Annotated in this window: 56 protein-coding genes, 1 tRNA gene and 1 pseudogene (2 of these 58 cut by a window edge); 14 read left to right on the forward strand and 44 right to left on the reverse strand. The window is 68.1% G+C overall.

Translation table 11 applies throughout. The features are described from left to right. Positions 1-1047: the 3' portion of a YhgE/Pip domain-containing protein gene (locus ACYVLQ_RS22180; RefSeq protein WP_460699599.1), read on the forward strand. It extends 198 nt beyond the left edge of the window; the window shows 1047 of its 1245 coding nt (coding positions 199-1245); the start codon falls outside the window, past its left edge; it ends in the stop codon at positions 1045-1047. A 121-nt stretch (positions 1048-1168) separates the two neighbouring features. Here ACYVLQ_RS22180 and ACYVLQ_RS22185 read toward each other — a convergent pair whose 3' ends face one another. The 4 genes from ACYVLQ_RS22185 to ACYVLQ_RS22200 form a co-directional block, all read right to left on the reverse strand. Next, positions 1169-1555, reverse strand: a complete 387-nt coding sequence (locus ACYVLQ_RS22185; RefSeq protein WP_460699421.1) for a sterol carrier family protein — start codon at positions 1553-1555, stop codon at positions 1169-1171. 86 nt (positions 1556-1641) lie between these two features. Then, positions 1642-2490, reverse strand: coding sequence for a hypothetical protein (locus ACYVLQ_RS22190; protein WP_460699422.1), 849 nt, complete (start codon positions 2488-2490; stop codon positions 1642-1644). 102 nt (positions 2491-2592) lie between these two features. Then, positions 2593-3210: a CPBP family intramembrane glutamic endopeptidase gene (locus ACYVLQ_RS22195; protein WP_460699423.1), complete on the reverse strand. Its 618-nt coding sequence runs from the start codon at positions 3208-3210 to the stop codon at positions 2593-2595. Between the two features lie 134 nt (positions 3211-3344). Beyond that, positions 3345-5102: an alpha/beta hydrolase gene (locus ACYVLQ_RS22200; protein ID WP_460699424.1), complete on the reverse strand. Its 1758-nt coding sequence runs from the start codon at positions 5100-5102 to the stop codon at positions 3345-3347. 138 nt (positions 5103-5240) lie between these two features. On the opposite strand from ACYVLQ_RS22200, the gene ACYVLQ_RS22205 reads away from it, so the two are divergent. Then, a complete protein-coding gene (locus ACYVLQ_RS22205; RefSeq protein WP_460699425.1) occupies positions 5241-5531 on the forward strand; it encodes a YiaA/YiaB family inner membrane protein in 291 nt (96 codons plus the stop codon). A 30-nt stretch (positions 5532-5561) separates the two neighbouring features. Here ACYVLQ_RS22205 and purL read toward each other — a convergent pair whose 3' ends face one another. Then, complete coding sequence (gene purL / locus ACYVLQ_RS22210; RefSeq protein WP_460699426.1) at positions 5562-7853, reverse strand: phosphoribosylformylglycinamidine synthase subunit PurL; 2292 nt, start codon at positions 7851-7853, stop codon at positions 5562-5564. A 259-nt stretch (positions 7854-8112) separates the two neighbouring features. Here purL and ACYVLQ_RS22215 point away from each other — a divergent pair, with 259 nt between their 5' ends. Further along, the gene (locus ACYVLQ_RS22215; protein ID WP_460699427.1) at positions 8113-9339 is read left to right on the forward strand and encodes a glycosyltransferase 87 family protein; all 1227 of its coding nucleotides are present in this window, start codon (positions 8113-8115) and stop codon (positions 9337-9339) included. Positions 9340-9527: 188 nt separating this feature from the next. Here the strand turns inward: ACYVLQ_RS22215 and ACYVLQ_RS22220 are convergent, their stop codons facing one another. The 3 genes and pseudogenes from ACYVLQ_RS22220 to ACYVLQ_RS22230 form a co-directional block, all read right to left on the reverse strand. After that, a complete protein-coding gene (locus tag ACYVLQ_RS22220) occupies positions 9528-10817 on the reverse strand; it encodes a M18 family aminopeptidase (protein ID WP_460699428.1) in 1290 nt (429 codons plus the stop codon). A gap of 72 nt (positions 10818-10889) precedes the next feature. Next, positions 10890-11006, reverse strand: a pseudogene (gene amiE, locus ACYVLQ_RS22225) (aliphatic amidase); the annotation flags it as partial. Between the two features lie 125 nt (positions 11007-11131). Next, a complete protein-coding gene (locus tag ACYVLQ_RS22230) occupies positions 11132-11569 on the reverse strand; it encodes a MarR family winged helix-turn-helix transcriptional regulator (RefSeq protein ID WP_460699429.1) in 438 nt (145 codons plus the stop codon). 47 nt (positions 11570-11616) lie between these two features. Here ACYVLQ_RS22230 and ACYVLQ_RS22235 point away from each other — a divergent pair, with 47 nt between their 5' ends. Then, the gene (locus tag ACYVLQ_RS22235; protein ID WP_460699430.1) at positions 11617-12675 is read left to right on the forward strand and encodes a substrate-binding domain-containing protein; all 1059 of its coding nucleotides are present in this window, start codon (positions 11617-11619) and stop codon (positions 12673-12675) included. A 133-nt stretch (positions 12676-12808) separates the two neighbouring features. After that, entirely contained in the window at positions 12809-13879 is a 1071-nt protein-coding gene (locus tag ACYVLQ_RS22240; protein ID WP_460699431.1) for an ABC transporter substrate-binding protein, read from the forward strand. Here ACYVLQ_RS22240 and purQ read toward each other — a convergent pair. Together purQ and purS are read right to left on the reverse strand one after the other, a co-directional pair. After that, positions 13876-14553 (reverse strand): phosphoribosylformylglycinamidine synthase subunit PurQ, encoded by a 678-nt coding sequence (purQ, locus tag ACYVLQ_RS22245; RefSeq protein ID WP_460699432.1) that lies wholly within the window; start codon positions 14551-14553, stop codon positions 13876-13878. The two genes, ACYVLQ_RS22240 and purQ, sit on opposite strands and share 4 nt — an antisense overlap. Then, positions 14550-14783, reverse strand: coding sequence for a phosphoribosylformylglycinamidine synthase subunit PurS (gene purS, locus ACYVLQ_RS22250; protein WP_460699433.1), 234 nt, complete (start codon positions 14781-14783; stop codon positions 14550-14552). The genes purQ and purS overlap by 4 nt, the downstream gene beginning before the upstream one ends. Before the next feature lie 65 nt (positions 14784-14848). Between purS and ACYVLQ_RS22255 the strand changes: the two genes are divergently transcribed. Continuing rightward, entirely contained in the window at positions 14849-15493 is a 645-nt protein-coding gene (locus ACYVLQ_RS22255; RefSeq protein ID WP_460699434.1) for an MBL fold metallo-hydrolase, read from the forward strand. Here the strand turns inward: ACYVLQ_RS22255 and ACYVLQ_RS22260 are convergent. The 7 genes from ACYVLQ_RS22260 to ACYVLQ_RS22290 form a co-directional block, all read right to left on the reverse strand. Further along, positions 15478-16860 carry a M20/M25/M40 family metallo-hydrolase gene (locus ACYVLQ_RS22260; protein WP_460699435.1) on the reverse strand — a complete coding sequence of 461 codons (1383 nt, stop codon included), beginning with the start codon at positions 16858-16860 and terminating at the stop codon, positions 15478-15480. The two genes, ACYVLQ_RS22255 and ACYVLQ_RS22260, sit on opposite strands and share 16 nt — an antisense overlap. Positions 16861-16866: 6 nt before the next feature. Beyond that, entirely contained in the window at positions 16867-17313 is a 447-nt protein-coding gene (locus ACYVLQ_RS22265) for a hypothetical protein (protein ID WP_460699436.1), read from the reverse strand. Further along, on the reverse strand, positions 17310-18749 hold the full coding sequence (locus ACYVLQ_RS22270) for an APC family permease (protein ID WP_460699437.1): 1440 nt from the start codon (positions 18747-18749) through the stop codon (positions 17310-17312). The genes ACYVLQ_RS22265 and ACYVLQ_RS22270 overlap by 4 nt, the downstream gene beginning before the upstream one ends. Positions 18750-19045: 296 nt before the next feature. Continuing rightward, positions 19046-19480, reverse strand: coding sequence for a LysR substrate-binding domain-containing protein (locus ACYVLQ_RS22275; protein ID WP_460699438.1), 435 nt, complete (start codon positions 19478-19480; stop codon positions 19046-19048). A gap of 76 nt (positions 19481-19556) precedes the next feature. Continuing rightward, positions 19557-20258 carry a DUF2334 domain-containing protein gene (locus tag ACYVLQ_RS22280; protein ID WP_460699439.1) on the reverse strand — a complete coding sequence of 234 codons (702 nt, stop codon included), beginning with the start codon at positions 20256-20258 and terminating at the stop codon, positions 19557-19559. A 99-nt stretch (positions 20259-20357) separates the two neighbouring features. Further along, a complete protein-coding gene (locus tag ACYVLQ_RS22285) occupies positions 20358-22574 on the reverse strand; it encodes a S9 family peptidase (RefSeq protein WP_460699440.1) in 2217 nt (738 codons plus the stop codon). Positions 22575-22629: 55 nt separating this feature from the next. Next, positions 22630-22842: a hypothetical protein gene (locus ACYVLQ_RS22290; protein WP_460699441.1), complete on the reverse strand. Its 213-nt coding sequence runs from the start codon at positions 22840-22842 to the stop codon at positions 22630-22632. A gap of 441 nt (positions 22843-23283) precedes the next feature. On the opposite strand from ACYVLQ_RS22290, the gene ACYVLQ_RS22295 reads away from it, so the two are divergent. Beyond that, on the forward strand, positions 23284-23496 hold the full coding sequence (locus ACYVLQ_RS22295) for a DUF397 domain-containing protein (protein WP_460699442.1): 213 nt from the start codon (positions 23284-23286) through the stop codon (positions 23494-23496). Between the two features lie 37 nt (positions 23497-23533). Here the strand turns inward: ACYVLQ_RS22295 and ACYVLQ_RS22300 are convergent, their stop codons facing one another. From ACYVLQ_RS22300 to ACYVLQ_RS22320, 5 genes are all read right to left on the reverse strand, one after another. Further along, positions 23534-24493, reverse strand: a complete 960-nt coding sequence (locus ACYVLQ_RS22300; protein WP_460699443.1) for an alpha/beta hydrolase — start codon at positions 24491-24493, stop codon at positions 23534-23536. Positions 24494-24619: 126 nt separating this feature from the next. Beyond that, positions 24620-25057 carry an HIT family protein gene (locus ACYVLQ_RS22305; protein WP_460699444.1) on the reverse strand — a complete coding sequence of 146 codons (438 nt, stop codon included), beginning with the start codon at positions 25055-25057 and terminating at the stop codon, positions 24620-24622. A gap of 76 nt (positions 25058-25133) precedes the next feature. Continuing rightward, entirely contained in the window at positions 25134-26555 is a 1422-nt protein-coding gene (gene purB, locus ACYVLQ_RS22310) for an adenylosuccinate lyase (RefSeq protein ID WP_460699445.1), read from the reverse strand. A 46-nt stretch (positions 26556-26601) separates the two neighbouring features. Then, positions 26602-27303 carry a TetR/AcrR family transcriptional regulator gene (locus ACYVLQ_RS22315; RefSeq protein ID WP_460699446.1) on the reverse strand — a complete coding sequence of 234 codons (702 nt, stop codon included), beginning with the start codon at positions 27301-27303 and terminating at the stop codon, positions 26602-26604. Between the two features lie 194 nt (positions 27304-27497). Next, positions 27498-28658: a pyridoxal phosphate-dependent aminotransferase gene (locus ACYVLQ_RS22320; RefSeq protein ID WP_460699447.1), complete on the reverse strand. Its 1161-nt coding sequence runs from the start codon at positions 28656-28658 to the stop codon at positions 27498-27500. Positions 28659-28971: 313 nt separating this feature from the next. On the opposite strand from ACYVLQ_RS22320, the gene ACYVLQ_RS22325 reads away from it, so the two are divergent. Continuing rightward, the gene (locus ACYVLQ_RS22325; RefSeq protein ID WP_460699448.1) at positions 28972-29850 is read left to right on the forward strand and encodes a M23 family metallopeptidase; all 879 of its coding nucleotides are present in this window, start codon (positions 28972-28974) and stop codon (positions 29848-29850) included. 208 nt (positions 29851-30058) lie between these two features. On the opposite strand, the gene purD is transcribed toward ACYVLQ_RS22325, so the two are convergent. Beyond that, complete coding sequence (purD, locus tag ACYVLQ_RS22330; RefSeq protein WP_460699449.1) at positions 30059-31360, reverse strand: phosphoribosylamine--glycine ligase; 1302 nt, start codon at positions 31358-31360, stop codon at positions 30059-30061. An 86-nt stretch (positions 31361-31446) separates the two neighbouring features. Between purD and ACYVLQ_RS22335 the strand changes: the two genes are divergently transcribed. Continuing rightward, entirely contained in the window at positions 31447-31872 is a 426-nt protein-coding gene (locus ACYVLQ_RS22335) for an HIT family protein (RefSeq protein ID WP_460699450.1), read from the forward strand. Here ACYVLQ_RS22335 and ACYVLQ_RS22340 read toward each other — a convergent pair. The 5 genes from ACYVLQ_RS22340 to ACYVLQ_RS22360 form a co-directional block, all read right to left on the reverse strand. After that, positions 31848-33269: a sensor histidine kinase gene (locus ACYVLQ_RS22340; RefSeq protein ID WP_460699600.1), complete on the reverse strand. Its 1422-nt coding sequence runs from the start codon at positions 33267-33269 to the stop codon at positions 31848-31850. The two genes, ACYVLQ_RS22335 and ACYVLQ_RS22340, sit on opposite strands and share 25 nt — an antisense overlap. Positions 33270-33355: 86 nt before the next feature. Beyond that, positions 33356-34093 carry a response regulator transcription factor gene (locus ACYVLQ_RS22345; protein WP_460699451.1) on the reverse strand — a complete coding sequence of 246 codons (738 nt, stop codon included), beginning with the start codon at positions 34091-34093 and terminating at the stop codon, positions 33356-33358. A gap of 70 nt (positions 34094-34163) precedes the next feature. Then, positions 34164-34235: transfer RNA gene (locus ACYVLQ_RS22350), tRNA-Thr, on the reverse strand. A 149-nt stretch (positions 34236-34384) separates the two neighbouring features. Further along, positions 34385-34627 (reverse strand): MbtH family protein, encoded by a 243-nt coding sequence (locus ACYVLQ_RS22355; protein WP_019931522.1) that lies wholly within the window; start codon positions 34625-34627, stop codon positions 34385-34387. A 101-nt stretch (positions 34628-34728) separates the two neighbouring features. After that, the gene (locus ACYVLQ_RS22360; RefSeq protein WP_460699452.1) at positions 34729-35571 is read right to left on the reverse strand and encodes an alpha/beta fold hydrolase; all 843 of its coding nucleotides are present in this window, start codon (positions 35569-35571) and stop codon (positions 34729-34731) included. A gap of 221 nt (positions 35572-35792) precedes the next feature. On the opposite strand from ACYVLQ_RS22360, the gene ACYVLQ_RS22365 reads away from it, so the two are divergent. Further along, positions 35793-35960 carry a hypothetical protein gene (locus ACYVLQ_RS22365; protein ID WP_460699453.1) on the forward strand — a complete coding sequence of 56 codons (168 nt, stop codon included), beginning with the start codon at positions 35793-35795 and terminating at the stop codon, positions 35958-35960. A gap of 99 nt (positions 35961-36059) precedes the next feature. Further along, positions 36060-37568, forward strand: coding sequence for an alpha,alpha-trehalose-phosphate synthase (UDP-forming) (locus ACYVLQ_RS22370; RefSeq protein WP_460699601.1), 1509 nt, complete (start codon positions 36060-36062; stop codon positions 37566-37568). On the opposite strand, the gene ACYVLQ_RS22375 is transcribed toward ACYVLQ_RS22370, so the two are convergent. The 12 genes from ACYVLQ_RS22375 to ACYVLQ_RS22430 all read right to left on the reverse strand — a co-directional run bounded on the left by ACYVLQ_RS22375 (position 37569) and on the right by ACYVLQ_RS22430 (position 49272). Next, the gene (locus tag ACYVLQ_RS22375; RefSeq protein ID WP_460699454.1) at positions 37569-38057 is read right to left on the reverse strand and encodes a h domain protein; all 489 of its coding nucleotides are present in this window, start codon (positions 38055-38057) and stop codon (positions 37569-37571) included. Further along, positions 38054-39043 carry a hypothetical protein gene (locus tag ACYVLQ_RS22380; protein ID WP_460699455.1) on the reverse strand — a complete coding sequence of 330 codons (990 nt, stop codon included), beginning with the start codon at positions 39041-39043 and terminating at the stop codon, positions 38054-38056. The genes ACYVLQ_RS22375 and ACYVLQ_RS22380 overlap by 4 nt, the downstream gene beginning before the upstream one ends. Continuing rightward, positions 39040-40452: an MCE family protein gene (locus ACYVLQ_RS22385; RefSeq protein ID WP_460699456.1), complete on the reverse strand. Its 1413-nt coding sequence runs from the start codon at positions 40450-40452 to the stop codon at positions 39040-39042. Before ACYVLQ_RS22385 ends, ACYVLQ_RS22380 begins: the two co-directional genes overlap by 4 nt. Continuing rightward, positions 40449-41684, reverse strand: a complete 1236-nt coding sequence (locus ACYVLQ_RS22390) for an MCE family protein (RefSeq protein ID WP_460699457.1) — start codon at positions 41682-41684, stop codon at positions 40449-40451. The genes ACYVLQ_RS22385 and ACYVLQ_RS22390 overlap by 4 nt, the downstream gene beginning before the upstream one ends. Further along, positions 41681-42934 carry an MCE family protein gene (locus ACYVLQ_RS22395; RefSeq protein WP_460699458.1) on the reverse strand — a complete coding sequence of 418 codons (1254 nt, stop codon included), beginning with the start codon at positions 42932-42934 and terminating at the stop codon, positions 41681-41683. Before ACYVLQ_RS22395 ends, ACYVLQ_RS22390 begins: the two co-directional genes overlap by 4 nt. Continuing rightward, on the reverse strand, positions 42931-43986 hold the full coding sequence (locus ACYVLQ_RS22400; RefSeq protein ID WP_460699459.1) for an MCE family protein: 1056 nt from the start codon (positions 43984-43986) through the stop codon (positions 42931-42933). Before ACYVLQ_RS22400 ends, ACYVLQ_RS22395 begins: the two co-directional genes overlap by 4 nt. Next, a complete protein-coding gene (locus ACYVLQ_RS22405; protein WP_460699602.1) occupies positions 43983-44960 on the reverse strand; it encodes an MCE family protein in 978 nt (325 codons plus the stop codon). The genes ACYVLQ_RS22400 and ACYVLQ_RS22405 overlap by 4 nt, the downstream gene beginning before the upstream one ends. Before the next feature lie 50 nt (positions 44961-45010). Beyond that, positions 45011-46228, reverse strand: coding sequence for an MCE family protein (locus tag ACYVLQ_RS22410; RefSeq protein WP_460699460.1), 1218 nt, complete (start codon positions 46226-46228; stop codon positions 45011-45013). Positions 46229-46233: 5 nt separating this feature from the next. After that, positions 46234-47085, reverse strand: coding sequence for an MlaE family ABC transporter permease (locus ACYVLQ_RS22415; protein ID WP_460699461.1), 852 nt, complete (start codon positions 47083-47085; stop codon positions 46234-46236). A gap of 4 nt (positions 47086-47089) precedes the next feature. Continuing rightward, positions 47090-47854: an MlaE family ABC transporter permease gene (locus ACYVLQ_RS22420; protein ID WP_068026568.1), complete on the reverse strand. Its 765-nt coding sequence runs from the start codon at positions 47852-47854 to the stop codon at positions 47090-47092. A 280-nt stretch (positions 47855-48134) separates the two neighbouring features. After that, on the reverse strand, positions 48135-49040 hold the full coding sequence (locus tag ACYVLQ_RS22425; protein ID WP_460699462.1) for a 3-oxoacyl-ACP reductase: 906 nt from the start codon (positions 49038-49040) through the stop codon (positions 48135-48137). Between the two features lie 43 nt (positions 49041-49083). Then, the gene (locus ACYVLQ_RS22430; RefSeq protein ID WP_068026575.1) at positions 49084-49272 is read right to left on the reverse strand and encodes a ferredoxin; all 189 of its coding nucleotides are present in this window, start codon (positions 49270-49272) and stop codon (positions 49084-49086) included. A 176-nt stretch (positions 49273-49448) separates the two neighbouring features. Between ACYVLQ_RS22430 and ACYVLQ_RS22435 the strand changes: the two genes are divergently transcribed. Both ACYVLQ_RS22435 and ACYVLQ_RS22440 read left to right on the forward strand, forming a co-directional pair. After that, positions 49449-50642 carry an acyl-CoA dehydrogenase family protein gene (locus tag ACYVLQ_RS22435; protein ID WP_460699463.1) on the forward strand — a complete coding sequence of 398 codons (1194 nt, stop codon included), beginning with the start codon at positions 49449-49451 and terminating at the stop codon, positions 50640-50642. 79 nt (positions 50643-50721) lie between these two features. After that, the gene (locus tag ACYVLQ_RS22440) at positions 50722-51828 is read left to right on the forward strand and encodes an acyl-CoA dehydrogenase family protein (RefSeq protein ID WP_460699464.1); all 1107 of its coding nucleotides are present in this window, start codon (positions 50722-50724) and stop codon (positions 51826-51828) included. A 300-nt stretch (positions 51829-52128) separates the two neighbouring features. On the opposite strand, the gene ACYVLQ_RS22445 is transcribed toward ACYVLQ_RS22440, so the two are convergent. Together ACYVLQ_RS22445 and ACYVLQ_RS22450 are read right to left on the reverse strand one after the other, a co-directional pair. Next, the gene (locus ACYVLQ_RS22445; protein WP_460699465.1) at positions 52129-52806 is read right to left on the reverse strand and encodes an AAA family ATPase; all 678 of its coding nucleotides are present in this window, start codon (positions 52804-52806) and stop codon (positions 52129-52131) included. Positions 52807-52906: 100 nt separating this feature from the next. Further along, entirely contained in the window at positions 52907-53416 is a 510-nt protein-coding gene (locus tag ACYVLQ_RS22450) for a MepB family protein (protein ID WP_460699466.1), read from the reverse strand. 279 nt (positions 53417-53695) lie between these two features. Between ACYVLQ_RS22450 and ACYVLQ_RS22455 the strand changes: the two genes are divergently transcribed. Next, complete coding sequence (locus ACYVLQ_RS22455; protein ID WP_460699467.1) at positions 53696-54112, forward strand: VOC family protein; 417 nt, start codon at positions 53696-53698, stop codon at positions 54110-54112. A 32-nt stretch (positions 54113-54144) separates the two neighbouring features. Here the strand turns inward: ACYVLQ_RS22455 and ACYVLQ_RS22460 are convergent, their stop codons facing one another. Further along, positions 54145-55146 carry a sigma-70 family RNA polymerase sigma factor gene (locus ACYVLQ_RS22460; RefSeq protein ID WP_460699468.1) on the reverse strand — a complete coding sequence of 334 codons (1002 nt, stop codon included), beginning with the start codon at positions 55144-55146 and terminating at the stop codon, positions 54145-54147. Between the two features lie 124 nt (positions 55147-55270). Next, positions 55271-56596 carry the 3' portion of an acyl-CoA synthetase gene (locus tag ACYVLQ_RS22465; protein WP_460699469.1) on the reverse strand. It continues 327 nt past the right edge of the window, so only the last 1326 of its 1653 coding nucleotides appear in the window; the start codon falls outside the window, past its right edge; its stop codon occupies positions 55271-55273.

A 56596-nucleotide genomic window follows, 5' to 3' on the forward strand; every position in this document is an offset into this window, starting at 1 on the left:
ATCGATCTGCGGGTGCTGGGGCCGAGCGAGGCCCAGCTCGCGATGCAGTCGGCGCAGGTGTACGGCGCCATCTATATCCCCAGCGACTTTTCCAAGCGGCTCGGCATCCTGGGCGTCGGCAGCATCGTCCCCGGCGATATCGAGCAGCCGGTCATCACGCTGCAGACCAATCCCCGGACCGGCGCCTTCGCGACGGCCATTCTGGAGCGGTTCGGCGAAGAGGCGCTGACCCAGGTGCAGGCGCAGGTCGGCAAGCAACTGACCGAACAGGTCCAGGCCCAGCTGCAGCCGCCGCCCGGCGGGCCGCCCGCGCCGGAGCTGTCCGGCGCCACCCGGATCACGCTGGAACGTCCGCTGAATATCATGGTCGAACAGTTCCGTCCGCTGCCGGGCGGCTCGGGCGAGGGCCTCACCGCCTTCTTCTACAGCCTGCTGCTCCTGCTGGTCGGGATGGTCGGCGCGATGATCATCCACCAGCTGATCGACGCGTCGCTGGGATTCCTGCCGACCGAATGGGGCCCGTGGTACCTGCACTATCCGCGCGCCTCGATCTCCCGCACGAAGACGCTGCTGATCAAATGGTCGGCGGTGACGGCGATGGCGTTGGTCGTCTCCGCGGCGCTGCTGGGGATCGGCAAGGCGCTGGGGATGCCGATCGACAAACCGCTGGCGCTGTACCTCTACGGCGCCTTCGTCATGATCGCCGTGGGTTTCACCTGCACCTCGGTGCTCGCCGCCATCGGCACCTCGGGCCTGATCATCAACCTGATCATCTTCGTCATCCTCGGCCTGCCGTCCTCCGGCGGCACCGTGCCGATCGAGGCGACGCCGAAGTATTTCGCCTGGCTGGCCGAGTTCGAACCGATGCACCAGGTCTTCCTGGGCGTCCGCTCCCTGCTGTACTTCAACGGCAACGGCGCCGCCGGGATGACGCGCGGCGTCTGGATGGCCGTACTGGGCCTGGCCATCGGCGTCGCCCTCGGCCTGCTGATCACCCGCTTCTACGACCGCAAGGGCCTGGAACGCAAACCGGTGAACCAGACGTAGGCGTAACGGAGAACGCCACCACCATCCCCGGCATACCACCAACCACGGTTCCCGGCATGCCACCAATCACGATTCCCGGCATGCCACCAATCACGATTCCCGGCATGCTTTCGGCCGGGACCTAAATCGCCACCACCGGCAGCCACCGGGCCAACTCCCCCGCCCGCAGCCCGGACGCGCTCAACGCACCCGACTCCACGGCATCATCGAAGCTCAACAGCCCGGTGGCCACCAACAGCCAGGTCCGCGCATCGGTCTCGACCACATTCGGCGGCGTCCCCCGCGTATGCCGCGGCCCGTCGATACACTGCACCGCCACAAACGGCGGCACCCGCACCTCCACCGAATGCCCGGGGGCATTCGCGGCGAGCGAGCGCGCGGTCGCTTTCACCGCCGCCGCCACCTCGGCCCGCGCAGGCGCGGGCACGGCTTCCTCACGTAGCCAGTCACTTACCACCGTCACCGCTGCACGCAGCTCGGCAGGATCCACCGCAGGTCGTCGTGCCACTCTGCTGAGATTAGCGAGGTGGTGCGACAGAACACGATTCCCCACCGAGCCCCCGAGCCAGAAGCCACGAGGCGCCGCCGCCTCGGCTACTCGTCGAATACCTCATCGAGCCTGTCTGCCTCGAGAGCACGATCGGTCCAAGCTTCGAGCTGATCGGTGTCGGTGCAATTCATGACGCGGTCGGCGACAGTATCGGGAACCGTGAAACGGTGCCGGAGAATCTTGAGGAGGACCTTCGCTTCGCCCTGCTCCTCGCCCCGACTGTAGTAGCGGCGCGCGAACTCGCTCTTGTACTCATAGGTGCCGGTGGTCATCAGGGTCTCCAACACATCCCGGGCCGCCTTCGGGAGTACGGCCATTACCAGGTCAATGTACATTTCTCCGTTAGGAACGTCGACCATCGTGCTCGCGACGACGTTCAGAATCGCATCCCTGTCGCGGTGGTTCCGATGGGCGATCGCCGACAGCACCGCCATCTCGGGGTTGGTCGAGGCGAGAGCCGGGTCCAGCACGACCGGCACATCGGCAGGACCGATGACGACCGGTGTCAGCAAACATCCGGGGGCTAGCGGAATCGGTGTGCGGCACCAGGCTGCCGTGCGGTCGTTCGGACACAGAATCAGCAGGACGACCGGGGAGCGAAGACGTGCGCGCAATGTGGTCAGGTAGACCGGCCAACTCCAGGTTTTGTCGGCGTCGGGTCTGAGCTGTGCCTCCACGATGACACCCAGCATCGGAATCTGACCTCGCGTCAGCACTACGACAGCGTCGGCGCGATACTCGGTGGGGTCGATGTCGGGGAAATCGCCGCATTCCAGACGGGCGTCGGTGAAGTCGGGTACTACGATATCGGGTACGAGCTGCAATAGATCGGCCGCCAGGCGGGGCCGTTGCCGAAACAAGTCGGCTAGAACTTCGTGCAGGGCACTGGGCATAGCAGCAGGCTATAGGCCGCTACCGACATGTCCGGTGTCGCTCGATCCGACTGCGGGACAAGCGGTTACCGGTCGAACGTTCATTTCGAGCGGTCGGTTGGTTCATACGCCCGCGAGGTGGGGGGTCAGGGCGCCGCCGACGTTGAGGGCCAGGTGGAGTAGAGCCGGGGCGGTGGTGCTGGCGGTGTGGCGGCGAAGCCGGGAAAGGACCAGGGCACCGGCCGTGGTGAAAGCTACCGACGCCGCGACATTGTCGCCTGCGGCTCGGGCGGGGGCGATGTGCCAGAGTCCGAAAGTCGCTGCGCCGAGCCACTTTCCCGCAGACCCGGCCGCGGTGTCGAGCAGTGGGTCCAGGGTAGCACGAAAGATCAGTTCCTCGCTGTAAACGGTGCCGACGGGAATGTGGACAGCGGCCCATTCGGCGAGCGGGACCTCCGGACCCCGGACGGCGAACTCGGCGAGACGGCGACGTAGTGGCGGAACAGCCACAGCGGCAGCGTAACCCGCTGTAACCAGCGCCGCAGCACCTGCGCCCCAACGCCATCCGCGACCCGAGCACCAGTTCGGACGCGCGCCGAAGGTGGCCGCGTACGCCGTGGCGAAAGTCGCGTTCGCGACGGTGCGCATCCGCACATCCAGAGCCGAGCGCGGCAACACCACGTTGCTCCACAGCAGCGGAACCCCCACGGCGGCAACCGAGATCCCGAGACGCCTGCTCACGGCTTACCCCCCTGCCTTCCAGCTCCGGTTCCGACTCACGACGGTCCCTGCGCGACGGCATCGATCCCACGCTGCCCCGGCCCGGCGGGTAGCGCCACCGGCGCCCGGCCCACCGCGTCCCCGCACGCTCATCCTCACTTCACCGCGCGTTCGAATGACTCGGACAGGTCCAGCTGGATACGGATGCGGTCCAACTCCTCCGGGGTCCAGTCCGGTGGCGGGAGTACCGCGACCCAGCCGTCCAGCATCAGGTTGCCATAGTTGTGACCGTGCCCGTCGCTGACGCCCTGGGCGTTGGTCAGGTCCACCGCGACCTGCCAGAAGGTGACCAGCGGCCACCAGCGCATCTGCGAGGACACGTCCGCGCCGCGCGGCTCCGACAGCCAATCCGGTTGGGAGAAGATCAGGTCCGTCGACCACCACACGATCGGATCGGAGGGGTGCTGCAGGTAGGCGATGCGCGGCCGACGCCAGTCCGGCGACGGCCTGCTCAGATCGGTTGCCTCCGTGGCGAACCGCACCACCAGCCCGTCGGCGTATACCGGATCCACCGCCCGGGTTCCCGGGTCGCGGCGCTCGGTGAACTGGCTCCACAGGCGATTCGAGTTCGGTGGGCCGACCCACAGCGCCCCATCAACCTTCGCGCGCAGATCCGCCAGCCCGTCGAACGCCGCCTCCGACCCCTGCGAGCCCAGGCTCTCCCCGTACACCAGCAGCTTCGGCCGGGCCTCCGGCGGGCGCTTCGACCAGGCCGCGTAGACCGCGTCGAACATCTTCTTACCCGCCGCCGCCACCTTCTGCCGGTCGGCCAGGAACGACAGCACGCTCGGCAGATACGAGTACTGCGAGGCGGCGATCGCGGTGTCGCCGTGATACAGGTACTCGATCGCCTCGGCCGTCTCGGAGTTCACCCAGCCGGTGCCGGTCGTGGTGACGACCACCAGCACCTTTCGGTCGAACGCGCCGGTGCGCTCCAACTCGTCGACCGCCAGCTGCTCCTGCGTCACACCATCTTTCGCCGAATCCAGGCCGACGTAGACTCGAACCGGTTCGCGCGCGGGCGCTTTCGTCACCGCGCCGATGCGGAAGGCGTCCGGCCCGTGCGAGACGAACCAGCGGCCCTCCGAGCCCAGCGTCTCCCATTTCGCCAACGAGGCGGGGCTGCCTGAGCGCTCCGGCGACCGCGGCTGCACCGCGTAGTCCGACATCTTGTCGTTGCGCACGCTGAACGCGGAGTTGGCCACCGCGAAGAACGCCCGGGTGGCGACGCCGTTGAACAGCGTCACCGCCAGCACGGCCAGCACGATCACGCCGACGGTCGGGGCGAACCGCGGCGGCACCCGCACCCACCGGCTCAGCAGCCGCGCGAAGAAGCGGACGATCTCGCGCAGCGTGCGATACACCGCCACCGCGATGACGCCGACCGCCAGGCTCAGCGCGCCCGTGCGCAGGTATGCCGCGCGCGTGGTGCCCGCCATGTCCATCAGCGCCGAGATCTGCCGCTGCCAGTCCGCCGACAGCACCAGCATCCAGATCGCGATCAGCACGCACGCGGTCAGCACGGCGAACTTCACCGCGTACTGAACCCCCAGCGACGGACTCCGCACCGGCAGCTTGGGCCGAATCCACTTGCGGAACAACCACTCGAGCACGCAGCCGACGCCGTAGCCGATCGCGGCGTTGAGGCCGCTGATGAGTCCCTGGAACAGCCAGTCACGCGGCAGCAGCGAGGGTGTCACCGACCATCCGAAGAACACCGTCGCCACCACCAGGCCGACGTAGTTCAGGTCGATGACGTCGTCCTCGAGGCGGCGCAGCAGATGCTTACCCTGCCGGACAGCGACAACGCCGCGTGTACGCAGCGTTGTGAGAGTCTCGGCGGTATCGAGCACCCGTCAAGTATGGCGGCAGCGGCTCGGAAATCGGGGATCTGGTCGCGTGAGCATAATGACCTGCGGCGCGGGAATTACCCGTGTCGCTCGAGTAGTTCTACCGGCGATCGCGGGCGCCGCACGCCGCACTCTATACCCATGAGCAATGCCAACGCACCGCAGAAGAGCACTCCGGCTTTTCTCGCGCAGGCCGCGATCGCCTTCGGCATCAGCTTCGTCGCGGCCTGCGCGGGGATCCTCTACCTACCCCTGGACATCTGGCAGCGCGGCTTCCTTCTGATGGCCGTGCTGTTCCTGGTCAGCAGCAGCTTCAGCCTGGCCAAGGTGGTCCGGGACCAGTTCGAGTCGTCCAGGGTCACCCACCGCATCGATGAGGCGCGGATGGAAAAGCTGATGGCCGAACATGATCCGTTCAAGGTCATGGGCTGAGGACGCCCTGACCGCCCTACTTCCGGTGGTTCAGTTCACGTGGCCGAAGAGCGTGGGCAGCGTGCCCTCGAAGACTTCGCGCAGCTCCGCCATCGGCACCGTGAACTGGCCCTGCACCTCCACGGAGTCCGAGCCCTGGTCGACCACGCCGATGCGTACCCACGGCAACCGCCGCGCGCCGCACATCTTGGTGAAGCGGGTCTCCTCCGAGCGCGGCACCGCCACCAGCACGCGGCCCGCCGATTCGGAGAACAGCATGACGAACGGGTCGGCATCCTCCGGAAGCAGGATGCGGCAACCGGTCTCACCGGCCAGCGCCGCCTCCACCACCGCCTGGATCAGGCCGCCCTCGCTGAGATCGTGGGCGGCGCTGATCATTCCGTCGCGCGACCCGGCGGTGAGCACCTCGGCCAGCAGCTGTTCGCGGGCGAGATCGACCCGCGGCGGCACGCCGCCCAGGTGGTCGTGTTCGACCTGCGACCAGATGGAACCGCCGAACTCGTCGCGCGTATCGCCGAGCAGGATCAGCGTCTCGCCGGGCTCGGTGCCCAGACCGGTCGGGATGCGCCGGTGCACATCGTCGATGACGCCCAGCACGCCCACCACCGGGGTGGGCAGGATCGCGGTCTGCCCGGTCTGGTTGTAGAAGCTCACGTTGCCGCCGGTGACCGGAATGCCCAGGGCCGCACAGCCGTCCGCGAGCCCGCGCACGGCCTGCTGGAACTGCCACATCACGCCAGGATCCTCCGGAGAGCCGAAGTTGAGGCAGTTCGTCACGGCCTTCGGGGTGGCGCCGGTGGCGGCGACATTGCGGAAGGCCTCGGCCAGCGCCAACTGCGCACCGGTGTAGGGGTCGAGTTTGGTGTAGCGGCCGGAGGCGTCGGTGGCCAGCGCGATGCCGCGGCCGGACTCCTCGTCGATGCGGACCACCCCGGCGTCGGCGTGCTCGGCCAGCACGGTGTTGCCGCGCACGTAGCGGTCGTACTGTTCGACGATCCAGCGGCGGCTGCACAGCTGCGGGCTGGCGAGCAGCGTCAGCAGGGTCGCGCGCAGTTCGTCGCCGGTCTTGGGGCGCGCCAGCGCATCCGGGACGTCGGCGATCAGCGCGTCCTGCTCGGCGGGACGCCGCACCGGCCGCTCGTACACCGGGCCCTCGTGGGCGACGGTGCGCGGCGGCACGTCCACCACGGTCTCGCCGTGCCAGGTGACCTGCAGCCGGTCGCCGTCGGTGACCTCGCCGATCACCGTGGCCAGCACGTCCCACTTCTTGCAGACCGCCATGAACGCGTCGACATTGTCGGGAGTCACGACCGCGCACATGCGCTCCTGCGACTCGCTCGAAAGAATCTCCGCCGGAGTCATATTCGCCGCCCGCAGCGGCACCCGGTCCAATTTCACGTGCATGCCGCCGTCACCGGCCGCGGCCAGTTCGGAGGTGGCGCACGACAATCCGGCGCCGCCCAGGTCCTGGATGCCGACCACCAGCCCGGCGTGGTAGAGCTCGAGACAGCATTCGATGAGCACCTTCTCCGCGAACGGATCGCCCACCTGGACGCTCGGCAGCTTCTTGCGTCCGGTACCGGACTCGTCGCCGGAGAAGGTGTCCGAGGCGAGCACGGAGACGCCGCCGATGCCATCGAGCCCGGTGCGCGCACCGAACAGAATGATCTTGTTGCCCTGCCCCGAGGCGAAGGCCAGGTGCAGGTCCTCCACCCGCATCACGCCCGCGCACAGGGCATTCACCAGCGGATTGCCCTGATAGGACGGGTCGAATACGGTCTCGCCGCCCACATTCGGCAGGCCCAGCGAATTGCCGTAGCCGCCGACGCCGCGCACCACGCCGTCGACCACGCGCCGGGTGTCGGGATGATCGGCCGCGCCGAACCGCAGCTGGTCCATCACCGCGATCGGCCGCGCGCCCATCGCCATGATGTCGCGCACGATGCCGCCGACGCCCGTCGCGGCGCCCTGGTAGGGCTCCACGTAGGAGGGGTGGTTGTGGCTCTCCACCTTGAAGGTGACCGCCCAGCCGTCGCCGATGTCGACCACGCCCGCGTTCTCGCCGATACCGGCCAGCATGGACGCGCGCATCTCGTCGGTGGTGGTCTGGCCGAAGTAGCGCAGGTGCACCTTCGAGGACTTGTAGGAGCAGTGCTCGCTCCACATCACCGAGTACATCGCCAGTTCGGCGTCGGTGGGGCGGCGGCCGAGAATCTCCCTGATGCGGGCGTATTCGTCGTCCTTCAGGCCCAGTTCCTTATAGGGCTGCGGGGTATCCGGGGTGGCTGCGGCGGCGCTGACGGTGTCGACGTGGACAGTCACGGTGGGTACCAGGGTCCTTTCGGCCGGGCATACGACGGGCAACCGGCTTGCTCACCGGATGCGGCGCGACGCTCGAGCGGGTGGGGAGACGAACTCAGTCTAGTGTGTGGCAAACCCCACCCGACCAGGCGTCCAGCCCACTGCGGGATACCCTGATCAGGTGACAGATCGATCCAGGGTCGCGGATCCGGACGAAGCGCCCGTGGCCACCTCCGTGGCATCGTCCATAACCGGTCTGACAACTCGCCAGCTACGACTGTTGTCTCTCGCGATTGGCCTGTTCGTCGTCTCGGCGATCGCATCCTTCGTATTCAAGCTATGGCACGGCTACATCGATCTCGAGGTGTACCGCAACGGTGCCCGGGTCTGGCTCGACGGCGGCGACCTCTACGGTCCGATGCCGAAGTCGGGCGGCATCGGCCTGCCGTTCACCTATCCCCCGCTGGCCGCGTTGTTCTTCACGCCCCTGGCCCTGCTACCGCTCGGGGTCGCGCAGGGGCTGGTGCTGGCCATCTCCATTGCGAGCCTGGGGATCACGCTGTGGCTGGTGCTGGACCGGATGCGGCCGTCGCTGGAGCTGCCGACCCGGGCGGCGCTGATCGTCGGCGCGGTCGCCCTCCTCGGGGTGACCGAACCGGTGCGCCAGACCTACAACTTCGGGCAGATCAATCTGGTGCTGATGGCCGCGATCGCACTCGACATCCTGGTGCGCAAGCCGCGCTGGCCGCGCGGCATGCTCATCGGAATCGCGGTGTCGATCAAGCTGATTCCGGCGGCGTACCTGCTGTACTTCCTGCTGCGCAAGGATTGGCGCGCGTCGATCACGCTGGTGCTGTCCGCGATCGGGGCGATCGCGCTGGGATTCCTGCTGTTCCCGGGGGATTCGGCCGAATACTGGTTCGAGACGCTGTGGGACACCGACCGCATCGGTCCGGCCGCCTACGCGGGCAATCAGTCGCTGAAGGGCTTCGCGTTCCGGCTCGGATTCTCCGAGGAGGTGGCCACGCTGACCTGGATCGCGCTGTCGGCCGTCGCCCTCGCCTTGGCGGCGGTGTGGATGAAGCGACTGCTCGACACCGGCGCGGACGTGGCCGCGCTGCTGGTCAATGCCGCTGCGGTGCTGCTGATCTCGCCGATCTCGTGGTCGCACCACTGGGTGTGGGTGGCCCCGGCGATGCTGACGGTCGCCGCCGCGAACCCCTGGCGCGATCCGGGCGCCGCGCGACCGAACCGCCTCCGCCGCAGCCTGATTACCGGCGCCCTGGCCGTCATCACCGTGATGTTCTTCATCGGGCCGTTCTGGCTGCTGCCGCACCAGAACGACCAGGAGGCGGGCTGGTCGCTATGGCAGCAGGTGATCGGCAGCAGCTACGCGCTGGTGACGCTCGCGGTTTTGGCCTTGGGCGCGTGGGGGTCCCGGCCAAGAGCGTGCCGGGAAAGCGAGGGGGAAGCATGCCGGGAAAGCGAGGGGCGGGCCATTCCATAGCACGCGACGGCGGGCCATTCCATAGCACGCGACGGCGGGCCATTCCATAGCACGCGACGGCGGGCCATTCCATAGCACGCGACGGCGGGCCATTCCATAGCACGCGACGGCGGGCCATTCCATAGCACGCGAGGGCAGGTCATTCCATAGCACGCGAGGGCAGGCCCTTCCATAGCACGCGAGGCGGGTCATTCCGTCGGTGTCAGGAACGTCTCCAAGGCAGCGGAGTAGGACTGGACGTCGGCCGCGCCCATCAGCTCGCGCGCCGAATGCATCGCCAGTTGCGGCGCGCCGACGTCGACGGTCGGCATGCCCGTGCGGGCCGCGGTCATCGGGCCGATGGTGGACCCGCAGGGCAGATCGGCGCGGTGCACGTAGCGCTGCAGCGGCACCCCCGCCTGCGCGCACGCCAGCGCGAATGCCCCGGCGCCGACCGCGTCGGTGGCGTAGCGCAGATTCTGGTTCACCTTCAGCACCGGGCCGCCGTTGATCTCGATGCGATGCGCGGGCTCGTGCCGCTCCGGATAGTTGGGGTGCGTGGCATGCGCCATATCCCCCGAGGCGCAGACCGAACCGGCCAGCGCCGCAAGGTATTCCGAGCGTCCGCCGCCCCGGGCGAGCACGATCCGCTCCAGCACCGCAGGGAGCAGATCCGACTGCGCACCGCGCTCGGACTGGCTGCCGACCTCCTCGTGATCGAACATCGCCAGCACCGGCGCGGCCACGCCCGGCCGGTCCGCGGCGGCCAGGAACGCGTGCAGGCCCGCGTAGCAGGTGCCCTGGTTGTCCAGCCGGGGCGCGCTCACCAGATCGAGGTCCCGCCCGACCGCGCGGCTCGGCGACAGGTCGTGGGTCATCAGCTCCCAGCCGAGCACCGCGCCGGGATCGGCGCCGGCCCGCTCGGCCACATAGTCCAGGAACGACCGCGGCTCGCCGCCCACACCCCACACCGCGTTGACGTGGCGCTGCGGATCCAGCGTCACCCCGCGCCGGTCCTCGGACAGGTGGATGGCCAGCTGCGGCACCCGCAGCAGCGGTTCGTCGATCCGAACGAGGCGTTCCACCACGGCATTTCCGTCCCGCACCGTGAGCCGCCCGGAGATGCCCAGCTCGCGATCCAGCCAGGAGTTCAGCCAGGCGCCGCCGTAGGGTTCCAGCCCGACCAGCTGCCATCCGGCCGCCGCCAGATCCGGGTGCTGTTTGACCCGAAGATTCGGGCTGTCGGTGTGCGCGCCCACCACCCGGAAGGGGTGGGCGGGGGAATCGTCGGCGGCTCCGGCCCACGCCACCAGGGAACCGCCGCGCACCACGAAGTAGCGGCCCGCGCCCCCGACGGTCCACGGCCGCGACTCCGGCAACTCCGTGAAACCCTGGGCGGCCAGTTCGGTGGCGACGGTGTGGACGACGTGGAAGGGGGACGGCGAGGCGTCGACGAAGGCGCACAACCCGGACGCCGTCGCGGTGGTCGAGACGGGCATAGGGGCGATCTTAGACACCGCTGATCTCGTGGACCTTCTCCTGCGCCGTGACCGCATCGGTCACCCACATGCGCAGGCCGCGGCGAATACTTCGGTTTCCTCCCCGGGAATCACCATCGCGGTGGAGTACAGCTCCGTCTCGTCGTACATCACACCGGTTGTCGAAAATTCCGGCATGACAATCAGATCCAGTTCCGAGTGGCCGGTTTCAACCCGCCCGCTCCTCGCAATCGATTTCTTCCATTCGGAAACATAAACCGGATTCGGTGCGCCCGCGCGGCGAGCCGAGAGCAATGCCTGTCAATCGACAGAAATCAGTCGGCTACCGGTACCTCGGCGACGAGTTCCAGCAGCCGCAGCAGGTCGGCGTGGTTGCGGGCGCCGATCCGCTTGCATAGCTCCTCCTCGGCCCGCAGTTCCTCGGACCGCACGGACTCGACCAGTTCCGAGCCGCGCTTGGTCAGCCCGATCAGGATGCGGCGGCGGTCGTCCTCGGCGGCGATCCGGAAGATCAGGCCGCGCTCGGCGAGCGCGTCGGCATGCCGCGTGGCCGAGGAGGGCGGCAACTGCGAGCGGGCGGCCAACTCGCTCATCGTGACGCCCACCTGGTCGGACAATTTCGACAACATCGCCCATTGATCGGCCGACAGTTGCCTGGCGCACAATGCGGCGTCCAGGTGACGTAACCAACTGCGCTCGGCAGCACGCAGCGCGCCATGCAGCGTGGAAAATCCGCTTACAATGGTCGACATATTTTCCCGCCCATTCATTTTCGCTCGGACGAGAAGAAGGGTACCGAATGTTCGCGTTCCGCGAGTGCCCGGATGATGTGGTCGAGGTTCTCAACATCGTCCCGCTGCAGGGGTCCGGAGGAATTGTGGCCCCCTCGTGCGATGCGGCAATTTCGCTGGCGGTCGACGAGATCAACAGCGGCGCAGGAATTCTCGGGCGCGAGGTGCGGGTCACCACCATCGACGGCGGCCGGTCGCCGCACGAGGTGGCACAGGAGGTCTCGGCGCTGCTGGCCACCGGTATGGTGCACGCGATCACGGGTTGGCACATTTCCGCCGTCCGACGTGCCGTGGCGCGGGCCGCCGCCGGGCGCGTCCCCTATCTCTACGCGACGACGCACGAGGGTCTGCCCGACGAGATGCCGGGCGTGCTGATGATCGGCGAGGATCCCGAGGGCCACATCCTGGCCGCGATGGGATGGCTGCGTCGCGAACTCGGCGTGCGGCGGTGGGCGATCATCGGCAACGACTACATCTGGCCGCGGGTGACGGCCGCGGCCATCCGCTCCGCGCTCGGCGCTCCCGAGACGATCGTGCTGGAGCAGTTCGTCCCGCTGGGCACCGAGGATTTCGGCGGATTCCTCGCCGATCCGCGCCTGGACGGGGTCGACGGCGTGGTCATGCTGCTGGTCGGGACGGATGCCGCCCGTTTCAACAGACAGTTCGCCCGCACCGGCAGGGCGGGCAGACAGGTGCGGGTGAGCCCGGCCGTCGACGAGACGGTGCTGCTCACCGCGGGCGCCGCGGCCAACGAGAACCTCTACGTGTCCTCCTCGTTCTTCCCCGACCCGGACCGCCTGGACCGGTACCGCGCCATGCACGGCGAATTCGCGCCGCAGCTCACCTTCTTCGGCAATACCAGCTACGAGGCCATGCACACGCTGCGCGCGGTGGCCGAATCGGTCGGTGGCCTGGACGTGCCGCGCATGCACGCCGCGCTGAGCGGCGGTGCGGTGCTCACCACGCCGTCCGGTGACCGCAGCTTCCGTGGCAACCAGGCGGTTCAGTCGGCCCGGATCGCCCGCGCCCAGGGCGTGGACCTACAGATTCTCGGCCGGATCGCCTGATTCGTACCGGTCGGTACCTTCCGGCGACACCGTGGTCGCCGCTCGAGCCATCGGCGATTTGTGAGTAAGCTCTCGGTGAGCCAGGCATCGAGCAGTATCCGCCATCACCAGCGCAGCTGACGGAGAGTGCGATATGAGAACGCCGGGGGGTGAACACGACACCTTCGAAATCCTGAACGTGGTGCCCCTGCGCGGGCCGGGCGGGATGATCGGGCCGTCCTGTGAGGCCGCCGCCGGGTTGGCCGAACTCGAAATCAACAGCGGCAGCGGCATTCTCGGCCGCGAGGTGCGCATCACGACCGTCGACGGCGGCGCCCCGCCGCGCGAGATCGCCCGGGAGGTCTCGGCATTCCTCGCCACCGGCATGGTCGGCGCCGTCACCGGAATCCCGATGCCCGATGCTCGCGCCGCCGTCGTGCAGGCCGTGGACGGGCGGGTGCCCGCGCTGTTCGGCATCGGCGACGACGGCCAATTCGGTTCGCGGCGCGGCGTGTTCATGATCGGCGAGAATCCGGGCGCGCAGACCGTGGACGCGCTGAACTGGCTGCACCGGGAGTTCGGAGCGCACCGTTGGGCGCTCGTGGCCAGCGACTACATCTGGTCGCGCATGATGATTCCGGCCCTGCACCAGATGCTCGACCGGCCGCACTCGGTCGTGGCCGAGTACGTCCTGCCGCAGGGGTGTTCGGATTACGACGAGGTCCTGACCGATTCGCGGCTGGATCTCGCCGACGGCGTCGTGGTGCTGCTGGTCGGGGCCGACGCGGCGCGCTTCAATCGGGCCTTCGCCGCGGCCGGGCGGGCCGAGCGGCAGTTCCGCACCGGCCCGACCGCCGACGAGAACCTGTTGGCCGCGGGCGGTTTCCGGGCCAACGCCAATATCTACGTGCCTTCCAGCGTGATCCCCGATGCACGCCTGCGGCCCGACCGCGAGCGAATCGAACGCTATCACCGGCTGCACGGCAGTTTCGCGCCGTCGTTCAGCCGCTTCGCCACCTGTATATACCAGTCGCTGCACACCCTGCGATCGATGCTGGCCGCCGCGGGGTCCAACGATGTGGAACGCATTCACACGCGGGTCGGCTCGGGAACGGTCTTCGAGCACAACGCCGGGGAGTTCCGGCTGCGGGGCGACCAGTTGCAGCAACCGATCCGGATCTTCCGGGCCAACGGCGCCGAATTCGAGGTGCTGCTGCGGGTCTAGGCCGAGACCAGGCTGTCGAGCACCGACAGGAAGATGCCCAGCCCGTCGTCGCTCGGACCGGTGAGGGGCTCGGTGGCGTGTTCCGGATGCGGCATCAGGCCGACGACGCGGCCGTCGGCGGAGGCGATACCGGCGATATCGCGCTGCGAGCCGTTCGGGTTCGCACCGGCGTAGCGGAACACCACGCGGCCCTCCCCCTCCAACTCGTCGAGCACCGCCGGCGCGGCCTGATAGCGGCCCTCCGCGTTCTTGACCGGGACGAGGATCTGCGCGCCCGGCTCGTATCGGGAGGTCCAGGCCGTATCCGTCTGCTCCACCCGCAGCCACTCGTCGCGGCACACGAAGTGCAGGCCCTCGTTGCGGGTCAGCGCGCCGGGCAACAGCCCCGCCTCGCACAGCACCTGGAAGCCGTTGCAGATGCCCAGCACCGGCATGCCCTTACCGGCCGCCTCGACCACCTTGCCCATGACGGGAGCGAAGCGGGCGATGGCACCGGCACGCAGGTAGTCGCCGTAGGAGAAGCCGCCGGGGACGACGACCGCGTCGACACCCTTCAGGTCGGCGTCGGCATGCCACAGGCTCACCGCCTCGGCGCCGGACAGCCGCACCGCACGGGCGGCGTCGACGTCGTCGAGGGTGCCGGGAAAGGTGACGACCCCGATGCGCGCCGTCACAGCCGCACCACTTTCCAGTCCTCGATCACGGTGTTGGCCAGCAGCGCCTCGGCGATCTTCGCGAGCTCCGCGTCGTCCACGCTGTCGTCGACGTCGAGTTCGAATCGCTTGCCCTGCCGCACCTCCGAGACACCGGGGAAACCCAGGCGCCCGAGTGCGCCGACTATGGCCTGGCCCTGCGGATCCAGGATCTCGGCCTTCGGCATGACCTCGACCACGACTCGTGCCACGCGCTGCTCCTCACGCTGGTGGGGGATTACCTGAACAGCGTAATAGGCGGGGTTACGGTGAACACATGCGCATAGCCCACTTCGGTCATTCCTGCGTTCTCGTCGAGATGGACGGCACCAAGATCCTGTTCGATCCGGGTACGTTCTCGCACGGATTCGAGGGCATCACCGGACTCGACGCGATCGCGATCACCCACCAGCATCCCGATCACATCGACCCGAACCGGATCGAGGCGCTGCTCGAGGGGAATCCGGGCGCGCGGCTGCTCAGCGACCCGCAGACCGCGCGGCTGCGCGGCGAGCCCTGGGAGGAGGTGCCCGCGGGCCGGGTGCTGACCGTCGGCGGCGTGCAGATCACCGGCGGCGGCGGACGGCACGCGGTGATCCACCCGGAACTCCCGGTCATCGACAACACGGTCTTCCAACTCGGCACCCCCGACGATCCGGCGCGGTTCGTCCACCCGGGCGACTCGCTGTGGGTACCGCCGGCGCGGGTCGGCGTGCTCGCCATGCCCGCGGTGGCGCCGTGGATGAAGATCAGCGAGGCCGTCGACTACCTGCGTGCCGTCGGTCCCCGCACCGCCTTCCCCATCCACTACGGGATCATCGCGCCCGAGGCCCAGGGCATCTACTTCGGCAGGCTGTCGGAGATGCGGCCGCCGGACACGGACTTCACCGTGATCCAGGCGGAGGATCACGCCGATCTCTGACCGGAGTAGGTGGCGAGGAACAGCGCCTCGGTCAGCGCCATATGCTCGATCTCGGTGGGGTCCACGCTCTCGTTGGGGGCGTGGATGAGGCATCTGGGTTCCTCCACGCCGATCAGCATGATCTCCGCGTTCGGGTAGGTGTCGGCGAAGACGTTGCACAGCGGGATGGAGCCGCCCTGGCCCTCGGTGGTCGCCTCGCGGCCGTAGGCGGCCCGGAAGGCGGCCTCCATCGCTCGACGGGCCGGGCCGCTGGTGCCGGAGCGGAACGGGGAGCCGACGGATTCGCAGTCCACCCTGACCTTCGCATGCCACGGCGCGTTCGATTCCAGGTGTGCGGTAAGGGCTTTCAGCGCCTTGTCCGCCTCGACCCCCGGCGGTATCCGAAGATTCAGCCGGGCACGGGATGTGGGCTGGATGGCGGCCGCCGAGCCGACCACCGGCGGCACGTCGATGCCCAGCACTGTGATCGCCGGTCGCGCCCAGACCATATCGGATACGGTGCCGTCGCCGAGCAGGTCGACGCCGTCGAGCACACCCGCGTCGGCGCGGAACTGCTCGGCGGGGTACTGCGCGCCGTCCCAGACCTGATCGCCGGGCAGCCCGGCGATCGTGGTGTTGCCCTTGGCGTCCCGCAGCGTGGCGAGAATGTGGATCAGCGCCGCCAGCGCATCGGGCGCGGCGCCGCCGAACATCCCGGAATGCATGGGGCCCGACAGGGTTTCGACGGTCACGACGACATCGATGGCGCCGCGCAGGGTCTGGGTGAACGTCGGCACGCCGACCGCGAAGTTGCCGCAGTCGGCGATCACCAAGGCGTCGGCGCGCAACAGGTCGGCGTTCTTCGGGACGAACGCCTCCAGCCCACCGGTGCCCTGCTCCTCCGAACCCTCGGCGACCAGCGTGATCCCGACCGGGTAGTCGTTGCCGCCCAACGTTTCCCGCAATGCGCGCAGGGCCGTCAGATGCGTGACGATATTGCCCTTGCAGTCGGCGGCGCCGCGCCCGTACCAGCGGCCGTCCCGCTCCGTGAGCTGCCAGACCGGGGTGTGCCAGGCCGCGTCGTCGAGCGGCGGCTGCACGTCGTAGTGGCAGTACAGGAGCACCGTCGGGGCATCGGCCGGGGCGGGGTGCCGGGCGACGACGGCCTTGCTGCCATCGGGCGTCTCGTGCAGTCCGGCGTCCGACAGGCCCGCCGCGGCGAAGGCATCGGCCACCCACTGGGCGGTCCGGTGGCATTCCTCGGCCGGGAACTGCCGCGGATCGGCCACGGACCGGTACGAAACCAGTTCGGTCAGATCGGCTTTCGCCTGCGGCATCAGCGAACGCACCTGGGCGCGCAGTGCGGAGGTACGGGAATCACCGATCATGTCAGCTCATTTCGTCGTATCGCCGAGCTTCAGGTCACTCATCTGCTCGAGGTAGGCACGCAGCTTGTCGGGGCAGTAGGTATCGATGGCCAGTTCGGTCGCCGCGATCGTGTCGACGTCGGCGATCACCGGCCGGTTCCCGGGTCCGCTGGCGCCGTTGGCCATCGCGGCCCGATACCGCGCCCTGATCAGCGGCGAGGACGGATCCTGACAGATCAGGCCGCCGTCACGCCCCAGCGAATCGCCGATCACGTCCGGCCCCGGGGCCGGTAGACCCGCGGCTACCAACCGATCATGGAGGTCCCGGGCCCGCTGTGTGGCGAGCGAATCACGTTTGTTCTGCTCGAACAGCGCCAGCCCGATCACCACGATCAGGATCAGCACGACCGCGACCGCCGCGTTGACGATACGCCGGCGACGAGTCTGCTCCGAGGTCTCCAGATGCTCGCTCATCCCAACACCTCCTGTGGCACCTCGGTCTTCCAGCTCGGTTTCCGGAACCGGAAGAACAGGTAGGGAATCAGCAACCCGACGATGCCCATGCCGAGGCCGATCAGCAGTACGTAACCGAGCGCATTACCGCTGCCGTACTGCGAGGGCGGCACGAAGCCGATCAGGAAGGCGGCGACCGAGGACACCGTCCCCAGCCCGCACAGTGCGATCAGGGCGGGCGCGCGGTAGCCGCGCGGATGATCGGGTTGCTTGCGCCGCAATCGGATCGCGGCCACGAACATCAGCACGTACATGATCAGATAGACCTGGGTGGTGATCACCGACAGGATCCAGTACGCGCTGGACACATCGGGGATGAAGGCGTAGAGCAGCGCCAGGATCGTGGTCACGACGCCCTGCGCCACCAGCATGTTCTGCTGCACCCCGTGCCGATTCACCCGGGTCAGGATCGGCGGCAGGTAGCCCTCGGTGCGGCCGATCAGCAGCAGCCCCTTCGACGGCCCGGCCAGCCAGGTCAGCATGCCGCCCAGCGCCGCGGCCACCAGCATGACGCCGAGAACCGGTGTGAGGAAACCGATTCCGAAATGATTGAAGAAGCCGTCGAAGGCCTGCATGACACCGGCGGTGAGGCTGAGGTGCTGCGCGGGCACCACCCAGCTGATCACCACCGCGGGGATGATGAAGATCCCCAGCACCAGCGCCACGGCCAGCGCCATCGCCCTCGGATACTCCCGGCCCGGATCCTTCAGCGACGACACGTGCACGGCGTTCATCTCCATGCCCGCGTAACTGAGGAAGTTGTTGACGATCAGCACGAGGCTGGCCAGGCCGGTCCACGCGGGCAGCAGATGCGAGGAGTCCATCGGGGCGGCCGACGCATTGCCCTGCGCGAGAAAGACGATACCGAGCACGACGAGCAGCGCACCGGGAATCAGGGTGCCGATGATCAGCCCCATACTCGACAGGCCCGCAACGGTTTTCGTGCCCTGGGCGGATACGTACACCCCGGCCCAGTAGATGACGATGATGACGATCGCGACATAGAGCCCGTTCGAGGCCAGCGACGGATGAATGATGTAGGCGAAGGTGCTCGCCACGTACGCCAGCAGGCTCGGGTAGTAGAAGATCGTCATCGCGAACTGGCACCACACCGCGAGGAATCCCAGCGGCTGCGACAGCCCCTCCCCCACCCACTTGTAGACACCACCGGCCCACCCCGACGCCAGCTCGGCCGCGACGAACGCCGTCGGCAGCAGGAACAGCAGCGCGGGCAGCAGATACAGGAATACGCACGCCAGCCCGTACACCGCCATGGTCGGCGCGGACCGCAGGCTGGCCACGGAGCTGGTGGTCATCAGCGCCAGCGTCACCCAGGAGATGTATTTGGTGACCACGGCCGTCTTGGCCGTATTCGCCCTCGGCACCGCTGTCGCCATCACCGCTCCTTCTTCTGCCCGCTACCTACTGGTATCCAGAGCCCGAGCAAACGGTCGAAACGGCACCGTTCCAGCTCACTGTGCCATCCGGGATCGCGGTTCGGCCATACTTCGGCACCGTTCGGCGACACTTCGTTAACAATCCGCAATCGGTACTACGACCGTGCTGGTCCGGCACGGGTGTGGGTTCACCCACAGCGCCACCGCCGTGGTCGGCACCGAAACCCTGCGGCACGCGGCCGGACTCGACAGGTGACCGCCACCGAGCAGAGGTCCCTGCGAGACCGGTTCCGGCGCTATCGCAGGGATCGCGCCGCGGCGGCGGCGATCAGGGCGGCGACCGCGCTCAGCGCCGGGGAGTCCAGGCGCCACTGCTGCCAGTACAGCGGGACGTCGATGTGCAGTCCGCGGCCGAGAGCGACTATGCGACCGGCATTTTCGTCGGCGGTGGACTGCAGATCCGGCAGCAGGCCCCAGCCGAGGCCGAGCCGGACCGCCTCGTAGAAGCCCGACAAGGACGGGATGTAGTGGCGAGGCGGGTCGAGCGGCCGTCGGGCGCGCCGCCGCATCAGCCGGTCCTGCAGGTCGTCCTTGCGGTCGAACAACACCACCGGCGCGACCGCGAACGCGCGAGCGGTGGCGCCGTCCGGAAACCAGGAGCGCACGAATTCCGGTGTGGCCATGGCCCGATAGCGCATCGCGCCGAGCCGCTCGGCCCGGCAGCCCTGCACGGGCTGCGCGAGTCCTGGACTCCGCCATCGCCCTCATCATGCTCACCCTCGCCCTGGGCCTCCTTCTCGGCTGAGGTCAGGCGGCGCGGGCGGGGGCGAGCGGCTCCCAGCGGTAGATGTCGGGGGTGGCCTCGTGGAACAGGGCCAGGTCGATGGCGTCGAGCATGGCCTGGCGGGGGCCGGAGCGGTCGAGCTGGGAGGCCGAGATCGCCAGGCGCAGCACGGCGCGGCGGCGGGCGGTGCGCGCGGCGCTCATCACCAGCGCATGGCACCACCACGGCTCGGTGCGGAAGCCCTCGCCGATGCCGTGCACCCAGGCCCGCTGCGCCGCTTGGCGTTCCAGGTCATGGACCGCGCTCAGGCTCAGTGCCAGACGGAACCCGACTGCCGGCAGCGCGGCCATGGCGCCGTCGGAGGCGTTCCAGCGCGGCGCCGCGAACAGCCGGGTCCGCAGGCCGACCCCCTCCATCACCCGGTCGGCCGCCATCAACCGCAGCCGCGCCTCGTGGGCAGGCAACGACGCGAACTCCGCCCGGCGCCGCTTGGTGGCGGCCTGGTCGTAGCCGTGCAGCACGATCGCGTCACCGGACTCGCGGCGCGACCGCAGCCACTCCTGGGTCTGTGGGTCGTCGGCGAGCCGGTACTTGCCCTTCAGTCGCGGCGCCACCAGCAACGACAACGGAACGTCGCGGCGGTCCATGTCCTCGGCGAATCTCATCGCCGTCTCCCGAGTGGTGTCACGGATGCCCGACACCGAGACGATCAGCTGTGCACGCATATTCGCGCGTACCCCCTTTCGGTGCTGCCAACCACACCCACTGTGAGTGCGGCAGGTGTCGGCACCGTGCTGCGCGGGTGACGGCGCGGCGAATTCGCGCTACCGAATCAGCTGATCATGGACGTCCGCGAGACCGACGGTGTCCAGCACCCAGGCGTACTCGAACGCCACTTCCTTCCACTTCTCGTAGCGCCCGCTGACACCGCCGTGGCCGGCGCTCATCTCGGTCTTCAACAGCAGCTGCGCGTCACCGGTCTTGGTGGCGCGCAACTTCGCCACCCATTTGGCCGGTTCCACGTACAGCACGCGGGTGTCGTTGAGGCTGGTGATCGCGAGGATCGCCGGATAGTCCTTGGCCTCGACGTTCTCGTACGGCGAATAGGACTTCATGTAGTCGTAGACCTGCTTGTCCGCCAGCGGATTTCCCCACTCGTCCCATTCGATCACCGTCAGCGGCAACGACGGATCCAGGATCGAGGTGAGCGGATCCACGAACGGCACATTGGCGAGGATGCCCGTGAACAGCTCCGGCGCCAGATTGGCGACAGCGCCCACCAGCAGGCCGCCCGCGCTGCCCCCGTCGGCGACCATCCGGTCCGGCGCGGTGACCCCGGTATCGACGAGATGCCTTGCGCAGGAGACGAAATCGGTGAAGGTGTTCTTCTTGGTGAGGGTCTTGCCGTGCTCGTACCAGAGTCGGCCCATCTCGCCGCCGCCCCGCACGTGCGCGACGGCGAACACCATGCCCCGGTCCAGCAGCGACAGCCGCGACACCGAGAACGCGGGGTCGATGCTGGCCTCGTAGGAGCCGTAGCCGTACAGCAGCAACGGTTTCGGGCCGAGGCCGTTCGAGCCCTTGCGTCGCACGAGCGAGATCGGGATCCGGGTGCCGTCCTCCGCCACGGCCCAGTCCCGGTGCTGCTCATAGTCGTTCGGGTCGTAACCGCCCAACACCGTCTGCTGCTTGCGCAGCAGCAGCTCGCCGGTCGCGGGCACGTAGTCGAAGACCTGCACCGGGGTGATGAACGAGGTCAGCCCCACCCGCAGCGTGGGCTGGTCCCATTCCGGATTGGAGCCGACACCGGCCGCGAACAACTCCAGCCCGAAGTCCAACTCCTGCGGCTCGCCGTACCCCTCGGAGGTCAACGGCCACACCGCGACTCGCGACAGCGCCTCGCGCCGATAGGACAGCACCAGGTGGTCGGCGAAGCAGTCGATGTCCTCGAGCCGCACGTCGTCGCGATGCGGGATGAGCATCGTCATATTCGCCGGATCATCCACGGGCGCGTCGGCGAGCACGAAGTTCTCCGCCTTCACACCGTCGACGACATCGTTGTGCAGGATGAGGAATCGATCCCGGCCGCCGACCACCGCGTGCTCGGCCGAGTACTCGACGCCCTCGCGCCGCGGCAGCAGCACCCGGAATTCGCCCTCGGGATTGTCCGATTCGAGGATCCAGCCCTCGCTGGTGATCTTCGACCCCACCCAGACCATCAGGTACTTCTCGGAACGAGTGGCGCCGATGCTCACCCAGTAGCGCTCGTCCGGCTCGTGAAAGACCTTGGCGTCCTGCTCTTTCGGCGTGCCCAGCCGATGCCGCCACACCGTATCGGGTCGCCAGGATTCGTCAACGGTCTGATAGAAGACGTGGGTGCCGTCCAGCGACCAGGTCGCCCCGGGCGCGGTGCCGGGGATCTCGTCACCGAGCGGTTCGCCGGTGCGCAAGTCCTTGAACCGCAGCACATATCGCTCGTCACCGACGGTGTCCACCGAATACGCCAGCAGCGTGCCGTCGTGGCTGATCGAGAAGGCGCCCAGCGCGAAGAAGTCGTGACCCTCGGCGAGGGCGTTACTGTCCAGCAGGATCTGCTCGCCGGGGATTTCGGCGCCCACCTCCAGCTGCGGCGGCGTCCAGTCGTCCGGGTCCGCGATCGGGCAGCGGCAGTGCACCCCGTACTGTTTGCCCTCGAAGCTGCGGGAGTAGTACCAGTACTCGCCCATCCGCGCCGGAACCGACAGATCGGTCTCCTGGGTCCGGGCCTTGATCTCGTCGAAGATCTTGTCCTGCAACGGCCGCAGCTGTGCGGTCTGCGCATCGGTGTAGGCGTTCTCCGCCTCGAGATGGGCGATGACGTCCGGATTGTCCTTGTCGCGCAGCCATTCGTAGTCGTCGACGAAGGTATCGCCGTGATGCACGCGCTCGATCGGCACTCGCGGCGCGGTCGGCGGTGTCACCTCGCCGGGCCGCGACGAAGACCCGGCGGACGCTGTGCCGCCGACGTTCGGGGTCGTTCCGGTACCACTGTCGAGAGCCATGCGCTCCACCGTAGTGCGCGGCCCACGGCGACCGGCGCCAACCCCGGCGCGCGGTTCAGCTCAGCCCGGGCGTGCGCGGCACCGGTCGGCGCAGGTCGCGACCGCCGTCGCGGGCCGTGCGGCGGGAGTCCATGAGGAAGTACAGGGCGGCCTTGCGGCGGGGGCATTGGTCGGTGGGGCAGCTGCGGTGGATGTGCAGGATGTTGTGCGCTTGCTCGACGGTGAGGTGCCGGGGCACCACCGCGCAACTGTCGAAGACGGGTGCCATGCGGTGCTCCATCCTTATCGTGCCTGGGGTGTGGCGCGGCGCACACTGTCCGGCTTCTCCGTCCAGTCGACGCCGTATATCCGCCACAGTGAGCTGGGTTTCCGATTCACTTGCCGGGTAAACCACGAGAATGCCGTGCCCCGCCGACAAATGCCGCCGCTCACCGGCGCCCCCAGATCATGTGCCAGCAGCGTCATGAACAGCGGTTTTCCGTGCCCGCCGCAACCTCCGGCCCGACGTGAGCAGCGCCCGTCTACCCGGCTGGATTCAGGCATTCGCCTGCGGCCGGAAAGCCTTTCCCGGTCCACGCGTCGTCATTTTCGGGAAGGACTTGCGGCATCGGAGAAGAATGTCGTAGCACGGATTTCCGGCCGCGGTGGGACCGGCTACTGTGGCTGCGACACCGCACGGCGAACGGATACCACCCGTACAGGAGCAGATGTGGAAGCGAAGAACCGCGAGATCAACACCGACGCCGTGTGGCATCGCAGCAGCGAATCCGGCGGCGTCGAGGTGGCCTTCCTTGCCAGCGGCAATATCGGCCTGCGCGATGCGAAGAATCCGGACGGTCCGACGCTCATCTTCACCCCCGGCGAGTGGTCGGCCTTCGTCGCGGGCGCGAAGGACGGCGAGTTCAACCGGCCGCGGTCCTAGATCGCCGCGACCCGGTTCGGGCGCACTCGTCAGCCGGTCACGCGCCGATCGCCGACCCGACGGTGGGCCACGACGCGTGCAGTTGGTCCTGCCAGTAGGACCACGAATGCGTACCTACCGGGCTGCGATCGACGTGGGCGGGGATGTTCAATCCCCGCAACCGCTGCTCGAACGACGTCACGCATCCGTCTACGCCCGCCTCGATCGGCGCGCCGAAGAAGATGTTCTCCGGGAGCTGGGGCTTGATCTCGGTCTCGTGCGGACCGGGAATGCCGGTGCCGGTGGACAGGTAGATCGTGGTGCCGCGCAGCCGATCCGCCAGCAGCGCCGGATCGTGCTCGGCCCAGGCCGGACCGCCGGGCGGGCCCCACATATTGCCCGGGGTGCCGCCCCTGTTGGCGATAGAGAACAGGATCGGCCCCTGCGCCAGACCCAGATCGGGGCAGGCGCTGTACCCGGCGACCGCGGTGTACAGACCCGGATTGCGCACCACCAGCACGAATGCCGCGATGCCGCCCATCGACAGCCCGCCGATCGCGTTGACGCCGTTGCCCGCGAAGTGCGCATCGATGATCGGGGGTAGTTCCCGGGTCAGAAAGGTCTCCCAGCGGTAGCGGCCGAACCGGGGATCATCCTGCTGCCAGTCGGTGTAGTAGCTCGCCTGGCCACCCATGGGCAGCACCACATTGACGTTGCGCCCGGCGAAGAAGGGCTCGGCGTCGGTGGCATTGGTCCAGGTGCTCTGCCGCTCCCCCGGGTCCAAGCCGTCGAGCAGATAGTAGGACGGGCGCGCGCCGCCACCGGCCGGATGCAGCACCTGCACCTGGATCGTGCGGCCCATGGCGGCCGACTCCACGAAGACCGCGGACCTGGTCGGGCTGAGCTCATCGATGCCGACGACCCGGGCCGCGGCGGCGGGCGGCGCCTGCCCCACCCAGGGCGCGAGAGTTCCCAGCACGCCCGCGAGCACAACAGCAGCAACAGCGCGACGACGCATAGCCCACCTCCATCACCCCACCACACGTGCCTTCAAAGTTAGCTCACGCGTTGATAAGCCGGGGCACATTGGCGGGCTGGCGTTTCCTTGGCAAACCGTGTGGTTCGTGTCACGACACGGGTCGGCTCACTGCTGCGGGACGGCCCGCTCCAGCGCGCCACGGATGGACGTCGCCAGATAGTCCAGATCGGCCCGGGCCGGGGTGGTCGGGCGGCCGCGCAGGCCGAACCCGTCGCCGGGGGTACGCGGAATGACGTGCAGGTGCACATGGAAGACCTCCTGGCCCGCCGTCACCCCGTCGGCGAGGAAGAAGTTCACCCCGTCGCACCGCACCTCGGACGCGCGCAGCGCCGCCGCCAAGTGCTGCCCCACCCGGAACAGCTTGCCGCCCAGCTCCGGGTCCAACTCGGCCAGACTCCGCGCCGGAGTCTTCGGAATCACGAGCAGATGCCCCGGCGTCATCGGCCGAATGTCCATGAACGCCAGCACATCCGCGTCCTCGTGCACCTTCGACGCGGGGGCGCGACCGGAGACGATGTCGGCAAAGATCGTGTACGGGTCCATGGGCAGCCAGCCTACGTGCCGGACGACGGCCGGGCACCCTCGCCGTGTCCTCGGGCGGTCGGAACGCGCTGTGCGGTCAGAGGATCGGAGACGGGGTGTAGCGCGCTGCCTCGGGGTCGGCGTCGGCCAGCTTCTGTACCTGGGCGACCACGTCGGCGACCTGGGCCTCGGCCGCACCGATGAACGCGGACTTGTCGGCCAGCGCCTCGTCCAGGGCGGCCCGGTCCAGCGGCAGGCGCTCGTCGGCGGCCAGGCGGTCCAGCAGATCCGGCTCGCGGCCCTGCTCCCGCATGGCGAGCGCGACCGCGACCGCGTGCTCCTTGATGACCTCGTGCGCCGTCTCCCGGCCGACACCGGCACGGACCGCGGCCATCAGAATGCGGGTGGTGGCCAGGAACGGCAGATAGCGGCTGAGTTCGCGATCGATCACCGCCGGGTACGCACCGAACTCGGCCAGCACGGTGAGGAAGGTCTCGATCATGCCGTCGACGGCGAAGAAGGCATCCGGCAGCGCGACACGGCGCACCACCGAGCAGAACACATCGCCCTCATTCCATTGCGCCCCAGCCAATTCCGCGGCCATCGACGCGTACCCGCGCAGCACCACCTGCAGGCCGTTGACGCGCTCACAGGAGCGGGTGTTCATCTTGTGCGGCATCGCCGAGGAACCCACCTGGCCCGGTTGGAAGCCCTCGGTGACCAGCTCGTGCCCGGCCATCAGGCGCACCGTGTGCGCGAAAGACGAAGGGCCCGCGCCCAATTGGACCAGCGCGGAGAGCACGTCGTGGTCCAGCGAGCGCGGGTACACCTGCCCGACACTGGTCAGCACGGTGGCGAAACCCAAGTGCCGCGCCACTTTCTGCTCCAGCAGGGCCAGCTTCGCCGGGGCGCCGTCGAGGAGGTCGAGCATGTCCTGCGCGGTGCCCATCGGGCCCTTGATGCCGCGCAACGGATACCGCTCGATCAGCTCCCGCAGCCGGGTCAGCGCGATCAGCACTTCGTCTGCGGCGCTGGCGAATCGCTTGCCGAGCGTGGTGGCCTGCGCGGCCACATTGTGCGATCGGCCCGCCATCACCAGCGCCTGATACTCCGCCGCCCGCTCGGCCAGCCGGGCCGCGACCGCGACGCCGTGCCCGTAGACGTGCTCCAGCGACAGCCGGACCTGCAGCTGCTCCACGTTCTCGGTGAGATCGCGGCTGGTCATGCCCTTGTGGATGTGTTCGTGCCCGGCCAGCGCGTTGAACTCCTCGATGCGCGCCTTCACGTCGTGCCGGGTCACGCGCTCCCGCTCGGCGATCGAGGCCAGGTCGACCCGGTCGATGACGCGCTCGTAGTCCTCGACGACACCGGGCGGCACGTCCACGCCCAGTTCCGCCTGGGCCCGCAGCACCTCCAGCCACAACCGGCGCTCGAGCACGATCTTGTTCTCGGGTGACCACAGCCGCACCAGTTCGGGGCTGGCGTATCGGGTGGCGAGGACGTTCGGAACAAGACTCACGAAGCCCAGTTTAAGGTTCGGTCGCTGATCGATTGCCGCCGGTGGCTCACGCCGTGGTGTGCTGCGGCAGAGTGTGCGGATTCGCGGGATGTTGGGCCGTCGGGTGGGGCGGATGCGGCGGCGAGTGGGATGCCGGGTGCTGCGGGGTGGGCGGGGCGATCACGTCGATCACCTCGAGTAGCGCCCCGCGGGCCACCCGGCGCGGCTGTGGATCCAGCTCCGTCAGGGCCGTCACCACCGCGCCGTCGACCACCGCGACCAGCCGCCGCAGCTGCTCGATCCGCACCACCCGATCGGACCGGCGCAGCACATCGGCCAGCAACTCGTCCAGCTGAGCGCGTAGTCGTAGCTGTACCTCGCGTAGTTCGGGGTGGCGGGCCGAGGCCACCGACCGCTCGTAGCGCGCGATCAGTTGGCCGCGCTCGAACTCGTCGTGGCCGTCCACCCCGACCAGTAGGTCCAGGAGCAGGTCGACAGTCGCCTCGGCGCCGCGGCGGCGGTGGGTCACCTCGCCGACGCGGCGGCGCATGGCGTCGAGTTCGGCGTTGCCGCTGAACTCGACCGCGCGTGCGATCAGGTCCTCCAGGGACTCGAAGTAGTAGGTCGTCGACGCCAGGGGCAGATCCGCGCGGGTGGCCACCGAACGGTGGCGCACGGCGTCGAATCCACCCTCCAGTAGCAACTCGGCCGCAGCCGCAACCAACGCTTGGCGACGCCGTTCGCCTTTCGGTGTCGTCGCGGTGATCACCGTGTCATCGTGCCAGTCATCATCGGTTCATCCGTGCCAAATCGGTGCGATCTATGACAAATCCAGTTCCGCGTGGGCAAATGTCCAGGCGGCATTGAAAAAACAACCAACGCTTTTCTACCCCATCCGGGCACTCCTGGTGGGCCAGAACGAAAAGTCTTTGCGCGTCGGCGCTGCTCAGGCGTGTCGACTGTTCAGTTGTCCAGATAGCGCCGCAGCCGTGCCAGCGCCTCCTCGATATCGGCGGTGGCGCCCGCGAACGAGAAACGGACCGTATGGTTTCCGTTGTTGGTATCGAAATCTATGCCCGGCGCGATCGCAATGCCGGTGTGCGCCAACAGGTCCGCGCACCAGCGGAGCGAATCATCGGTCAGATGCGCGATATCGGCGTAGGCGTAGAACGCGCCGTCGGCCGGTGCCAGCTCGGTGATGCCCAGCTTGGGCAGGCCCTGCAGCAGCAGTTCGCGGTTCTGTGCGTACCGGCGGACGTGGCCGTCCAATTCCGACTCGGCCTCGGGGCCGAACGCGTGCACCGCGGCGTACTGCGAGATGGCGGGCGGGCAGACCGTCATATTGGAGGCCAGCCGCTGCAGCGCCGGGCGCAGGCCCGGCGGCACCAGCATCCAGCCCAGCCGCCAGCCCGTCATCGAGAAGTACTTCGAGACCGAGCCGACCACCACGGACTCGCACGAGGTCTCCCAGGCGGAGGCGGTCGGCTCGGTCTCGGCGTAGACGATGCCGTGATAGATCTCGTCGGAGATCAGCAGCGTGCCATGGTCGTCGCACCAGCGCGCGAGGGCGGCCAGTTCGTCGGGCGCGATCATGGTGCCGGTCGGGTTGGCGGGGCTGGCCACGATCAGTCCGGCGGGCGGTTCCGGCAACGCCTCCAGCATGGCGACCGTCGGCTGGAAGCGGGTCTGCGGGCCGCAGTCCAGCTCGACCACCCGGCAACCCAGGGCGGCCAGGGTGTTGCGGTAGGCGGGATAGCCGGGGCGGGCCACCACCACGGTGTCGCCGATATCGAAGGCGGCCAAGAAGATCAGCGTGAAGGCGCCGGACGAACCGGTCGTGACCACGACGTCGTCGGGATCCACCGCGATGCCGTAGGTGCGGGTGTGATGCTCGGCGATCGCCGCGCGCAGCGGCAGGATGCCGAAGGTCTCGGTGTAGCCGAGCAGTTCGCCGTCCAGCGCCGCCCGCGTGGCCCGCAACACCGGCGCGGGCGCGGGCGTGGACGGCTGGCCGGCCGCCAGCACCAGCACGTCGCCGTGGGTGCGGGCCCGCTCGGCGGCCGCCTTCCAGACATCCATGACGTAGAAGGGCGGGACACTCGACCGGCGGGATTCAATGCGCACCCGACGACGGTAGAACACGCGACGCCGGCGCAGCGCAGGTATTACCAGCCTCCGATCGCGCGGATCCGGCCGCGGCGGACATGGTCGGCGCTCAGGTGGCGATTGCTGCCGCGACAATCGGATTCGTGTCCGGCCAGGCCGGACCTTGCCCGCCTGCGGTGCGCAGGAACGCCCTGTTATCGTCGGCAGAATGCCTGACCAGGCACGCAGTGCGAAGGTTGTACCAGGGGGTGGGACGGCGCTCCGACCCGACTGGCGTTCCGCGCTGCGACGGGAACGGGGTGCGCGGCGGCGTCGCCTGCGACGAGCGGCCGTGCGGGCGAGGCGTGCGGCCGGACTGATTCGAGGGCGGGCGCGGGATCTGTGGCATGCGCTCGTGCACTTCGACTGGCGGGAATTCCTCCATCGAGACTGGCGGGCCTACGCCCACGAACAGTGGCCGCGGTTGCGCGGCTGGTTGATTCGGCATCGCGTGCTGGTGGCCGGGGTGGTCGTCGTGGCGCTGTTCGCGGCCGCCGACGCCACCGCGCCACGACCCGTGGAGACGCCCGTGGCCCAGGGCGGCGAGCAGCGCATCCCGGTCGCGTACCCGCTGCAGGTGCGGTCGGCGCCGGAGTCGAGCAAGCGCTATCTGAACGCCATCGACAACGGCGAGCGGATCCGCGAATCGCAAGTGGTGGCCGCGGCGGCCCGCGCCACCCTGGAACGCGCCAAGGCGGAGGCGTCTGCGGCCGTCTCCGGGCAACCGGCGCCCTGGCTGGGCGGCACCGTCACCCCCATCCCCGGTGGAATCCTGCCCGGGATCGGCGGTTTCGTGCTGCCCGCGCGGGGGTTGTTCACCTCCGGATTCGGGCAGCGCTGGGGCACCTTCCACGCCGGTATCGATATCGCCGCGCCGATCGGCTCGCCGATCTACGCGATCACCGACGGCACCGTGGTCGACGCCGGGCCCGCCCAGGGCTTCGGCCTCTGGGTGCGCGTGCGCCACGACGACGGCACCATCTCCGTCTACGGCCACATGTACGACTTCTCGGTCTCGGTGGGCGAACGCGTCCGCACCGGCCAGCAGATCGCCCGAGTCGGCAACCGCGGCGACTCCACCGGACCCCACCTACACTTCGAAATCCTGATCAACGGCAACCACGTAGACCCCCAACCCTGGCTGGCCCTACACGGCCTACAACTGGGCTGACCGACCCACCCATCGTCGTGATCCCGTGTTCGCGGCCCCAGGGGGCCGCGAACACGGGAAATGAAAAGCCCACCACACTCGCGGGATAGGCCACCAGCACACTCGCCGGATAAGCCACCAGCACACTCGCGGGAGAAGCTACCAGCACACTCGCGCAACCAGGAAGCGCCGGAACGCGCGCAGGGTGAGGAAGTACCGGCGGGCTTGCTTACTCCACTTCTGTCATTTCCGGCGTGCTCTTGGCCGGAATCGCTATGCCGCCCTCTACTGCGGCCAGGGCGATGTCGGTGCGGTAGTGGCTGCCGGGGAGTTTGATCTTGGTGATGCGGGTGTAGGCGCGCTCGCGGGCCTCGGTGAGGTCGGTGCCGGTGGCTACGACGTTGAGGACGCGGCCGCCCGCGGACAGCAGCGCGCCGTCGTCGCGGAGGGACGTACCCGCGTGCAGCACTTCGGCATTCGGGTCGGAGCCGTCGGTACCGGCGATCACGTCGCCGGTGCGGGGGCGGCCCGGATAGTTCTCGGCGGCCAGCACCACCGTCACCGCCGCACCGGACTGCCACCGCGGCGGCTCGGTCTGAGCGAGGGCGCCGGTGGCGGTGGCATGCAGCAGCGCGCCGAGCGGACTGTCCAGCAGCGCCAGCACCGCCTGGGTCTCGGGATCGCCGAAGCGGCAGTTGAATTCGACCACGGCGGGCCCGGCCTGGCCGATCGCCAGCCCGGCGTACAGCAGCCCGGAGAACGGGACGCCGCGCCGGACCATCTCCGCCGCAACAGGTTTCACGACGCCGTCGACGATCTCCGCCACCGTCTCGGCGGGCAACCACGGTAACGGCGTGTAGGCGCCCATACCGCCGGTATTGGGCCCGGTATCGCCGTTGCCGACGCGCTTGTGGTCCTGCGCGGGCAGCAGCGGCACCACCGCCTCGCCGTCGACCAGGCAGAACAGCGAGACCTCGGGACCGTCGAGGAAGGATTCCAGCAGCACCGGATGGCCCTGCTCGAGCAGTTCGGCACCGTGGTCGCGGGCCGCCGACCGGTCGGCGGTCACCACCACGCCCTTGCCCGCCGCGAGACCGTCGTCCTTCACCACCCAGGTCGGGCCGAAACGGTCGAGGGCGGCATCCAGCTCACCCGGGTGGTCGACGATCTCGCTGTGCGCGGTGCGCACCCCGGCCGCGGCCATCACATCCTTGGCGAAGGCCTTCGAGCCCTCGATCCGGGCCGCGGCGGCCGAGGGACCGAAACAGGCGATCCCGGCCGCGCGGACCGCATCCGCGATGCCCAGCACCAGCGGAACCTCCGGCCCGATCACCACCAGATCGATCGCCCGCTCGCGGGCCAGCGCGACCACCGCCTCGGCGCTGCACGGATCCACCGGGCGAATCTCGGCGTGCTGCGACATCCCGGGGTTGCCGGGCGCGGCGACGACGGCGCTCACCTCCGGATCCCGCCGCAGGGCCAGCACTAGGGCGTGTTCACGGGCTCCGGCACCGATGACGAGTACGCGCACGCAGGACAGCTTAGGCGACGCGTTCGCGGACCTCGGCAGTCGATCCGGTAACCCACCGAAGCGGCTGGCGCAAATAGACTCGGCTCATGGCTTCTGTTTTCAGCGCGATCATCGACGGCCAGTTGCCCGGACGGTTCGTGTGGGAGGACGACGAATTCGTCGCCTTTCTCACCATCGCCCCGATCACCCCGGGACATACGCTCGTCGTGCCCCGCAAGGAGATCGACCAGTGGCAGGACATCGACCCCGACACGTTCGCGCGGCTGAACGGCGTCGCCCAGAAGATCGGCCAGGCGGTGCGGGCGGCCTGGGAGGCGCCGCGCGCGGGCCTGCTGGTCGCCGGGCTGGAGGTCCCGCACCTGCACGTGCACGTCTTCCCGGCGTTCGAACTCGGCGACTTCAACATCTCCCAGGCCGATCCGGAGCCGAGCAAGGAATCCCTGGACGAGGCCCAGGCCAAGATCAAACAGGCCCTCCGCGACCTCGGCTACGGCGCCAACGTCCCCGCCTGACGGGGGAGGCGGACGGTGAAGGTCGTGCCCTCCCCGGGGGCGGTACGGGCCGAGACGGCGCCGCCGTGGGCCGTCACGAGCGCTTCCACGATGGACAGACCCAGGCCGGTGCCGCCACTGTCGCGGCTGCGGGAGCTGTCGGCGCGGTAGAAACGTTCGAAGACGCGGTCGGCGTGCTCGGGCGGTAGCCCGGGACCGGTGTCGAGGACCTCCAGCAGCACCTCGTCGGCCGCCGGGGTGAGCCGCACCGTCACCGCCGCCTCCGGCGGGGTGTGCACGAGGGCGTTTCCGACCAGGTTGGACAGCACCTGACGCAGCCGCGCCTCATCGCCTTCGATCTCCAAAGTGCCTTTACCGGAACGTATTTCGAGATCGATCGAGCGACCCGGCCCCTCCGGCCGCTGCGCGGTGTCCATGGCGCGGGCATTGTGCACGGCATCGCTGGCCAGCGCGAGCAGGTCGACGGGGCGGCGCTCCAGCGGGCGCTGCGCGTCCAGTCTGGCCAGCATCAGCAGGTCCTCCACCAGCAGGCCCATGCGGTGGGATTCGCGTTCGATCCGGTCCATGAACAGTGCCGGATCGGCCAGCGCCCCTTGCCGATACAGCTCGGCGAAGCCCTGGACAGTGGTGAGCGGCGTGCGCAGTTCGTGGCTGGCGTCCGCGACGAATCGCCGCATCTTCGCCTCCGAGCGCCGCGCGGCCTCCTCCGACGCCTCGGTGGCGGCGAAGGCCCGCTGGATCTGCGAGAGCATGCCGTTCAGCGATTGCGACAGCCGGTCGACCTCGGTATCGGTGCCCCGCACGGGAACTCGCCGATGCAGGTCGCCACCCGCGATCGCCGCAGCGGTCGTCTCGACCTCCCGCAGCGGCCGCAGGCTGCGCCGAATCACGAACTGCGCCACCACCGCCAGCGCGGCGAGCACGATCACACCCACCACCACCTGCAATCCGATCAAGCGATCGACGATGTTCTCGGTTCCGCCCAGCGGTATCGCCACCACGCTGGTACCGGCCGGAGTCTCGTATCGCACCGCACGCCAGTGCTCGTCGGGGTTGCCCACCGAGCCCACGGTGCGCGGACGACGGCCGAGATCGGCCGGTATGTCGGGGGCGACGTCCTTCGCGTCCAGCTTGGTAAGGAGCGTGCCCGACGAATCCCGCACGCGCACATAGAACGGCTCCAACGTGCGACGCGGCTGGAACGGCGGCGGCGGATCCGGCGGCGGGACCCCTGGCCGCGCGAAACCGTGTACGGCATCGGAGATTTCGCGATCGACACGATCGATCAGAGTGCGCTGCATGACGGAGGTCACCGCGATCCCGGAGGCCAGCAGCCCGAGCCCGGCCAGCACCACCAGGGCCAGCACCAGCGTCACCCGCAGCGGCACACGCGCCATTCGCTGCGAAATCGCTTGGCGCGCAGCTTGAATCGGTTGAGCGGACGGCACGGCCGCGACGTCGGGGTCGCCGCCCTGCCGGATGCTCATTTCACCGACGATCGGAGACGGCTGGGGACGCGCATGACATAGCCGACCCCGCGCAGCGTGTGGATCAGCCGGTCGGGGCCGGTGTCCACCTTCTTGCGCAGATAGGAAACGTAGGTCTCGACCACGCCGACCTCGCCGCCGAAGTCGTAGCGCCACACGTGATCCAGGATCTTCGGCTTGCTGAGCACCGTGCCCGCGTTGACCATGAAGTACCGCAGCAGCGTGAACTCGGTGGGCGACAGCGCCACAGGCTCCCCCGCCTTCCACACCTCGTGCGTGTCGTCGTCGAGTTCGATGTCCTCGAACCGGATCCGCGAGGACTTGCGTTCCTCCGTCGTATGACCGGAGCGGCGCAGGATGACCCGCAGCCGCGCGACCACCTCCTCCAGGCTGAAGGGTTTGGTGACGTAGTCGTCGGCGCCCAGCGTGAGCCCGGTGACCTTGTCCTCCACCTCGTCGCGGGCGGTCAAGAACAGGACGGGGGCGTCGATGCCGTCCGCGCGCAACCGCCGCAGCAGTCCGAATCCGTCCATACCCGGCATCATGACGTCGATGATCAGCGCATCCGGCCGAAAGGTCCGGGCCCGATCCAGCCCCTCGGCCCCATTGGCCGCGACGGCGACCTCGAACCCCTGGTAACGCAGGCTGACCGACAACAACTCGACGATCATCGGCTCGTCGTCCACCACCAGCACACGCGCCTCGGGCGCCGGATCCGCAGGCTTACCACTCATGCAAGCCATGCTCCTCCACACCACGCCGAGGAGGCTGTGTGCTGCCTGGGAGTTTCCTGGGAACGAACAGAGCCCCCTGTCAGGATTGAACTGACGACCGCTCGCTTACAAGGCGAGTGCTCTACCACTGAGCTAAGGAGGCGGAAAAGGCGGTGCCATCATAACCGGGGCACCCGGCCGCACCGAAAATCAGCGGGCACCGGCCACGGCGACGGTGGCTGCGCGACCCCTGAAAAGGGCATCACGCAGCCACCGGTCGTGACCATTACCGCGCAGTATCGGGACCGCGGGTCAGGACTGGGCGGCCTGGCGGGCCGCGTCGTCCGCGGCCATCGCGTCACGCAGGCTCTTGGGCCGCATGTCGGTCCAGTTCTTCTCGACGTATTCGACGCAGGCAGCGCGGCTGTCCTCGCCGAACACCACTCGCCAGCCGGCCGGGACCTCCGCGAAGGCGGGCCACAGGGAGTGCTGCTCCTCGTCGTTCACCAGAACGAAGAAGCGGCCGTCCTCGTCGTCGAACGGGTTGGTGCTCATTTCACCTCACTGGATACGTGCGCTGTGTACGGGGAAACACGGCGGGACCGGAGATCCCCCGTGCGTTGTGTCGACCCTAGCAAGGACGACGTTACGGTTGGTCAGTTACCTCGAGCCCCGAAGAAGTCGAGCAGAACCTTGTTGACCGTCTCGGGCCGCTCCAGGTAACCGTAGTGCCCGGCATCGGGAATCTCCTGGTAGCGCGCGCCCGGAATCACGTCCGCGACCTCCCGCGTGAGGTACGCCGGAATCATCCGATCGTCGGCGAACCCCATGGCCAGGCACGGAACCTTGATGCCGCGGTAGGCCTGCAGCCGGTCGAAGTCGTGATCCATGCGCCGCTGTGCGCGGATGCCGGGGGTGACCGGGCCGCCGGTGAATTCGAACAGGTCCAGCCAGTCCCGCGCGGAATTCGGGTCGGCCAGGGTGGCGGGAGAGAGGTTCATCACGGCGGTGGTCGCGGCCTCGTACTTGGCCGGCAACTGCACACCGGAGGCGTCCAGCTCGTGCTCGCCCAGCGACAGCGTCTTCTGGAACTGGTCGAGGCGGCCGTGCCCGGCCATGAACACCGCCTTGCGCACCAGGTCCGGACGGGCCAGCGCCAGCTCCTGCGCCACCCGCGCACCCATCGAGGTACCGGCCAGCAGCACCGGGCCCTCGTCGAGGAATTCGATCAGCGCCGCGGTGTCGCGCACCAGGTCGTCGATGTGCATGCCCTGGGCGGCCTCGTAGGAGGGGGCGATACCGCGATTGTCGAAGGTGCACACCCGATATCCGGCCGCCAGCAGCGCGGGCACCTGGTGCAGCTCCCACACCCGGCCCGGGCTGCCCGTGCCCATGATCAACACGACGAGCGGCGCCGCGCCCTTGGTATCCGTGCCTTTGGCCTTGTCCCCCTTCACCTGGTAGTTCAGCGAGATTCCGTTCACCGTGGCCAACGGCATAGTGCTGGGACCCTTCTTTCCGTGACGATTGCTCTCTCCCCACGGTATAGGTATCGGGGAAGACAACGTTTCGGTGTGTCAGTTCGGGGGATCCCGGCCAACAGCACCCCGAGACGACAAGGACCGAGCAGGCGGGGGTCGAGCAGACCGCGCGGATTCCCCCGCCCGATACCATTGACTGCGCACAACGAGTAACGACCCCGAGCCGAGAGGATACGAAGATGGCCGCGAAGGGCGCCAACGACATCGCGGACGACGATCTGGAGCCGCTCGCCGACGAGACCGCACGACAGGCCCAGCGCGTGGTGGCCGCCTACGCCTCCGACGCGGACGAGTGCCGCATGCTGCTGTCCATGCTCGGGATCGGGCCCAGCGCTCGCAGCGAGTAGCCGCCGATCTATCCGATACAACTTCACGGGCTCGAGCAACCGGAGGATCCAGAAGTGGACCAGAAGAGCGATTCCCCAGCCGATCTATCGAAGCGCGCTCTGCCGGATGCCGACCCCACCCCATCGAGCTACCAGAGCGGCGACGCGGGCTCCGGCTTCGTCGTCGTCGCCAACCGGCTGCCGGTGGATCTGGAGCGACTACCCGACGGCTCCACGCGCTGGAAGCGCAGCCCCGGCGGGCTCGTGACGGCGCTGGAGCCGGTGCTCCGCAACAACAACGGCGCCTGGGTGGGCTGGGCGGGAGTGCCCGACGTCGACGTCGATCCGATCATCGAGGACGGCCTGGAGCTGCATCCGGTGCCGCTGTCGGCCACCGAGGTCGCCGACTACTACGAGGGGTTCTCCAACGGCACGCTGTGGCCGCTCTACCACGACGTGATCGTCCGGCCCGAGTACCAGCGCCGCTGGTGGAGCGCCTACGTCGACGTCAACCGCCGCTTCGCCGAATACACCGCGAAGGTCGCCGCCGAGGGCGCCACCGTCTGGGTGCAGGACTACCAGCTGCAGCTGGTGCCGAAGATGCTGCGCATGCTGCGGCCCGACCTGACCATCGGCTTCTTCCTGCACATCCCGTTCCCGCCGGTCGAGCTGTTCATGCAGTTGCCGTGGCGCACGGAGATCGTGGAGGGTCTGCTGGGGGCGGACCTGATCGGCTTCCACCTGCCGGGCGGTGCGCAGAACTTCCTGTATCTGGCGAGAAGGCTTGCCGGACAGCCGACTTCGCGCGGCACCATCGGGGTGCGCTCGAAAATGGGTGTGGTGCAGGTAGGTTTCCGCACCGTGCGGGTGGGTGCGTTCCCCATCTCGATCGCCTCGGCCGAACTCGACGAGAACTCGCGACGAAAGTCGGTGCGCGAGCGGGCCGCTCAGATCCGCAGCGAACTCGGCAACCCCAAGCACATCCTGCTCGGCGTGGACCGGCTCGACTACACCAAGGGCATCGACATCCGCCTGGAGGCGCTGGAGGAACTGCTGCAGGAGGGGCGCATCGACCCGTCCGATACGGCGATGGTGCAGCTCGCCACGCCCAGTCGCGAGCGGGTCGAGAGCTACATCCAGATGCGCGGCGATATAGAGCGCCAGGTCGGGCGCATCAACGGCGAATTCTCGCGGGTCGGCTTCCCGGTCGTGCACTACATCCACCGGCCGATCCCCCGCGAGGAACTGCTCGCCTTCTTCGTCGCCGCCGACGCCATGCTGGTGACGCCACTGCGCGACGGCATGAACCTGGTGGCCAAGGAGTACGTTGCCTGCCACAGCGGCCTCAACGGCGCGCTGGTGCTCAGCGAATTCACCGGCGCCGCAGCGGAATTGCGTCAGTCCTACCTGTGCAACCCACACGATCTCGACAGCGTCAAGGACGCCATCATGGCCGCCCTCGACGACGACGCCGACACTCGGCGCCGCCGCATGCGCGCCCTGCGCCGCCAGGTCCTCACCCACGACGTGGACCGCTGGGCCCGCGCGTTCCTCGAGGCCCTGGCCCAAGACCAGGTAGCAGGCAGCGCCCTGCTGAGCGACGACGACGTAGACCCGGCGCGCCGGTAATCAGATCGGATTCACCTGTCCGACCAGCCAGTGCCCGTCTTCCTTGTCGAGCGAGACGCGGACGCGGCTGGGCGTCACATTGCCCTGCGGCGCATCCTTGCTCGTGGTGACCTGGTTCAGATAGAGCAGCACGACCGCGTGCGAGCGGTCGGCGGAGACGACACCGGCGGCCTGGGTATTGGCCTGGACGCTGAGCTCCTTCTCCTTCGCGCCCTTGGCGATCACGTCGTTGACGAGCTTCAGATAGTCCTTGCGGAAGGTGGGAGTGAGGCTGTCGCCGACCTTGGGCAGCTCGGTGTCCACGGTGTGGAAGTCGTAGGTGAACATGGCCTGCACGGTGCGGCGCGCCGCCGCGACGGAATCGCTGCGGGCGCTGTCGGCCTGGTTGTCGGACCAGACCTTGAAACCGGTGAGGCCGCCGACGACGGCAGCGGCGACGAAAAGGACTGCCGCACAAGCGATCAGGATGGTGCGCAGGATGTTTTTCATGCCACGAACTCCACTTGCGAGGCGGTGAGGTTGCCGTCGTCGCCGCGGGTGACCGTGACCCGGAAGCGGTAGTACCGCTGCTGCGGGTCCGGGGAGGCGGCGTTCGTCAGCGTCTGTTTGGCGGCGACCAGCACGCGGGCGGAGTGGTCGTCGTCGCTCTCGACGGCGGTCTCGATGATCTCGCCGCTGGCCCTCACCTGGGCTTGCTGCACGACCTGCGCGTAGGCGTCCTTGCGCTCGGTGTACTCGGCCTTCAGCTGCCCCGACGCCACCGCCAGGACGCGATCGATGTCCTGCGGCGCGGTGTCGCCCTTGATGTTGGTGAGGTTGAGCACCGCCTGCTTGGCGGTCTGGGCGTAATCCGCGCGCCGCGTGTCCTGCGCGCTCACCTGATTCTCGTGGTACAGGAAGAACACCCCGGACCCGAGCAGCGCCAGGGCCGACAGCACCGCGACCACCGCGGCGGCCCAGCCGAGGATGCCCACCGAGCCGGCCTTCTTCGGGGACGGTTCGCCGGACTCGGCCACGCCCCTTGCTTCCGTGTCGGTCTCGGGATCCCGGCCAAAAGCATGCCGGGAAGACGAAGAAGCCGAGTCGGGGGCGTCGGACGGTTGCCCGGTCCCCGTCGGCTCATCGGCCGACGCCCCACCCCCGACAATCGGCGCGTCGGAGGGCGCGTCAACCTTCACGGTCGGCTCGTCCGAGGACGCGGCAACCTGCACGGTCGGCACGTCGGAGGACGCGGCAACCTGCACGGTCGGCGCGTCGGAGGACGCGGCAACCTGCACGGTCGGCGCGTCGGAGGGCGCGCCAACCTTCACGGTCGGCTCGTCGGAGGGCGCGGCGGATGGGGTGGTGTCCTTGGGCTGGGTGGTGGGGGTGGCGCGTTCCACCGATTGCGCGGCTCCGCCGCTGTCGACCGGCGGTCCCGCCGACCGCACCACGCGACGGCGCGCCCGACCGGCGGTTCCCTTGTTTTCGCTCATTTCTGCTGCTCCTCGAGCATCGACTGCCAGCTCGACGGTACCGTTCCCGATCCGTCACCAGCCACGTCGCCCTGTCGGTAGGTGCGCCCGTCGGGTCCCAGGAAGGTGCCGCTGCCAGGGTCCATCGGCCTGGTGACCGACGCCGGATGCGTCTCGGTGGCCGGGGGCGCCGGGGGTTCGCCCGAGGCCCCGAAATTCTTCGTGTCCCCGAAGGGCGGGTTGTTGCCCTCCGGCACGTAGCCCTGCGGATCGCGGCACAGCTCCGGCGTCGGGGCCCGCTTGCCCGGCACCTCCGCGCACGGGTAGTTGCGGATGCCGCGCACCGCTTCCTTGGCGTCCTGCGGGACCTTGCAGTACAGCTCGGGCGTATCCGGAATGGAGAAGTCGTTGGCCGACCGCCGCTGATCCGGCGGCAGGAAGCCGGTGATACACCCCGGCGGGTCGTTCAACCCGAGCATGAAGTCCACCATGGCCCCGTACTTGGTGGGCCCGGTCTTCGCGGCGGTGAACAGCGCCGAGATCATCGGCGGCAGCACCACGAGGATCTGTTCCAGCCCGGCGTGATAGGTGACCCCGACCTGGCCGACGCTGACCAGATTCGAAAGCAGCAGCGGCAGTGTCGGTTTCAGGTCCTGGAAGGTCGAACTGACCTTCTGCGCCGCGGCCGGAGTCTTATCGATCAGCCCCCGCAGCGACGGATCGTGTTCGCGCAGTTGGTCGGTCACGGTGGCCAGATCCCTGGTCCACGACCGGACGGCGGCGTCGGACTCGTTCTGGGTGTCCAGCAGCGGCCCGAGCTTCGCCAGCAGATCCTTGGTCGGACCGGTGTTCGCCTTGGCCTCCTGGACCAGCAGCGAGGCGGAGTCGATGAACTTCTGCAGATCCGGCCCGGCGCCGTTGAACGCCGTGAACGCGTCGTCGATGACCTCGCGGAGCTTGGTGTCGGAGATGCTGTTCAGCAACCGGTCGGCCTGATCGAGCATGGCGCCGACATCCTGCGGAAGTTTGGTCCGCTGCGTCGGGATCACCGATCCGTCGGACAGGTTGCCGCCGCGCGGATTCTGCGCGGGCACCAGATCGACGTACTGCTCACCGATCGCGGACACGCTGCGAATCCACGCGTCCACATCCGAGGGCACCTTGTAGTCGCTGTTGACCGACAACTTGGCGTCCACCCCGTCCGGCGTGAGCCGAACCTCCTCGACCTTGCCGATATTCGTGCCGCGATAGGAGACGTTGGCGGTCGGATACAGCCCCCCGGTCGCCGCGAGCTTCACGGTCACCTCGTAGCGCCCGAATCCGAACATCGCCGGGAGGTGCACATAACTGGCGGACATCACCACCAGGCCGATCACCGTCAGCACGGAGAAGATGACCAGCTGTGTCCGGACGAACTTCGTGAGTTTCACTGCCCCGGACCTCCTTGCGGCGCACCGGGAACCGTCAATCCCGGAATGGCGGGCAGGCCCGGAATCGGCGGCAGCCCGGGAATGGTCGGCTGGGCCGGGGGCGGCTGCAGCGGCCCCTGCACGGGATCGCCCTTCTCCCCGGCCGTCCCGGCGATGGTGCCGAGCGCGCCCTCCACGCCGTAGAGCGCCTGTACCCCGCCGAGGCTGCCGCCGAGCGGGCTGCCCGTGAGGAAGTTGGAATCCATTCGCTTGCCGGTGATGTCGTAGGTGACGAACAGATTCATGTAGTCGCCCTTGACCGCCTTGTTGATGCCCTTGATCGGGAACGGGAACGTCAGCAGCATCTGCAGCGAATCCGCGAGCCGGTCGCCGGTGGAGGCCAGCGACTCGAGCGTCGGCGCGAGGTCGGCCAGCTCCGCCTTCAGGTTCTCCCCGCCCTGGGCGATCAGCCGCTGCACGACATCGCTCAGATCACCCAGTGCGGTAATGGTTTTGGTGATGTTCTCGCGCCGATCCGCGAGCACCGTCACCGCCGGGTGGATGTTCTCGATCGCCGACGCCAGCTGATCCTTCTGCTGGGAGAGCTGACCGGAGAACCGGTCGAGCCCCTCCATGGCGCCGATGATGTCGCCGGTCTGCTGATCGAGCGTCGTGGTCAGCTGGTTCAGCTGCGGCAGCAGGTCGCGGATCGCGTCCTCCCGCCCGGTGAACGTCGCGTTGAGTTCGTGCGTGATGGTCTCCAACTGCGAGATTCCGCCGCCGTTGAGCACGACCGACAGCGACGACAGAGTCTGTTCCGTGGTCGGGTAGGCGCCCGCGCGATCGAGCGGAATGACATCGCCCGGGCGCAATTGCCCCTGCGCCGCAACGCCTTCGGGAGCCGCCAGCTCGACGTGATTACTACCCAGCAGACTGGTCTGCCCGATGCGCGCGACCGCGTTGCCGGGCAGTTGGACACCCTTGTCGAGGCTGACCGTGACCAGCGCGTGCCAGTTCTCCACCTCGATCCCGGTCACTGTCCCGACGGTCACGTCGTCCACCTTGACCGGCGAATTGCGGGTCAGCGTGGTGACATTCGGCATCTGGATGCGGACCTGCCAGGCGCCCTCCCCGGTCCCGGCCGCACCGGGCATGGGCAGGGTGTTCAGGCCGTCCCACTGGCAGCCCGCCAGGCCCAGCGTCAGCGCGAGCCCGATGGCCATTCCGGCCGCTCGAATCCTGCGACTCCTCATCGCCCACCTCCCGGAACGGCCAGGCCCGCGATGCCACTCGGCACCGCGACGGGCGGGGCGCTGGGGACCCGCTCCGCGAGATCCGGCGTGCTGTACTCGAGCTGCTGCGGGAACGCCGTCTGCAGCGAGGCCGGATTCGCAATCAGCGGCGGATAATTCATCATCAGCGAATTCAGGACCGGTGCCAGATACTGCCTGCACAGTTCCCCGGACTTCTGGGAGTCGTTGGCCCCGATGCCCTCGATCGCCCCGCACAGGAAGGTGACGGGGTTGGAGAAGTTGGTGCCGGTCACGTTGCCCGTAAGGGAGCCCTGCGCGGGCTTGTAGATCTGGTAGAAGTTCACCAGGCCGTTCGGGCCCGAATGCAGCACCCGCTCGAGTTCGGGCCGCTTGTCGGCCAGCAGCTGCGTGACGTCCTGCAGGCGCTGCACGCCCTCGGTGAGCGCGCCCCCGCGCTCGTCCAGGAACCGCTTGACGTCGACGATCGCCGAGTCCAGATTGTCCAGTCCCGCACCGAGATCCGACGAGACGCCCGCCAACACCGACGAGACCGACGCCAGCCGTCCGCCGAACTGCACGATCTGGTCATTGCTCTTGGACAGCACGTCGACGAACTGCTGCAGGTTGCGGATGGTGCCGAAGAGATCGGTGCGGCCGTCGGAGAGAGTGTTCAGCGTGCTGGACAGCTCCCGCAGCGTGTCGCGCAGCGCCTGGGCGTTGCCGTTGCCGAGGTTGTCGGCGGCGGTGCCGATCGCCCGGCCGAACGAACCCTGCTCGTCCTCGCCCACCGGACCCAAAGCCTCTGAGAGCCGGGTCAATTCGGATTTGATGTCGTCCCACTCCACCGGCACCGCGGTGTGCTCGATCGGGATCTCGCCGTTGTCGTGCATCTTCGGGCCGCCGTTGTAGACCGGGGCCAGCTGCACGAACCGCGCCGACACCAGCGACGGCGACACCGAGACGGCCTTCGCGTCGGCCGGGATGTCGATGCCGCGGTCCACGGTCATGGTCACCTTCACGCGGTCCCGGCCCGGTTCGATCGAGTTGATCTTGCCGACCTTCACCCCGAGCACCCGCACGTCGTCCCCGGCGTACAGGCCGTTCGTAGACGGGAAATACGCGGTGATGTGGGTCTTTCCGATATTGGTGACGGCGCCGTAGACGATCCATCCGGCGAGAGCGACGACCAAGGCCGCGGCGACGTACCGCGTCCAGCGAGGCAGCTGGGAGATCTTGCGCAATGGAGTCATTTCGGCGGCTCCTGTTGGGCGGGGTTGGTCGTCAGCGGAGCGTTCAGATACTCCTGGAACGACTGTGGCAGGCGCTCCGGCCACACCAGCGCGTCGACCAGCGGCCGCATCGTCGGGCTGGTGAGGTTGGCCAGGTAGGACTGGAAGTACGGCCCGCTGCCGACCTGCTCGCCGAGCGCGGCCGCGTACGGGCCGAGGTCGGTGAGCGCCTGTCCCAGCTTGTCCTTGTTGCGCTGCAGCAGCCCCAGCACCGAATTCAGTTTCTCCAGTGCGGGTTTCAGCTGTGCCTCGTTGTCGTCGACGAAGCCGGTCAGCTGCTGCGCCAAGCCGTTCACATACACGATCAGCTGACTGAGCGCGGCGCGGCGGGCGTCCAGCTCGCCGAGCAGATCGTTGCCGTTCAGCAGCAGCGCGTTGATCTGGTCGGAGCGGTCGGCCAGCACCTTGGTGACATTCTGGGCGCGCCCGAGCAACTGGGTGAGGGCCTCGTCGCGGGCGTTCAGGCTGCGCGAGAGCGCCGTGACACCGTCGAGGGCCGACCGCAGCGGGGCCGGGGTGTCGGCGAAGGTCTCCGACAGCGTGTCCAGGGTCTTGTTCACCTGATCGAGGTCGAGGCCGTGCACGGTCGATGCGAGATCGCCGAGCGCGTCGTTGAGCGAGTACGGAGACCTGGTGCGCTCCAAGGGAATCGCGTCGTCGCGGCGAATGGCCCCGGCGCCCTGCGGATCGACCTCGAGCGACTTGCGCCCCAGCACAGTGTTGGTCTTGATGGCCGCGGACGTCTTGTCGCCCAGCACTATCGACTCGTCCAGGCTGAAGCGCACCCGCACCTTGGTGCCCTCGAGCCGCACGTCCTCGACCTGACCGGTGCGCACCCCGGCCACCTGGACCTGGTCCCCGGGGACCAGTCCCCCGGCATCGGCGAAGAACGCGCTGAACTCGGCGCCGCTGCGGATGAAGGGCAGGCGGTCGAACTGCAACGCGGACAACGAGATCGTGGCCGCCAGCACGACGCCGACGATGCCTGCCGACAGTAACCGGTTTCCGTTCACTCGCTCGCACACCTTCCGGTCGACTGATTACCCGGCAGATGCACTTCCATCGGCTTGCCGTCGGGACCGTCGGCGAGCATGGTCACGCCGCAGACGTACATGTTCAGGAACGAGCCGTAGGAACCGATCCGGACCAGTTTCCGGTAGGTCTCCGGCAGCTGATCGAAGATGTCCTGCAGGTCGCCGGACTTGTCGTCGAGATTCTGCGACAGCTGCCCCAGCTGGCCGAAGGTCTGCTTCAGATCGGGACGGGCCTGCTGCAGCAGGCCGGTCAGGTCCCCGGTGGCGCCCGCGAGCCGCGGCAGTGCCTCGCCGATCGGATCCTTGTCCGCCGCAAGACCGCTCACCAGACGATTCAGTTCGGTGAGGGTGGTATCGAATTCCTTGCCGCGGTCGTCGATGGTGGCGAGCACGGTCTTCAGGTTCTCGATCACGCTGCCGATCAACGCATCCCGGTCCGCCAGTGTCTTGGTGAACGAGCCACCGCTGTTCAGCAGCGACACCAGCGCGCCGCCCTGCCCCTGGAACACCTGCAGCAGGGCACTGGTCAGGTCGTTCACCTGGGCGGGGTCGAGCCCTCTGAGCAATGGTTTGAACCCGCCGAGCAGCAGATCCAGATCGAGGGCGGGCTTGGTCTTGTCGGTACCGATGGTGGCGTTCTTCGACAGCTGGTGGGCGTTACCCGGGCCTTCCAGCAACTCCAGATACCGGTCGCCGACGAGATTCTCGTAGCGGATGGTCGCCCGGGTGCTCGCGTAGAGCTTGTATTTGGTGTCGACATCGAAATCGACGTGCGCTAGATGATCCTTGCCGACGTACACCCGCGACACCGATCCCACCGGCACCCCGGCGATGCGCACCTTCGAACCGGGCAGCATGCCCGACGAATTGGTGAACACCGCGTGATAGCCGGTCTCCCGGGAGAACCGCATCTGGCTGAAGATCACGCCGAGCAGCGCGAGTACGAGCACCATGACCAGCGTGAAGATGCTCAGCTTCACGGTGGCGGCGTGTGGTTTGAAGCTCACGGGTGGGGCACCCCCGGCATTCCGGCGAACATCAACTCGAAGACCCTGGAACCGTTGAGATGCGACTGGAGTTCAGGGGTGTACACGGTGCCCTCCGCGGTATCGGTGACCAGATAGTTGGAGTGGCTGCCCGGCTTGCGATCCATGATGTTCTCGCAGTGCGGGCCACCGGTGGCATTCACCTTCGGCAGATCCTTCGGGTATTTGTACGGCTCACCGCCGGGCATGAAGCCCGCGTTCAGCAGCACGCCCGCCCCGCTGCCGCCGAAAATGTGGTTCGCCAGGTCGAGGTTGTTACCGATGCCCTCGACTACGCAGTTCAGACCCGAGCGGTACTCGTAGAGCAGGTCGGTGGTGGGCCGCAGCAGATCCAGCGCGGTGACCAGCGACTGCTCGTTGTCCCGCAGGATGGGTGACACCGTATCGGCCAGCCCGATGAGATTCACCAGCATGGCGTCGAATTGGTGTTCTTTCTCCACAACCGTCGCACCGGTCGTCTGCACATTGTCGGTGGTGCGCAACAGATCCGGCACGGTATCCGCGTACAGATTCGTCACGCCCACCGAGGACCGCAGATCTCGTTGCAGATCCGGAAGGCTCGGATTGATGTCCTTCAGATACTGATCGCTGTCGGCCAGCAGTTGGCCGAGTTTGGCGCCGCGGCCCTCGAGGGCCGTTCCCAGCGCTGTCAGCGTCGCATTCAGCTTCTCCGGCTGCACCTTGCCCAGCACATCGGTCAAATGCTGGAACAGCGTATTGAACTCGACCGTCACGGCCTGTGCGGCCAGCGTCGCGCCCGGGCGCAGATGGTCCTTCGACGGCTGTTCCGGAATCTCGAAATTCACGTACTTCGCGCCGAATACGGTGGTGGAGCGGATGTCGGCAACGGCATTGGCGGGCACCAGCTTCAGCTGTTCCGGATCCACCGCCAGCCGCAGTCGCGCATTGTCGCCCGTATACGAAATCGACGAGACCCGGCCGATTTCCACGCCCCGGATCTTGACCTTCGCATCCGGATCCAGCACCAGCCCGGCCCGCGGCGCCTCGACATAGATCGCCCGGGTGTCGGTGAATCCGCCCGCGAACATGGTCAATGCGACGGCGACGATCGCCGCCATGCCCAGCACCATTGCCAGCCCGGCCAATTTGACGCCCCACCCAGCGCCGAATATCTTTCCGGCGCCGTCCTTTTCGACCAGTTTGTTTGCCGCCATACCGCCTACCCGGAGAGATGGAAATTGCCGGTGGTGCCGTAGATCGCCAGCGACACCAGCAGAGTCACCGTCACAACCGCGACCAGCGAGGCGCGCACCGCGCTGCCGACCGCGATTCCGACACCGACCGGACCGCCCGTGGCGTGATATCCGTAGTAGGTGTGAATCAGCATGACCGCCATGGCCATGACGATCGCCTGCACGAACGACCACAGGATGTCGCTGGGTATCAGGAACGTCGAGAAATAGTGGTCGTACACACCGGCCGACTGCCCGTAGATGATCACCGTCGCGAATCGGCTGGCAATGAACGAGGCGATCACCGCCAGCGCGTACAGCGGAACGATCGCGATCATGCCGGCGAGCACCCGGGTCCCGATCAGGAACGGCACCGGCCGGATCGCCATCGATTCGAGGGCGTCGATCTCCTCGGCGACGCGCATCGCGCCCAGCTGCGCGGTGGCGCCGGCGCCGATAGTAGCCGCCAGGCCGATGCCCGAGATCACCGGCGCGGCGATGCGCACATTGATGAAGGCCGCGAAGAAGCCGGTCAGCGCCTCGACGCCGATATTGCCGAGCGAGCTGTAGCCCTGCACCGCGATGGTGCCGCCGGTGAACAGCGTCATGAATCCGACGATCACCACCGTGCCGCCGATCACCGCCAGCGCGCCGGTGCCCATGCTGATCTCCGCGATGAGCCGGATCGTCTCCGTGCGGTAGTGCGTCAGCGCCCGCGGCACGGAGGCCAGCGACTGCGCGTAGAAAACCGCATGCCTTCCGACGTTGTCCAGCGAGGCGGACATCCTGCGCACTCGTCGCACAGTACGCGGGAAGCGGGATTCGATCACAAAGGCCATACCGTCACCGCACCGAGAATTTGACGCCGACGGCGGTGACCACAACGTTCACCACGAACAGAGCCATGAAGGAGAACACCACCGTCTGATTGACCGCATCGCCGACGCTCTTGGGACCGCCCCGGACATTCAGCCCGAGATAGCACGCCATCAGCCCGGCGATCAGGCCGAACAGTGTCGCCTTGACCTCCGAGATAACCAATTCGGGCAAATGCGTCAGCAGCGTGATCCCGTTGACGAAGGCGCCGGGATTCACGCCCTGTAGGAATACCGAGAACACGAAACCGCCGAGGATGCCGATCGTGCACACCAGTCCGTTGAGCAGCGCGGCCACGAACATCGACGCCAGCACGCGCGGCACCACCAGCCGATGGATGGGATCGATGCCCAGCACCCGCATGGCGTCGATCTCCTCCCGGATGGTGCGGGCCCCCAGATCCGCGCAGATCGCGGTGGCGCCCGCACCGGCCACGATCAACACCGTGACGATCGGGCCGACCTGGGTGACCGAGCCGAACGCCGCGGCCGCACCGGACAGGTCGGCCGCGCCGATCTCGCGCAGCAGGATGTTGAGCGTGAAGCACACCAGCACGGTGAACGGAATGGCGACCAGCAGGGTCGGGGCGATCGACACCCGGGCCACGAACCACGATTGGTCGATGAACTCGCGCCGTTGAAAGGGGGGCCGTACCAGGGCTCGTGCCACACCGGCGGTGAGTTCGAAGAACCCGCCGACCGCTTGCATCGGCACGGCAAGAACCTGGTTCATTCCGCGATTCCTCCTAGCCGTGCCTTGCACATACTGCCTGCGACGGGGTCCACAGCAGGTCCACCGTCTCGAAGATTAGAACATGTTCATCCGCATTCTGGGCAGAATTTGTGGTTTTTGAGCTGCCCTTTTCGGTCGAGCCAGGGTCTGGAGCTAGAACATGTTCATACAGCGTACAGAGCGCCCTTGTGAGGAGCCACACACCATCGAGATCCATGTCTACCAACTGCGGGACAACTGATCAACCAGTGTCCGATGGCAGCTGACACCAGTTGCTCACTCAGCCGAGATCGTGCAGCGCTGTCGCGGAAAACGTACGCCCCGAGGGCCGTTCGGAGAAGTAGTTTCCGAGAGTGTCGGCCAGTGCGGCCGAACTCCATTCCGCACCGTCGGCGTCGAAGCGCCGCTCGACCTCCGGCGCGGCCATCAAAGCCACCATCGGCCCGTAGACCACGAAGACCTGTCCGCTGATCGCCGCGGCGGCCGGAGCGGCCAGATAGGCGACCAACCGCGCCACATGATCGGGCGACAGCGGGTCCACCTCGCCCTCGGGCGCGTCGGAGAACACCTTCTCGGTCATCGCGGTGCGCGCCCGCGGGCAGATCGCATTGGCCCGCACGCCGTAGCGCGCCAGGCCGCGCGACGCCGACAGCGTCAGCGCCGTGATGCCCGCCTTGGCCGCCGCGTAGTTGGCCTGCCCCTCCGGCCCGAGCAGACCGGCCTCGGAGGAGGTGTTGATCAGGCGCCCGTACACCGGCGCGCCCGACTCCTTGGACTTGCCGCGCCAGTAGGCACCCGCGTTGCGGGTCAGCAGGAAGTGACCGCGCAGGTGCACCGCGAGCACCGCGTCCCAGTCCTCGTCGGACAGATTGAACAGCATGCGGTCGCGGGTGATCCCGGCGTTGTTCACCACGATGTCGACCCCGCCGAACGCCTCGTCCGCCGTACGGATCAACGCGTCCGCGGTGGCCCGCTCGGCCACGCTGCCCGCCACGAACTCGGCCTTGGCACCGAGGGCGCGGATGTCGGCGAGCGTCGCGGCAACCGCCTCGTTTTCGGCCAGATCGTTGACCACGACGGCGGCGCCGGCACCGGCCAGGGCGAGCGCCTCCGCCCGTCCCAGCCCGGCTCCGGCTCCGGTCACAATCGCCACTCGACCGGAGAGACTCAGTTCACTTTCAGCCACGGGCCGACTCTAGAACGTGTTCCAGTCAACGGCAAGCATCCGGTCACTGAAGTTTCAGCGCCGCCTTCGGGCACTGCGAGACCGCGGTCTCGACATCGGCCAGCCGATCCGGGGCAACCTCGGCCTCCACGATGTGCAGCACGTCCTCGTCGTCGAGTTCGAACACGTCGGGCGCGATTCCGACGCAGATTCCGTTCGCCTCGCACTGATCGAGATCCACACTGACCTTCATTGCCATCTCCTTCGCCGCCGGTATCGCCGAGCTTATAGGGCCATCCCGGCCACCGCGGCTGAAGCGGCCGGATCTAGGCTCCATACTGGAACATGTTTCAGTCAATGTGCAATGATCGGAACACCGGCCCAGCCCCATATCGGACGGCTATCGAACAAAGTTATGAGGTCACCGCGATGCGCATTGCGTATACCCCGCAACAGGAACAGCTGCGCGCCGAGCTGCGCGAGTACTTCGGCAAGCTGATCACCCCCGAACGCCGCGCGGCGCTGTCGGCCCAGACCGGCGAATACGGGCACGGCGACGTCTACCGGGAGGTCGTGCGGGATATGGGCCGCGACGGCTGGCTCGCCCTGGGCTGGCCGAAGGAGTTCGGCGGCCAGGACCGCTCCACCATGGATCAGCTGATCTTCACCGACGAGGCCGCCGCGGCGGGCGCCCCGGTGCCGTTCCTGACCATCAACTCGGTGGCGCCGACGATCATGCACTACGGCACCGAGGAGCAGAAGAAGTTCTTCCTGCCCAAGATCGCCGCCGGTGAGCTGCACTTCTCCATCGGCTACTCGGAGCCGGGCGCGGGCACCGACCTGGCCTCGTTGCGCACCTCCGCGGTGCGCGACGGCGACGACTGGGTCATCAACGGCCAGAAGATGTGGACCAGCCTCATCCAGTACGCCGACTACGTGTGGCTGGCGGCGCGCACCGACCCGAATGCCAAGAAGCACAAGGGCATCAGCATGTTCATCATGCCGACCACGGCCGAGGGCTTCTCCTGGACGCCGGTGCACACCATGGCCGGGCCGGATACCAGCGCCACCTACTACCAGGACGTGCGGGTGCCGCACAGCGCGATGGTCGGACCGGAGAACGGCGGCTGGTCGCTGGTCACCAACCAGCTCAACCACGAGCGGGTGGCGCTGACCTCCGCGGCGCCGCTGCAGCTGGCGCTGAACCAGACGGTGGAGTGGGCGCGCGACGCCAAGGATTCCAACGGCGCGCGGGTGATCGATAGCGAGTGGGTGCGGCTGAATCTGGCCCGGGTGCACGCCAAGGTCGAGTTCCTGAAACTGCTGAACTGGGAGATCGCGTCGGGCGCCGATGCGGGCGGCGACGCCGCGCCGCAGCCGTGGGATGCCTCCACCTGCAAGGTGCTCGGTACCGAGCTGGCCACCGAGGCCTACCGCGCGCTCATGGAGGTGCTGGGGCCGCAGGGCTATCTGCGCCAGGACTCCCCCGGCGCCGCGCTGCGCGGGCGGCTCGAGCGCATGCACCGCGCCTGCCTGATCCTGACCTTCGGCGGCGGCACCAACGAGGTGCAGCGCGACATCATCGCCATGACCGCCCTGAAGCAACCCGCCGCGACCCGCTGAGCCCGATGGCCACGCGTGCGTCGGGCGGAGAGGGACCCCGTCCTGGCCGCGCGGTTGACACGAAAGCTAGGTAGACACAATGGATTTCACACCGACAGAGGGGCAGCAGGATCTCGCCCGGTTGACCGGCGAGGTGTGCGGCAAGCTCGTCACCGCCGATCGGCTGCGCGAACTCGACACCGCGGACGTGCGTTTCGACGACACCCTGTGGAAGTCGCTGGCCGAGACCGGGGTCCTGGCGGCGACGTTGCCCGAGTCCGTCGGCGGCAGCGACCTCGGCATCCTGGAGCAGACGGCGGTGCTGCGCGAGCTGGGCAAGTACGTGGCGGCCGTGCCGTATCTGTGGTCGGTCGTGCTCGGCGCGGGTGCGCTCGCGGCATTCGGGTCGCAGGCCCAGCGCGATATCGCCGCGAAAGCCGCTGCGGGCGAAGCGATCCTGACGGTCGCGCTGTCCGAGGAGCGCAACTGGGAGCCCGCCCGGCCCACGACCACGGCCGCCGCGGACGGCGCGGGCTGGCGGCTGACCGGCGCCAAGACCGTCGTGCCGTTCGCCGCGCAGGCTTCGCGAATCCTGGTGTCGGCCAGCATTTCCGGGGCACCGGCGGTGTTCCTGGTCGATCCGTCCGACGCGAGCGTGCGGGTGACGGCGCAGCAGGTGGTCGACCGCAGCCCGGAGTCCGAACTCGAATTCGACCGCACACCGGCGGAATTGGTCGGCACGGTCGAGTCCGGCGCGGAGATCCTGGACTGGCTGCTGTCACGCGGATGGCTGGGCCTGGCCGCCCTGCAGCTCGGAACGCTGGAGCGGGCGCTGGAGCTGGTCGCCGAATACGGCCGGGAGCGGGAGCAGTTCAACCGGAAGATCGGCAGTTTCCAGGCGGTCGCACAGCGGCTGGCCGACGGCTACATCGACCTGCAGGGCCTACGGCTGGCGGTCACCCAGGCGGCCTGGTGCCTGTCGGAGGGCCTACCGGCCGGGGCCGAGATCCACACCGCCAAGTTCTGGGCCGCCGAGGCCGGTCACCGCATCGCCCACACCGTCGTCCACGTACACGGCGGCGTAGGCATCGACCGAGACCACGTGGCCCACAACTACTTCACCGCCGCCAAACACAACGAATTCGCCCTCGGCGGCGCCACCGACCACCTCCGCGCCCTGGGCGCGAAGCTGGCCGAATCCCACTGAACCGACTGCGCGCCGGGACGAACTCCACCACGTTCGTCCCGGCACTCGGCCTCCTCGTCGCCCCCCACGTCCCAGTCGTCCACCGTGCCTGTACCCTCGCGCTCCGACTCCACCACCACGCTTACCCTCTCCTCCCGGCACACCCACACCATTTCCTGCCACACCCACACCATTTCCGCCACGCCACACCCATTTCCGCCACGCCACACCCATTTCCGGCACGCCCACCCCATTTCCCGGCACGCTCTTGGCCGGGATCTCACACCCCGCGGAGTTCACCCGGAGCTCGCGAGCTTCTGGTCAGGCGAGTCTGCGGTTCAGCTCCGCACTTGCCCGCTGTAGGCGCTCGACCGCGTAGTCGAATTCGGACAGCGGCTCGGCGCGGGTGAGGATCTGGTCGACGGTTTGCTCTACGGTGAGATCCGAAGAGTCCAGCCACAATCCGAGGCGCGGGGTTTCCGCGTGCAGGACCTTGTCGAGGTCCGCGACGGTGAAGGTGCCGTACGCCTTCTTGCCGCGACCGGCCTCGCGGCGCTCGACGGCTTCGGGCCGAGGTACCAGGACTACGACATAGAGCGGGCGGGTCCGGATCTGCTCGACCGTGTACGGCAGCAGCTCGCCCAGGACCGTGTCCTGCAGGACGGCCGTGAACCCCTCCGCCGCATAACCATCCGCGACCTGAGCCGCCAGGCGGTGCCGCAACCGCAGCTGCGCCAGTGCCTCCGGGCTCGGATCGGGGGACATCTCGGCGCTGCCACTGACCACCGCGCGCCGGTAGGTATCGCCGCGCACATGCGCCGACAGCGAAAACCGCTCGGCGAGAGCCTGCGCCACGGTGGATTTCCCCGCGGCCTGGATTCCGGTGATCAGATAGACCGCGCCGGTCAGCGGGCCCCCGCCCGCGCTCTCCGCAGGTTCGGCGGCCTCTCGACCGTGTTCGCGGGACGGATCGGAGGATGCTGCGTCGGATTTGGTCATGACTGGACCATATGTGCTGGCCGCGCGGCGCCGCACTGACATTTCCGCATCGCACCCACCTTCCGTGGTGGTGACTTGGGAGATGAATGGCGCTGGTTTTTCAGGGCTTGTCGGCCGATGTCGGCAGCACCGGGTCGTATAGGCGGTGTGCCCGCGGCAGATCAGGATCATGGCCGTCGTCGAGATCGAGAAAGTAGTCGCACTGCCACGTCTGCGACCGCCGCGCTTGCCTGTTGCCCGTCACCGACCAGGGCGGATACACACGAAACCCGCGCTTACCGCCGTGACCGGCCACGGACACGATGCCGTGCTCGACCAGAGCGGTCTTCGGGAACACGAACTGACCGAAGCGCCACCCCTCCCGGGCAGTGATCACCAGCAGATCGACGCCTTCCTCGCTGGTGAACGGCTCAGTCGACCCGTCCCCGGCGCGCCGCCACACCGTGACGAACAGGCCGACCTTCGCCGGCGTCGGCTTGCCCACCCGAAACCGGACAGACCCACGACCCACGCTGGACACGTACGCCCCGTAGTCGGCGTTGTCGGTCTCGGCGATCGCGGCCGACAACGCCAACCCCAGCCGGCCGACAAGGCGCCTCGCCTCGGCCACATCAGGGTGCACACCTACAGAATCCAAAACCAACTCCTCCGACCGCCCGAACCCACAGCGTCGCTGCATATTTCGTACACGCGTTACTTCCCGGTCGTCAGCTGTTCAGCTCGGTGCCTCCGCGGGTCGAATCCGTGGCACACGCCGTCGTCGCCCGAACACGCGCACCGTCCGCACCTGGACGGTTCGTTACGGTCCGCAACTATTCGATGAGTTTCGGCGGCCCGACCCGTCTGAATCCATGTACACGAACCGAGTGCGCAGTCGAAAGGGACCGGCATGGCCAGCAAGATGATCTTCCTCAACCTCCCCGTCGCAGACCTGGAGCGGTCCAAGAAGTTCTACGAGGCGCTGGGATGGAAGGTGAACCAGGACTTCACCGACGACAACGCCGCCTGCGTCGTCATCGACGACAACATCTGCGTGATGCTGCTGGTGCCCTCGTTCTTCGAGACGTTCACCAAGAGGCCGATCGCCGACACCGTCACAACCATCGGATCCCTCTACGCATTGTCACTGGGCAGCGCGCAGGAGGTCGACGACCTCACCGCCGCGGCCGTCGGCGCCGGCGGCACCGAGGAGGTCAACGCGGACAAGCGCGCCCAAGAGGCACAGGTCGGCATGCACGGCCGCACCTTCATCGACCCGGACGGCCACCAGTGGGAACTCTTCTACATGGCCGCCCCGGCCGCCTGAACACCCACCCGGCGGGGCCGCGTGCTTGTCGACTAGCTCTCTCGGTATTCCTTCTCCAGCCCGAACAGCGGGAACATGCGGTCGGTGTCGAGGAAGAAGTGCAGGCCGCTGATCTGGTCGCCGTCGAGTTCGAGGACGGTGATCGACCAGGGCTTGTACACGCCGGGCTCCTCGCTCGGCTTGTAGTGGCCGAACGCGGGCAGGCCGTTGGCTCCTGCCAGCGGGATCATCTTGGAACCCCGGCACTCCTGACCGGTCGTGAGCATGAACTGGGCGACGTTCTCCGGGCCGGAGACCCACAGCTCGAACGGCGGCATGGACAGTGCCACATCCTGTTTCAGCAGCGAGGTGAGCGTGTCCATGTCGTAGGCCTCGAACGCCTTGACGAAGCCCTCGACGAGTTTGCGCTGCTCCTCATCGGACTCGTCGTAGCCGCCGGACTCGTCCGGCTGCACCTTGGACATGGTGGCCCGGGCCCGCTGCAGCGCGCTGTTCACCGAGGCCGGTGACATGGTCAGCATGTCGGCGGTCTCGTTCGCGGAGAAGCGCAGGACCTCGCGCATGATCAGGATCGCGCGCTGGGTGGCCGGAAGATGCTGCACGGCGGCCACGAACGCCAGCCGCAGCGAATCCTTCGCCGTGGCGTGCTCGGCCGGATCGGCGCCGAAGGCCATGCCGTTGGGGATGGGCTCGACCCACACGTAGTCCGGCTGGGCGGGCGGCAGCGGCGTGTCCGGGCTCGACGGACCCGACAGGTCCATCGGCCGGGCCCGCCGCTGCGGGCCGTCCAGCATGTCCAGGCAGACATTGGTGGTGATCTTGTACAGCCACGAACGGATGCTGGACCGGCCCTCGAACGAGCCGTAGGCCTTCCACGCCCGGGTGAACGCGTCCTGTACCGCATCCTCGGCCTCGAACGAGGACCCCAGCATCCGGTAGGCGTAAGCACACAGCTCCCGCCGGTACCCCTCGAATTGCTCCAGCACCTCGCGAGTGATCTCGGTGGAACCGGCGGAACTGACCGTCTTGCTCATGTCAGACACTCTGGCACAGGGCACCGACAAGAAACACCCCGAAACCCAGGGCATTCACGTCTCAAACGTGACATAGACCACATGCGCCACACCATTTACCCGACGACCGCACCCGCTGGGCGACCTACTTGGTCGTGGGGGCGGGCGCGTCCTCGTCGGCCGGGCGCGATTCCGCGTGCGAGTGCGCCCACTTGTAGTCGGGCTTACCCGCGGGCGAGCGCTTGATCTCCTCGACGAACCACAGGCTGCGCGGCATCTTGTAGGAGGAGATCTCCTGGGTCAGCATCGGGCGCAGCTCGTCCAGGGTCGGCCGCTTGCCGCCGCGACACTGCACGACCGCGCACACCCGCTGCCCCCAGCGCTCGTCGGCGACGCCGATCACCAGCGCGTCGAAGATCTCCGGATGCGACTTCAGCGCGCCCTCGACCTCCTCGGGGTAGATCTTCTCCCCGCCGCTGTTGATACTCACCGACCCGCGGCCGAGCATGGTGACGGTGCCGTCCTCCTCCACCCGGGCGTAGTCGCCGGGGATGGAGTAGCGAATCCCGTTGAACTCCTTGAAGGTTGCCGCAGTCTTGACCGGGTCGTTGTAGTAGCCGACCGGGATGTGGCCCTTGCGCGCGAGCATGCCCACCTGCCCCGAACCGGGCGCGACGGGATTGCCCTGTTCGTCGAGCACCGCGGTCGAGGCGTCGATCTTCACCCGCGGACCGCCGGTGTGCGTGGCGCCCTTGGACGCGACGGCCAGACCGCCGAAACCGGTCTCCGAGGCGCCGATCGAGTCGGTGATCATCGTGGTCGACAGCAGCTCGATGAACTCGTCCTTGAGCGACGGCGAGAACAGCGCCGCGCTGCTGGCCAGGGCCCACAGGTTCGAATGCTTGTACGGCTCACCGGTTTCCGGGTGACCGGCCTTCAGCGCGTCGAGCATCGGACGCGCCATGGCGTCGCCGGTGATGAAGATGAGGTTGACGTTGTGGCGGTCGATGGCCTGCCAGACGCCGTGCCCGGTGAACTCCGGCAGCATGATCGCCTTGCCGCCGTCGAACAGGCTGTGGAAGGTGGCCGCCTGCGATCCGCCGTGGATCATCGGTGGGATCGGGTAGCGGGTCAGCTGCGCGTTGCTCGCGCCGTTCTTGGCCTGCTGCCATTCGTCTTCCACGTATTCGCCGGTCATGAAGTTGATGCCGCCGCCGAGCACGCGCCACCAGTCCTCTTGGCGCCACATCACGCCCTTGGGCATGCCGGTGGTGCCGCCGGTGTAGATCATGAAAATGTCGTCGGGCGAACGGTCACCGAAGTCGCGCTCGCCGGACGTCGTCGCCAGCGCGGCTTCGTATTCCACCGAATCGGGGGCGGTCGGCACCTCGGACTCGGTACCGTCGTTCACCACGATCACCGCCTTCAGCTTCGGACTCGCCGGACGGACGGCCGTCACCCGGTCGCTGTA

The sequence above is a fragment of the Nocardia thraciensis genome (assembly GCF_054782435.1).

Bases quoted from the DNA above. Each gene is read 5' to 3' on its own strand.
- ACYVLQ_RS22190 (WP_460699422.1), bottom strand. From the start codon at position 2,490: ATGCCCAGTGCCCTGCACGAAGTTCTAGCCGACTTGTTTCGGCAACGG.
- ACYVLQ_RS22205 (WP_460699425.1), top strand. From the start codon at position 5,241: ATGAGCAATGCCAACGCACCGCAGAAGAGCACTCCGGCTTTTCTCGCG.
- ACYVLQ_RS22220 (WP_460699428.1), bottom strand. From the start codon at position 10,817: ATGCCCGTCTCGACCACCGCGACGGCGTCCGGGTTGTGCGCCTTCGTC.
- ACYVLQ_RS22230 (WP_460699429.1), bottom strand. From the start codon at position 11,569: ATGTCGACCATTGTAAGCGGATTTTCCACGCTGCATGGCGCGCTGCGT.
- ACYVLQ_RS22235 (WP_460699430.1), top strand. From the start codon at position 11,617: ATGTTCGCGTTCCGCGAGTGCCCGGATGATGTGGTCGAGGTTCTCAAC.
- ACYVLQ_RS22240 (WP_460699431.1), top strand. From the start codon at position 12,809: ATGAGAACGCCGGGGGGTGAACACGACACCTTCGAAATCCTGAACGTG.
- ACYVLQ_RS22255 (WP_460699434.1), top strand. From the start codon at position 14,849: ATGCGCATAGCCCACTTCGGTCATTCCTGCGTTCTCGTCGAGATGGAC.
- ACYVLQ_RS22260 (WP_460699435.1), bottom strand. From the start codon at position 16,860: ATGATCGGTGATTCCCGTACCTCCGCACTGCGCGCCCAGGTGCGTTCG.
- ACYVLQ_RS22265 (WP_460699436.1), bottom strand. From the start codon at position 17,313: ATGAGCGAGCATCTGGAGACCTCGGAGCAGACTCGTCGCCGGCGTATC.
- ACYVLQ_RS22270 (WP_460699437.1), bottom strand. From the start codon at position 18,749: ATGGCGACAGCGGTGCCGAGGGCGAATACGGCCAAGACGGCCGTGGTC.
- ACYVLQ_RS22280 (WP_460699439.1), bottom strand. From the start codon at position 20,258: ATGCGTGCACAGCTGATCGTCTCGGTGTCGGGCATCCGTGACACCACT.
- ACYVLQ_RS22285 (WP_460699440.1), bottom strand. From the start codon at position 22,574: ATGGCTCTCGACAGTGGTACCGGAACGACCCCGAACGTCGGCGGCACA.
- ACYVLQ_RS22290 (WP_460699441.1), bottom strand. From the start codon at position 22,842: ATGGCACCCGTCTTCGACAGTTGCGCGGTGGTGCCCCGGCACCTCACC.
- ACYVLQ_RS22300 (WP_460699443.1), bottom strand. From the start codon at position 24,493: ATGCGTCGTCGCGCTGTTGCTGCTGTTGTGCTCGCGGGCGTGCTGGGA.
- ACYVLQ_RS22305 (WP_460699444.1), bottom strand. From the start codon at position 25,057: ATGGACCCGTACACGATCTTTGCCGACATCGTCTCCGGTCGCGCCCCC.
- ACYVLQ_RS22335 (WP_460699450.1), top strand. From the start codon at position 31,447: ATGGCTTCTGTTTTCAGCGCGATCATCGACGGCCAGTTGCCCGGACGG.
- ACYVLQ_RS22340 (WP_460699600.1), bottom strand. From the start codon at position 33,269: ATGGCGCGTGTGCCGCTGCGGGTGACGCTGGTGCTGGCCCTGGTGGTG.
- ACYVLQ_RS22345 (WP_460699451.1), bottom strand. From the start codon at position 34,093: ATGAGTGGTAAGCCTGCGGATCCGGCGCCCGAGGCGCGTGTGCTGGTG.
- ACYVLQ_RS22355 (WP_019931522.1), bottom strand. From the start codon at position 34,627: ATGAGCACCAACCCGTTCGACGACGAGGACGGCCGCTTCTTCGTTCTG.
- ACYVLQ_RS22360 (WP_460699452.1), bottom strand. From the start codon at position 35,571: ATGCCGTTGGCCACGGTGAACGGAATCTCGCTGAACTACCAGGTGAAG.
- ACYVLQ_RS22365 (WP_460699453.1), top strand. From the start codon at position 35,793: ATGGCCGCGAAGGGCGCCAACGACATCGCGGACGACGATCTGGAGCCG.
- ACYVLQ_RS22375 (WP_460699454.1), bottom strand. From the start codon at position 38,057: ATGAAAAACATCCTGCGCACCATCCTGATCGCTTGTGCGGCAGTCCTT.
- ACYVLQ_RS22380 (WP_460699455.1), bottom strand. From the start codon at position 39,043: ATGAGCGAAAACAAGGGAACCGCCGGTCGGGCGCGCCGTCGCGTGGTG.
- ACYVLQ_RS22390 (WP_460699457.1), bottom strand. From the start codon at position 41,684: ATGAGGAGTCGCAGGATTCGAGCGGCCGGAATGGCCATCGGGCTCGCG.
- ACYVLQ_RS22395 (WP_460699458.1), bottom strand. From the start codon at position 42,934: ATGACTCCATTGCGCAAGATCTCCCAGCTGCCTCGCTGGACGCGGTAC.
- ACYVLQ_RS22405 (WP_460699602.1), bottom strand. From the start codon at position 44,960: ATGGTGCTCGTACTCGCGCTGCTCGGCGTGATCTTCAGCCAGATGCGG.
- ACYVLQ_RS22410 (WP_460699460.1), bottom strand. From the start codon at position 46,228: ATGGCGGCAAACAAACTGGTCGAAAAGGACGGCGCCGGAAAGATATTC.
- ACYVLQ_RS22415 (WP_460699461.1), bottom strand. From the start codon at position 47,085: ATGGCCTTTGTGATCGAATCCCGCTTCCCGCGTACTGTGCGACGAGTG.
- ACYVLQ_RS22420 (WP_068026568.1), bottom strand. From the start codon at position 47,854: ATGAACCAGGTTCTTGCCGTGCCGATGCAAGCGGTCGGCGGGTTCTTC.
- ACYVLQ_RS22430 (WP_068026575.1), bottom strand. From the start codon at position 49,272: ATGAAGGTCAGTGTGGATCTCGATCAGTGCGAGGCGAACGGAATCTGC.
- ACYVLQ_RS22435 (WP_460699463.1), top strand. From the start codon at position 49,449: ATGCGCATTGCGTATACCCCGCAACAGGAACAGCTGCGCGCCGAGCTG.
- ACYVLQ_RS22440 (WP_460699464.1), top strand. From the start codon at position 50,722: ATGGATTTCACACCGACAGAGGGGCAGCAGGATCTCGCCCGGTTGACC.
- ACYVLQ_RS22445 (WP_460699465.1), bottom strand. From the start codon at position 52,806: ATGACCAAATCCGACGCAGCATCCTCCGATCCGTCCCGCGAACACGGT.
- ACYVLQ_RS22455 (WP_460699467.1), top strand. From the start codon at position 53,696: ATGGCCAGCAAGATGATCTTCCTCAACCTCCCCGTCGCAGACCTGGAG.
- ACYVLQ_RS22460 (WP_460699468.1), bottom strand. From the start codon at position 55,146: ATGAGCAAGACGGTCAGTTCCGCCGGTTCCACCGAGATCACTCGCGAG.